The sequence below is a fragment of the Paenibacillus sp. FSL E2-0201 genome (assembly GCF_037963325.1).
Lineage (GTDB): Bacteria > Bacillota > Bacilli > Paenibacillales > Paenibacillaceae > Paenibacillus_AQ.
Window position 1 is genome coordinate 4,382,639 of the sequence record NZ_CP150154.1, and the last position, 57,671, is coordinate 4,440,309.

General features: G+C 44.3%; 46 protein-coding genes and 1 pseudogene (2 of these 47 running past the window's edge). 6 read left to right on the plus strand and 41 right to left on the minus strand.

Annotated features, from left to right (window positions below):
* Positions 1 to 423 carry the 5' end (the start) of an MFS transporter gene (locus NSU15_RS19970; protein WP_339287366.1) on the minus strand. Its footprint begins 1,038 nt before the window's first position, so 423 of the gene's 1,461 nt are visible here — the first part of the coding sequence; the start codon lies at positions 421 to 423; its stop codon lies off the left edge, out of view.
* Positions 424 to 584: 161 nt separating this feature from the next.
* On the opposite strand from NSU15_RS19970, the gene NSU15_RS19975 reads away from it, so the two are divergent.
* Together NSU15_RS19975 and NSU15_RS19980 are read left to right on the plus strand one after the other, a co-directional pair.
* A complete protein-coding gene (locus NSU15_RS19975) occupies positions 585 to 1,004 on the plus strand; it encodes a MarR family winged helix-turn-helix transcriptional regulator (RefSeq protein WP_042129398.1) in 420 nt (139 codons plus the stop codon).
* 117 nt (positions 1,005 to 1,121) lie between these two features.
* Positions 1,122 to 2,269 (plus strand): annotated as a pseudogene (locus NSU15_RS19980) (IS3 family transposase).
* Between the two features lie 79 nt (positions 2,270 to 2,348).
* Here NSU15_RS19980 and NSU15_RS19985 read toward each other — a convergent pair.
* The 18 genes from NSU15_RS19985 to NSU15_RS20070 form a co-directional block, all read right to left on the minus strand.
* Entirely contained in the window at positions 2,349 to 4,019 is a 1,671-nt protein-coding gene (locus NSU15_RS19985) for an extracellular solute-binding protein (protein WP_339287367.1), read from the minus strand.
* Positions 4,016 to 5,419 carry a response regulator gene (locus NSU15_RS19990; protein WP_339287368.1) on the minus strand — a complete coding sequence of 468 codons (1,404 nt, stop codon included), beginning with the start codon at positions 5,417 to 5,419 and terminating at the stop codon, positions 4,016 to 4,018. Before NSU15_RS19990 ends, NSU15_RS19985 begins: the two co-directional genes overlap by 4 nt.
* Positions 5,412 to 7,157, minus strand: coding sequence for a histidine kinase (locus NSU15_RS19995; RefSeq protein ID WP_339287369.1), 1,746 nt, complete (start codon positions 7,155 to 7,157; stop codon positions 5,412 to 5,414). The genes NSU15_RS19990 and NSU15_RS19995 overlap by 8 nt, the downstream gene beginning before the upstream one ends.
* Positions 7,158 to 7,286: 129 nt before the next feature.
* Positions 7,287 to 9,122: an ABC transporter substrate-binding protein gene (locus tag NSU15_RS20000; protein WP_042129403.1), complete on the minus strand. Its 1,836-nt coding sequence runs from the start codon at positions 9,120 to 9,122 to the stop codon at positions 7,287 to 7,289.
* A gap of 92 nt (positions 9,123 to 9,214) precedes the next feature.
* Entirely contained in the window at positions 9,215 to 10,111 is an 897-nt protein-coding gene (locus NSU15_RS20005) for a carbohydrate ABC transporter permease (RefSeq protein ID WP_042129404.1), read from the minus strand.
* Positions 10,112 to 10,128: 17 nt separating this feature from the next.
* On the minus strand, positions 10,129 to 11,088 hold the full coding sequence (locus NSU15_RS20010) for an ABC transporter permease subunit (RefSeq protein ID WP_076119731.1): 960 nt from the start codon (positions 11,086 to 11,088) through the stop codon (positions 10,129 to 10,131).
* A 387-nt stretch (positions 11,089 to 11,475) separates the two neighbouring features.
* The gene (locus NSU15_RS20015; RefSeq protein WP_339287370.1) at positions 11,476 to 13,014 is read right to left on the minus strand and encodes an MDR family MFS transporter; all 1,539 of its coding nucleotides are present in this window, start codon (positions 13,012 to 13,014) and stop codon (positions 11,476 to 11,478) included.
* A 45-nt stretch (positions 13,015 to 13,059) separates the two neighbouring features.
* On the minus strand, positions 13,060 to 13,716 hold the full coding sequence (locus tag NSU15_RS20020; protein WP_339287371.1) for a hypothetical protein: 657 nt from the start codon (positions 13,714 to 13,716) through the stop codon (positions 13,060 to 13,062).
* Positions 13,709 to 14,395: a hypothetical protein gene (locus tag NSU15_RS20025; RefSeq protein WP_339287372.1), complete on the minus strand. Its 687-nt coding sequence runs from the start codon at positions 14,393 to 14,395 to the stop codon at positions 13,709 to 13,711. The genes NSU15_RS20020 and NSU15_RS20025 overlap by 8 nt, the downstream gene beginning before the upstream one ends.
* 11 nt (positions 14,396 to 14,406) lie before the next feature.
* Positions 14,407 to 15,051: a YhbD family protein gene (locus NSU15_RS20030; protein ID WP_339287373.1), complete on the minus strand. Its 645-nt coding sequence runs from the start codon at positions 15,049 to 15,051 to the stop codon at positions 14,407 to 14,409.
* A 337-nt stretch (positions 15,052 to 15,388) separates the two neighbouring features.
* Positions 15,389 to 17,236: a fibronectin type III domain-containing protein gene (locus NSU15_RS20035; RefSeq protein WP_339287374.1), complete on the minus strand. Its 1,848-nt coding sequence runs from the start codon at positions 17,234 to 17,236 to the stop codon at positions 15,389 to 15,391.
* A gap of 323 nt (positions 17,237 to 17,559) precedes the next feature.
* Entirely contained in the window at positions 17,560 to 18,177 is a 618-nt protein-coding gene (locus tag NSU15_RS20040; RefSeq protein WP_339287375.1) for a 50S ribosomal protein L25, read from the minus strand.
* A gap of 210 nt (positions 18,178 to 18,387) precedes the next feature.
* Complete coding sequence (locus NSU15_RS20045; RefSeq protein WP_042190014.1) at positions 18,388 to 19,353, minus strand: ABC transporter ATP-binding protein; 966 nt, start codon at positions 19,351 to 19,353, stop codon at positions 18,388 to 18,390.
* Positions 19,346 to 20,329, minus strand: a complete 984-nt coding sequence (locus tag NSU15_RS20050; protein WP_339287376.1) for an ABC transporter ATP-binding protein — start codon at positions 20,327 to 20,329, stop codon at positions 19,346 to 19,348. Before NSU15_RS20050 ends, NSU15_RS20045 begins: the two co-directional genes overlap by 8 nt.
* A gap of 11 nt (positions 20,330 to 20,340) precedes the next feature.
* A complete protein-coding gene (gene opp4C, locus NSU15_RS20055) occupies positions 20,341 to 21,264 on the minus strand; it encodes an oligopeptide ABC transporter permease (protein ID WP_339287377.1) in 924 nt (307 codons plus the stop codon).
* A 16-nt stretch (positions 21,265 to 21,280) separates the two neighbouring features.
* A complete protein-coding gene (locus NSU15_RS20060) occupies positions 21,281 to 22,234 on the minus strand; it encodes an ABC transporter permease (RefSeq protein ID WP_339242616.1) in 954 nt (317 codons plus the stop codon).
* 55 nt (positions 22,235 to 22,289) lie between these two features.
* On the minus strand, positions 22,290 to 24,038 hold the full coding sequence (locus tag NSU15_RS20065; protein ID WP_339287378.1) for an ABC transporter substrate-binding protein: 1,749 nt from the start codon (positions 24,036 to 24,038) through the stop codon (positions 22,290 to 22,292).
* Between the two features lie 234 nt (positions 24,039 to 24,272).
* Positions 24,273 to 25,175, minus strand: coding sequence for a winged helix-turn-helix domain-containing protein (locus NSU15_RS20070; RefSeq protein ID WP_339287379.1), 903 nt, complete (start codon positions 25,173 to 25,175; stop codon positions 24,273 to 24,275).
* Positions 25,176 to 26,058: 883 nt separating this feature from the next.
* On the opposite strand from NSU15_RS20070, the gene NSU15_RS20075 reads away from it, so the two are divergent.
* Entirely contained in the window at positions 26,059 to 26,352 is a 294-nt protein-coding gene (locus NSU15_RS20075) for a GNAT family N-acetyltransferase (RefSeq protein ID WP_339287380.1), read from the plus strand.
* Positions 26,353 to 26,435: 83 nt separating this feature from the next.
* The gene (locus NSU15_RS20080) at positions 26,436 to 27,281 is read left to right on the plus strand and encodes a GNAT family N-acetyltransferase (RefSeq protein WP_042129416.1); all 846 of its coding nucleotides are present in this window, start codon (positions 26,436 to 26,438) and stop codon (positions 27,279 to 27,281) included.
* A gap of 65 nt (positions 27,282 to 27,346) precedes the next feature.
* On the opposite strand, the gene NSU15_RS20085 is transcribed toward NSU15_RS20080, so the two are convergent.
* The 4 genes from NSU15_RS20085 to NSU15_RS20100 all read right to left on the minus strand — a co-directional run bounded on the left by NSU15_RS20085 (position 27,347) and on the right by NSU15_RS20100 (position 30,109).
* Positions 27,347 to 28,102: a hypothetical protein gene (locus NSU15_RS20085; RefSeq protein WP_139328543.1), complete on the minus strand. Its 756-nt coding sequence runs from the start codon at positions 28,100 to 28,102 to the stop codon at positions 27,347 to 27,349.
* Positions 28,103 to 28,127: 25 nt separating this feature from the next.
* On the minus strand, positions 28,128 to 28,580 hold the full coding sequence (locus tag NSU15_RS20090) for a flavodoxin (RefSeq protein WP_042129418.1): 453 nt from the start codon (positions 28,578 to 28,580) through the stop codon (positions 28,128 to 28,130).
* Positions 28,581 to 28,749: 169 nt separating this feature from the next.
* Positions 28,750 to 29,115, minus strand: coding sequence for a VOC family protein (locus tag NSU15_RS20095; RefSeq protein WP_042129420.1), 366 nt, complete (start codon positions 29,113 to 29,115; stop codon positions 28,750 to 28,752).
* A gap of 97 nt (positions 29,116 to 29,212) precedes the next feature.
* Positions 29,213 to 30,109 (minus strand): helix-turn-helix domain-containing protein, encoded by an 897-nt coding sequence (locus tag NSU15_RS20100; RefSeq protein ID WP_156114834.1) that lies wholly within the window; start codon positions 30,107 to 30,109, stop codon positions 29,213 to 29,215.
* Positions 30,110 to 30,301: 192 nt separating this feature from the next.
* Here NSU15_RS20100 and NSU15_RS20105 point away from each other — a divergent pair, with 192 nt between their 5' ends.
* Both NSU15_RS20105 and NSU15_RS20110 read left to right on the plus strand, forming a co-directional pair.
* Positions 30,302 to 31,165 carry a class I SAM-dependent methyltransferase gene (locus NSU15_RS20105; RefSeq protein ID WP_042129425.1) on the plus strand — a complete coding sequence of 288 codons (864 nt, stop codon included), beginning with the start codon at positions 30,302 to 30,304 and terminating at the stop codon, positions 31,163 to 31,165.
* Positions 31,166 to 31,168: 3 nt separating this feature from the next.
* Positions 31,169 to 31,915, plus strand: a complete 747-nt coding sequence (locus NSU15_RS20110) for an RluA family pseudouridine synthase (protein WP_231573831.1) — start codon at positions 31,169 to 31,171, stop codon at positions 31,913 to 31,915.
* Between the two features lie 329 nt (positions 31,916 to 32,244).
* Here NSU15_RS20110 and NSU15_RS20115 read toward each other — a convergent pair whose 3' ends face one another.
* From NSU15_RS20115 to NSU15_RS20200, 18 genes are all read right to left on the minus strand, one after another.
* The gene (locus NSU15_RS20115) at positions 32,245 to 32,799 is read right to left on the minus strand and encodes a hypothetical protein (protein ID WP_339287381.1); all 555 of its coding nucleotides are present in this window, start codon (positions 32,797 to 32,799) and stop codon (positions 32,245 to 32,247) included.
* Positions 32,796 to 33,227 (minus strand): MarR family transcriptional regulator, encoded by a 432-nt coding sequence (locus tag NSU15_RS20120; protein WP_042129426.1) that lies wholly within the window; start codon positions 33,225 to 33,227, stop codon positions 32,796 to 32,798. Before NSU15_RS20120 ends, NSU15_RS20115 begins: the two co-directional genes overlap by 4 nt.
* 187 nt (positions 33,228 to 33,414) lie before the next feature.
* Positions 33,415 to 35,856, minus strand: coding sequence for a DNA gyrase subunit A (gene gyrA, locus NSU15_RS20125; RefSeq protein ID WP_076119739.1), 2,442 nt, complete (start codon positions 35,854 to 35,856; stop codon positions 33,415 to 33,417).
* 254 nt (positions 35,857 to 36,110) lie between these two features.
* Positions 36,111 to 38,093: a DNA topoisomerase IV subunit B gene (gene parE / locus NSU15_RS20130; RefSeq protein ID WP_042129430.1), complete on the minus strand. Its 1,983-nt coding sequence runs from the start codon at positions 38,091 to 38,093 to the stop codon at positions 36,111 to 36,113.
* 167 nt (positions 38,094 to 38,260) lie between these two features.
* On the minus strand, positions 38,261 to 39,250 hold the full coding sequence (locus NSU15_RS20135; RefSeq protein WP_042129431.1) for an ABC transporter permease: 990 nt from the start codon (positions 39,248 to 39,250) through the stop codon (positions 38,261 to 38,263).
* Positions 39,243 to 40,223, minus strand: coding sequence for an ABC transporter ATP-binding protein (locus NSU15_RS20140; RefSeq protein WP_076119741.1), 981 nt, complete (start codon positions 40,221 to 40,223; stop codon positions 39,243 to 39,245). Before NSU15_RS20140 ends, NSU15_RS20135 begins: the two co-directional genes overlap by 8 nt.
* Before the next feature lie 84 nt (positions 40,224 to 40,307).
* Positions 40,308 to 41,144, minus strand: a complete 837-nt coding sequence (locus NSU15_RS20145) for a GDSL-type esterase/lipase family protein (RefSeq protein ID WP_339287382.1) — start codon at positions 41,142 to 41,144, stop codon at positions 40,308 to 40,310.
* Between the two features lie 250 nt (positions 41,145 to 41,394).
* The gene (locus NSU15_RS20150) at positions 41,395 to 42,162 is read right to left on the minus strand and encodes a CAP domain-containing protein (RefSeq protein ID WP_339287383.1); all 768 of its coding nucleotides are present in this window, start codon (positions 42,160 to 42,162) and stop codon (positions 41,395 to 41,397) included.
* Between the two features lie 257 nt (positions 42,163 to 42,419).
* Positions 42,420 to 44,384 carry a WG repeat-containing protein gene (locus NSU15_RS20155; RefSeq protein ID WP_339287384.1) on the minus strand — a complete coding sequence of 655 codons (1,965 nt, stop codon included), beginning with the start codon at positions 44,382 to 44,384 and terminating at the stop codon, positions 42,420 to 42,422.
* Between the two features lie 370 nt (positions 44,385 to 44,754).
* Positions 44,755 to 45,762: a galactose/methyl galactoside ABC transporter permease MglC gene (gene mglC / locus NSU15_RS20160; protein ID WP_042129441.1), complete on the minus strand. Its 1,008-nt coding sequence runs from the start codon at positions 45,760 to 45,762 to the stop codon at positions 44,755 to 44,757.
* 93 nt (positions 45,763 to 45,855) lie between these two features.
* Positions 45,856 to 47,367 carry a sugar ABC transporter ATP-binding protein gene (locus NSU15_RS20165; RefSeq protein ID WP_042129442.1) on the minus strand — a complete coding sequence of 504 codons (1,512 nt, stop codon included), beginning with the start codon at positions 47,365 to 47,367 and terminating at the stop codon, positions 45,856 to 45,858.
* Between the two features lie 144 nt (positions 47,368 to 47,511).
* On the minus strand, positions 47,512 to 48,594 hold the full coding sequence (locus tag NSU15_RS20170) for a galactose ABC transporter substrate-binding protein (RefSeq protein ID WP_139328545.1): 1,083 nt from the start codon (positions 48,592 to 48,594) through the stop codon (positions 47,512 to 47,514).
* Between the two features lie 257 nt (positions 48,595 to 48,851).
* Positions 48,852 to 49,874 carry a substrate-binding domain-containing protein gene (locus tag NSU15_RS20175; protein ID WP_076119744.1) on the minus strand — a complete coding sequence of 341 codons (1,023 nt, stop codon included), beginning with the start codon at positions 49,872 to 49,874 and terminating at the stop codon, positions 48,852 to 48,854.
* A complete protein-coding gene (locus NSU15_RS20180; protein ID WP_042129447.1) occupies positions 49,871 to 51,700 on the minus strand; it encodes a sensor histidine kinase in 1,830 nt (609 codons plus the stop codon). Before NSU15_RS20180 ends, NSU15_RS20175 begins: the two co-directional genes overlap by 4 nt.
* 2 nt (positions 51,701 to 51,702) lie before the next feature.
* Complete coding sequence (locus NSU15_RS20185; protein ID WP_339287385.1) at positions 51,703 to 53,355, minus strand: response regulator; 1,653 nt, start codon at positions 53,353 to 53,355, stop codon at positions 51,703 to 51,705.
* 356 nt (positions 53,356 to 53,711) lie between these two features.
* Complete coding sequence (locus tag NSU15_RS20190; RefSeq protein ID WP_339287386.1) at positions 53,712 to 54,176, minus strand: GNAT family N-acetyltransferase; 465 nt, start codon at positions 54,174 to 54,176, stop codon at positions 53,712 to 53,714.
* Positions 54,166 to 55,356: a formate-dependent phosphoribosylglycinamide formyltransferase gene (purT, locus tag NSU15_RS20195; RefSeq protein ID WP_042129454.1), complete on the minus strand. Its 1,191-nt coding sequence runs from the start codon at positions 55,354 to 55,356 to the stop codon at positions 54,166 to 54,168. The genes NSU15_RS20190 and purT overlap by 11 nt, the downstream gene beginning before the upstream one ends.
* 149 nt (positions 55,357 to 55,505) lie before the next feature.
* Positions 55,506 to 57,671 carry the 3' portion of a dynamin family protein gene (locus NSU15_RS20200; RefSeq protein ID WP_339287387.1) on the minus strand. The gene runs 1,521 nt beyond the window's last position, so 2,166 of the gene's 3,687 nt are visible here — the last part of the coding sequence; its start codon lies beyond the right edge, outside the window; the stop codon is at positions 55,506 to 55,508.

Consider the following 57,671-nt stretch of genomic DNA (forward strand, 5'->3'; position numbering starts at 1 on the left):
CTCATTAGCAGGAAAAATATCCGTAACTATTCCTTGGCTGTTCGCCATTGTCATCGAAGCTCCGATAGCCTGAATAACGCGCGAAGCAAGCAAAGCAGGTAAACTTAAACTGAATCCACACAGCATAGAACCAATAACAAAAACAACCGTCCCAATCTTAAAGATTCGAATCTTCCCAACAATATCTCCAAGCTTCCCGAAGAAAAGAATCGCTGCACAGATCGCCATCAAATAACCTGTGGTTACCCATTCGATTTGTGCCATAGGCAGCTTCAATTGTTTCGATAATTCAGGTAAAGCGATGTTGACAATACTACCATCAAGCGTGGACATAAAGGTGAAAATATTCAGGACAATTAATATCATCCAGCGTTTCTTCTGAATTTCCTTGTCTTCCTGATAGGTTGCGCTAATAGAACTCATAACTAACACCTCATTGAATGTATAATCAACGTTTAGTTGCGTACGCAACAAAACTTGCATACCCAGTGTACATCAAATTAGTTGCGCACGCAACGACTTTATTGTACACTTTGTCTCAGAGTAGTAAATACGCGAACTAAACCCAAAGAGGTGTCTATATCTTGGAAAAAGAGCCTATAGGTAAATTAATTTCCTATTTTCATCGTCAAAATCAAAAGCAATTGGTAAAAAAATTCATGCCCTATGGAATAGGTAGCGGCGGGCAACACAGCTTTCTCAAATTGATTCTTGCCAAACCAGGGATTACACAAGATCAATTAACTTCTGAATTGAAATTCGATAAAGCAACCACCGCTCGTTCCGTAAAGCAATTAGAGAATTCGGGATACATTGAACGTAAACCAGATCCTAATGATCGACGCTCTCACCTATTATATCCAACTCCTAAGGCAATTAATTTCTCACCTATCCTTCAGTCTATTTTAGATGATTACAATAAAAGTCTCGTTGGCAAATTAACAAATGAGGAAGTAGAACAGCTTCGTTACTTACTTCAAAAGATCAGCACTGACGAAGAGTAGGAACAAAAAAAGCAGCTGTCACAAAAGTAGTGAATGGTATTATCCCCTCATGGTTGACAGTGAAAAAAGAGCACATGGTATCATGTGTTTAACACAGTCGACCGGAGGGGATTTTTCATGGCTAAAAAAGGGCAGACGTTTACGAAGTATTCAGAAGAATTGAAGAACGAGGCGGTTCGACTTCACTTAGAGGAGCATATGAGCTATTCACAGATTCTAGAAAAACTCAACATCAAGAGCGATGCTCAGTTGGTGAGGTGGATACGTAAATTTAAAAGTGGGGAGACCTTTGAGGACCGACGCGGAAAAGGTGGAAGGAAACATTTTGACAGTAAAGACGAAGAAATCGCGTATTTGAAGGCACAGGTCGAATACTTAAAAAAGCTCAATCCCAATCTACATGGGGAGGGAAGTTGGATACAAATACCCGGTGCCAATCCATTCAAGAAATGAGCGAGAGATACCCGATTGTTTGGCTGTGCAAACTGGCTGAATTGTCCCGGGCTGCATACTACAAATGGAAAAAGACCTCTGACCTGCGGGAAGAACGCCAAGAGAAGGATGCGAACCTTAAGGAACATATCTTAGCCATTCATCGGCTACGTCCTGCCTATGGCTATAAGCGAATGCGTACAGCGCTTCGCAAAGAGGGATTCCCCGTAAACCATAAGAAAGTTCGCAGGTTGATGAGAGAGCTAGGCATCCAATCGGTGATTCGCAAGAAACGCCCGTTTGCCGGACGTAAGCCTTCTGTCTTATTTCCAAACGTACTCAACCAGGAATTCACAGCCCACGCTCTTCAGCAAAAGCTAGTCACGGATATTACCTATATCCGTACAGGCCACGAATTTGTCTACTTATCTGTAGTGATGGATCTGTACAACAACGAGGTTGTGGCTTGGAGAATCTCTATCCGTAATGACTTGAAGCTAGTGGTAGATACTGTGAAATCTCTCCAAGACTCAAAGGCTCTCCTACACTCTGACCAGGGATTTCAGTACACTACTCGGACGTATGCCCAGGTTTTAGAGAACAAGGGTTTGGTCGGTAGCCACTCCCGGCGGGGGAATTGCTACGACAATGCTTGTATAGAGTCATTCTTCTCTCACCTAAAGACCGAAAAATTGTATTTGGAGAAACCCAAGAATCTTGAAGATGCTGAACATTTGGTTAAGGAGTACATCCTTTATTACAACAAGGAACGCTTCCAGAAAAAACTCGGCGACCTGTCTCCGGAAGAGTACCGGAACCAGATCGCCGCTTAAAAGGCTTCTTTTTTACTGTCTACTTGACGGGGCTATGACCAGAATGCTACTAATGGGATAGCTGCTTCTTTTTCCGTACTCACTTCACCTTTACAGTCTCAGCAACTTCTTTCGTAATCTCTTCCCCACCGAGGCTCTTCCATTTCTCTACAAAAACATCAAAGTCACTAAGGGGTGAATCGCCCACAATGATATTCAAAAATGTCTCACTTTCTAGATTTTGAAGTTCCGCCCATTTGCTTTTCATTAGTTGTGTGTTTCCATAAAAGACCCCTCGCACTCCCTCAATAGCAGTTGAGGTTAAGACGGCAACTCCGTATTTATACGCGTTCGCTGCTTTCCAGCCTTCTAGATCTTTTTTAGGTTGTTCAGTGTCCTCCACCCATTGATCATAGATGAGTCGGGTATCTGGATTTAATGTATCCGGGTCTATTTTTCCATGTAGCGCTTGCTGAATATCTGCATAATGTTTTTCTATCGCATCCGAATAATCAATTAGAAGGTCAAACGGATAATAAGCACGCAGCTGAATTCCTGTTTGTGCAGAGAAATCATCCAGCTTCTTAACTTCTTCTGTATTTGGGTCTTGCCTTCTCTCAAGTCTTGTAAACACATTCAACTGCTTCATAATGGCTTCTGGGTGTTCAAATCCTTTACGTACAACTAGATAACGATCCGTAACTGGAGCCAAGTGAGCAACAAACTTGCCGGAATCATCTAGTGGAGCTGCATACGCTCTCCATTCTGCCTTCGTGTCCAAAGCTACAGCCTCTGACAATGGATAATAAGGCATCCACCATGGGCCAAAAAACATGCCTGATTTCCCAGTGATTATAGGCTCCTGAGTTTCTTTATACAGAGCAAAATCCGGGTCTAGCAACCCACGTTTATACCAATCCGCCAGTTTAGCAAGTGCTTGTTTGGTCTCTGGTGTAATAGAGCCGTACACAATTTTACCGTTGCTATCCTTGATCCAATTCGTCGGGTAAGCATGAAATGCACTAAAAACAGCATCCAGACCATTAACTAATGGCTTAGTTCCATATACGATATTTTTGTAGCCGCTTAATCCTACAGTATCTCTTTTCCCGTTCCCGTCAGGATCTTTTTCAATAAAAGCCTGAGCAATTTTCTCGATGTCTTCAAAGGTCTGAGGGGGTTGCAGCTCCAGCTTCTCCAGCCAATCCTGACGTACCCAGAGCAGAACAGGAGAATCCGCATCAATCGCTACATTCGGTAATCCGTATAATTTACCATCACGTGAAGCATCTTCTAATGCTTCTCCCTTCGTAGAATTGTACATATCTTTAATTAACTCAGAGCCGTATACTTTGTAGGTCTCTGTAAGGTCCTCTATCATGTCATTATCAATGAGCTTCTTCAATTGATCTCGATCTACAACCATCGCATCTGGCAAATCATTGCTATCGATCGCAAGCTGTGCTTTTTGATTAAAAGCATCTTCACCCTTTGCCTCCCAAGAGTGAACTACCTTGATATTCGTAATACTCTCCAAATAACGGGTGATTGGATTGTTATCGTTGCTGTCACCTGTATTTAACCTGGAATCTGGAACCTTAAATCCTACCCGGATCACGATCGGATCTTCATATTTGCTATATGCGATAGAAGTATCTTCGACCTCTCCCTGAGGACTTCTGCCAGAATCCACTGGTATGCTCTGGTCACGGCAGGATGTCAGTCCGATGATCACTATAAGAAGGAGGATGGATCTCCAAAATTTCATCATTGGCCTTTCCCCTCCGCACGATATTCGCTCGGTAGTTTACCAATGCGTTCCCTGAACAGCCTACTGAAATAACGGTCATCCTCAAAGCCAGACCTTGAAGCAACCTCACAGACGGGTAGCGAGGTCTCCAGCAGCAATGATTTAGCCAACTCAAGCCGCATTCCCCGTAAACATTCACCAAATGTCTCTCCGGCAAAACGAGCGAAACATTGACTGAAATAACCACGACTCATATTAATTTCAGCCGCTACGTCGCTCTGATTGATTTTGTCACCTGCATGGCTCTGCATATAACGAACTGCGCGAATTAGGCAGGACATCACCTCTTTAGTCAATCCTAGCTCGAGCATTCTCCGTCCCACATGATCAGAGAATCTGCGCAGCCAGGTCTTCCAATGGCACCAGTTCAAGTTAAGTGAAATGTCCCGTTCCAATTGAACAGCATCTTCAGGCTTCAAGAGTAAAGCACTCCATCTTTGCAAAAGAGAATGTGCGAACGTTAGATATCTATCAGAACGGGGCTTCTGCAAGCGTATGTTCGATACAAAATGGTCCCATTCGTTTCCATCAATCGTCCACTTGAGATTTTGAGCTTGCTCGAATAGATCCGCTTCATCATGTATTAAATTGGTGCCCGATATTTCCTTCTTTAGTTCCTCATAATTCAGAGAGGTCAGTTCCTCAGCTCCAGAATGATAAAATAGCATATGCCGTAGCTTCGTTGTGAGTTGCTCCTCCAATTCCTGTAACGACTGATCTCTTATCCCACTGATAAGCGCGATCTGCCATCTCCCAGAAAGCTGGCTTTTAAGCTCCCGCTTACCTTCTTCTTCTGAGAAACGTTGAAGCAGAGGTGACATCCACATCTCATGAAAGGTGATCAACGGATTATTCTTCACAAAGGATAGGTGAAATAACTCTTCTTCATTACAGTGATTGTTTAATGGTAAATAGAGCAGCGCCTTGTCAGCGGCCATCCGTTTACCTTCACCATGAACCAAGGCATCCCGTGTGTTGTCCTCCCATTTGATCCGATCAACGAGCCGACGTATAGTCTCATCCGCATTTTCCATCTCTAACAGAGTTTTGACAATATAATCAACAGCTCCTAAACGCATGGCCTCCTGCACATAGTCAAACTCATGATGGCAAGTAAGCACAACACAGCGAATGCCTGCGAAACGCTGCCTCACTAGTTTAATTAGCTCGAATCCAGAAATTCCAGGCATAGTCAAATCTACAAATAGCAGATCCACATCCTGCTGTTGAAGTAGCTCCAGGGCAGATTTGCCATCTCCTGCCTCACCGACAATTACAACCCCTAAGGACGACCAATCGATTAGAGATATGAAGCCTTTCCGCACAAGTCTCTCGTCATCAACCACTACAGCCTTAATCATCGAAGTCCTCCTTACCTTTCCTCGGAATCACGATAGATACAACCGTACCTTCCCCTAGCTTGCTGTACATCTCTAGCTTCATCTGCTCTCCATAGTAGGTTCTAAGCATCCGGTTCACGTACGAGAATCCGATTCCGAGTCCCCGTTTCTTGGCTCCGTCCTCTGACAGCAGCTGGTCTAACGTATCCGCATCCATACCAGCCCCGTTGTCTCTTACACATAGCTTAACTTCTCCTTCGCCATGCTCTGTAATTAAGACATCTACCCTGCCATTATCGCTTAGTCCATGATAAATAGAGTTCTCTACGAGAGGTTGAAGTAAGAATCTGGGGACTGCTACAGACAATACATCCTCATCTGCCTCCACGTTAAATTCGAATTCATAGTCATAACGGATGCGCTGCAGCTCCATATAATTTCGGATCGCTTCAATTTCCTCTCCAAGGGTAACAATGATGCTTTGCTTGCCCAGATTATAATGCAGCACCTTTACAAGGAGAGTAACCAGCTTGTCGATCTCCTTTTGACCGTTGAGCCTTGCCATCCACTGCACCGTATTCAATGTGTTGTGCAAAAAGTGCGGATTGATCTGGCTGAGCAGCTTTTCAATCTCGAATTGGCTTTTCTGCTTCTCATTATGGGCTACCGCAACAATCAGCTCATTCACCTGTTTCTTCATCTGCTGGAAGTTACTAAGTACGAAATCAAACTCTTCCACGTTCGTGTAGGCAACTGGAGAGGTAACATTTTCTGCCATTCGATTAATTTCAAGGTTAACCTTGCGCAATGGGCCATAAATCTTTTTCCAAATCATCCAAGCCAGAACTCCGGCAAAGAGTAGCGTCGAGAACGCAAGCAGGATCATTTTATAGAACCAAGAATAAATTTCACTGTTGAATTCAGACTTTTTAACTACGGCAATAAGCTTCCAGCCCTGCGGACTAGCATATCGAAACAGATGATATCCGGTAAGCGTCTCATGTGAGAGATTGGAGCTGCTTCCTGCAGCTTTGATAATTCCTTGGGGCAATTTTCCGTCAATTTCATAGGTGTTAGTGCCCTGTTGATTCACAAGGATATGATTTACCTTCATCCCGTAAGATTCCTGATTAAATATTTTGCGAAGCAGACTGTAATTCGTCTCTAAATAAATATATAGCTTATGTTCACCTGGTACGCGTACAATGCGCTGCTCCGAGAATACGAGATTATCTCCGACGGCATACATCGTAGAATGCGGCCCATAGTAATCAGCCCCGTTATACCGCATAAAAGAAGGTAAAGTACTGCTATCGAAATTTCTGCGCGCACTCATATTGGTGAACAGAACCGGATCATCACTGCTAGGCATAATGTAAGCTGTAAGTCCAATATAGGGATTCGTAAAATTGACGAGGTTGATTTTCTGATTGATGGAGTTCATCATTTGCGATTTGCGATAAATTTGCTTTTCTTGAATAAAAGAGGACATTTCCTCCACAATCTGACCATCCAGCGCAAACTGTTTAGAAGCAAAATCCATATTGTCGATGGCATTCTCCAAACTTGAGGCTTCCTGTTTCAAGCTTGCACTTATACCATTGCCAATTTTCCCTGAAAGGATAGAGTAAATAGAGGTGTAGGTTACGAATCCTACTAAGAGAAGCGGAAGTAGCGTTCCGATAACTAGATAGATGAATAGAGTATTACGTAAGGATTTGACAGCTGGGGTATGATTACGCTGGAGTACTCTTACCATCCGAATGATCCTCTTCTTTCTTCCTGTAAGCGTTTTATATATTAATGTGAGAATACCACATTTATCCTTAATTGAATAGAATAGGGCAGAACAGCCTCCACGCCGCCCCGCCCTATTTATAATCGAACCTTATTTCACGCTTTTGCGAGCCTCAAATAGTTCCTCAGCTTTTTTAATAGAGAAATCCATCACCTCGGAATAGCCAAGACCATTCACCTTATCATGCATCTCTTTATTCAATTTGTCATATTCAGCTTGATCTTTAGCAAAAACCATTTTCCAAGAAATTTGTTGAATGACCGTACCGATTTGTTTGTTCTTTTGCTCCAGTGTTTTATCCATCATCAATGGCTCTTTGCCAGTGAAGCCTTGTGGAGCTACAGCCAGCAGATTATTTTTCTCAAAATACTCCTTAGGTGTCAGAACGCCCATCTTCGCTCTCCAATCACTATCAAGCTTAGACGGATTACGTTGCAGGGTTGTCGTCCATAGATTGTGATCATATGGCTCTTTGTTCTCTGGATTCACCATCGCTGGTACCACAAAAGAGAAGTTCATTTGATTGGAGCCGTAGTAGTAGTCACCGCCGCCATATTCTGCAGGCACTTGCGTATTCTGTTGATCCGCGTAAGCCTTCCAACCAAAATCAGTCACGACAGGTTTACCGCTTCCATCTATATCCCAAGTCAGCCCCTTAGGTCCGTTTGGTACCGCAGTCCCGCTTCCTGCAGAGATCATTGCACCTTCCGGGGTGTACATCCAGTTAATGAATTCCATAATTCTTGCTGGTTCCTTAGCTTTTGCGCCGATTGCTATAATACCGTTACCACCGTAAACATTGAAGCCTGTAGAGTACATCAGCTCATCCTTAAATGGAACTAATGCAAAACCTTTACCTTCAGCTGTTCTTTCCGGTGTATTGTAGTTAGCGGCTCCAAGCCATGGGAACCAGGAGAACAACAGACGGCCATCTTTGTATTTCGCTACAACATCGTCGAATTTTTGAGTCATAGAATCTGGATCCACCAGACCCATTTGGTTAGCTTCAAAATACAGCTTGAGCGATTTCATATACCAGCTATCTTCGGATAAGAAGTCATAATACTTTTCTTCATCTGCTTTAACATACACAGCAGTGTCAGGAATTTCATCATAGCCCATCATGTTTGCAAACTGTTTAGCCAGTGTCATTTTATAGTTGCCATCCCAGTCAGACCACATCGAGAAGGCATAGGTTTTCTTACCTTGCTCATTCTTTGGCTCAAGCTCTTGCATTTTTTTCAGGACTGGAAGATAATCTTCAATCTTTGAAATTTCAGGTGCTCCGATTTGTTGATAAAGATCCCAGCGTAGGTCTGGACCCCAAGTCATATCTTTTCCTTCAGAAGGTCCGGATGGGTTAGAAGCTACGTTGTTTCCCATGCCAAAGACTGATGATCCACCGCCAAAAGCTACCTTTGCTTTCTCAATAGCTTTTGGAAAAGTGCTAGAAATATCTTTTCCGTATTTGTCCAGAAGTCCGTCTTGTGTCCAGTCTAAGAGCAGCTTTCCTTTGATCGCATTTGGATAATGGTTCTTGTCATCACCGAAAATGATGATATCTCCAAGATCACCAGATGCCATCATTGCAGAAATTTTGGTATCTCCACCTGTTAGATTTGAAGCTACAATGTCCATCTCAATGTTGAACTTATCTTTGATGATTTTGGCGAACCATCCAGTTTGTGGCCCCGCATAGTTAGCCGTTGTAGAGAATACGGTCAGCTTCAGCGGCTTGGAATGATCAAGTGCTCCGTCATCTGGTGCTGCTGTTTCTTCCGCCGGCGCATTTGTGGCAGCGGACGTGGGCTTCTCTGTACTAGTGTTTTTGCCCGAGTTAGCCGTGTTATTCCCCCCGCCACATGCTGCCAGAACGAAGACCAGGATTACGGATAGCATGACAAGCGATGCTCTTCTTAGTCTCATTGCTTTATACCCTCCCTTTCGTATCTTCACTTATAGTTCAACTCTGCTTGTAGCAGAGGAAAACCCCATTTCATTAACGATCCGGTAACTCATTAGCCCTTAACCGCACCGATCATAATTCCTTTGACGAAAAAGCGTTGGAAGAACGGATACACGATTAAAATCGGCAATACGACGATCATGGTCACGGTCATCCGTACCGAGGTTGGAGTCTGCATATTCGCTACACCAGCGGCCATATCAGGTGAACTGCGGATTAGAGCAGCGAGCGAGCTGGACTCGTTCAAATAACGCCATAACAAGAACTGGAGCGTATAGTACTTCGTATCTGTCATCAAAAACGCCGTATCAATGAAGGAGTTCCACTGATTCACTGCGGAGAAAATCGTAATCGTAGCTAGAATTGGCGTCGTAAGCGGTACAATAATACTCCAGAACACTCGCATGTAACCCGCACCATCCATAGATGCCGACTCCTCAAGTGAAGGTGGAATGGCTTCAACGAAGGTTTTGACTAGAATAATATTGAATGGCGTAATAATCGTAGGCAAAATATAAGCCAGATAATTATTGGTCAGATGCAAATTATGCATTGTGATATACCAAGGAATTAGACCTGCGCTAAAATACATCGTAACTACAACACTGCGGTACCAAATACTCCGGCCCCACATTTCCTTTTTAGTGAACAAGTAACCTAAAAAAGCTGACGACCCTACAGTAAGTAGCGTCCCGACGACCGTTCTATATACAGAGACTGTTGCCGCATGTCCTAGACCGCTGATTTTTAGAACCTTGCTATAGTTATCGAAATGAATCTGTCTTGGATAAAATTTGATATACCCTGCTGCGCTAAGATCGTTCGAGCTGATCGTGTTGATAAACAAGTAGTAGAATGGATAGATGCATGACAGGGTGAACAATCCAAAGAGCGTATAGATAATTATCTGGAAGATAAGTTCTCCAGTTGTTAGTTTTTTCTTTCTCAAATGGGATCACCCCTGACTTAAATGATAGATTCGTCACGCACCATCTTAGATAATGTGTTGGCTGCGAACAGTAGAATTACACTGACAACCGATTTCAACATGCTGACGGCTGTGGCAAAAGGAAAGTTGTTAGCAAACGCGATATTGTATACATAAAGATCCAGCACCTCAATGGAATCTTTATTCATAGCATTTTGAAAGGCAAAATATTGCTCCATACCGTTATTGACTAGGTTACCTATGGATAACAGCAGCAGTACAAAAAAGGTTGGGATCAGACCTGGAATGGTAATATGCCAGATTTTGCGGAACCGACTTGCACCATCCACCTCAACAGCTTCATACAATTCCTGATCAATGCCAGCAATTGCAGCAAGATAAAGAATGGCTCCCCAGCCTAACGATTTCCACCAGTACCAAAGGATCATCGTGACCCAGATATTTGAGCTGGAAGCTAGTAAATTATAGCCTTCATCCACTATTCCAAGCTGCACCAGAATGTGAGTGATGACACCGTTATCTACTGAGAACAACGAGAATGCCAATGCATATACCAGAATCCAGCTGATAAAGTTCGGGATCGTGGTTAGCGTCTGCACCATCTTGCGATACCAGCCTGACTTAATCTCGGTCAACATAATGGCAAAGAACACTGGAAATATGGACGTAATTAATCCAAGTGAACTCATGGCAAGTGTGTTCTTCAGCACGCGTAGAACCTCTGCGGTTTGTGTCGGATTGGATACAATCGTCTTAAACCATTTCAGCCCGACATACGGCGTATCTGACAAAGGTATTCCGGGAATGAAATCATAAAAGGCATAAATCCATCCGCTGATCGGCAGATAATAGAAAATAAAGGTGACAACAAGAAATGGAAAAGCCATGAAGAACAATTTATGTTTGTTCTTCATCTTCCAGCGGGATCGATGAACCGGATCTACGCTGGGAAGCAGTTCGCCAGCAGGTACCCCCATATCGGAATCTCCTATATCCAGATTTTGATTACGCTTTCAGAATATCAGAACCTGAGCTTCTGGCGAGATAGAGCACAGAACGTCCTCTCTGGAGAACCGTCAGATGCTAGTGAACCAAATTCGCAGCACAATCGACCATTTTCTACCTGCCCTGTGGGACATAATACGAGCCAATTCATACCAATAAGAGCCATATCGTGATTTCATCAGCACCTTCCCTTGCCTCAGACTCCCGCTCATTCAGCATTTCCACCATGTTCGCTCTCCGTGTCAACAAAAAAAAGCAGCCCCCCGATAGGTTGCTGCTGCATTACTTTAAAAACCCTAGTTTGTTAACACCAAATACCCACTGTACGCATACTGAAGTCCGTACTGCATCACGATAGCCTAATGCCCAGACGCCCGGACATCCCCCTCCGCAGAGGCATCCATCTTCTGACGTCCCATATAAAACGAAGCCAATAATGCTAACGCTGCGGGAATCACCGCCCAAGCAAAAGTATTTACTATGGAAGACGATAACCCTGCAGTAATCTTACCCAGAATCTCAGGTGGAATTAGCGCCCTAGTCTCCGGTGAAAGCAAGGCATGCGGGTCTTTAAAATCCATAGCTCCCGCAGGAGCCGCTCCTCCTCCACTAGCCGAGAGTAGCTTGGTAAGACTGCCGGAGAAATAATGACTTTGAATGATTCCAAAGGTGGTAATGCCTATGGTCATACCCAATGAACGAATGAAATTCAGCGTTGCGCTGGCCGAACCACGTTGCTGTGCGGTTAATCCATGAATGGATGCCGTACTTAGCACTGAGAATGAAGCACCAATCCCTAGTCCAATTAAGATCATATACAATGTAACCAGCAATCGCGAAGCCTCCGGCGTAAGTGTCGCTACAAGACCAGTACCGATCACCAGAAGTGCGAATGTAGGAATGAGCAGGCTGCGGTAACTGGTTTTTGACATCAGAAATCCGCCAATCGTAGCTGTAACCACGGAGCCAACCATCATTGGCAGCAGCACCAGTCCCGAATTTGTAGCTGATCCACCTAATACCCCTTGAATAAAGATCGGAATATATACGGAAGCCACAATAAAAGCTGCACCGCTAAACAGAGCACAGATAATGCTCACTGCGTATAATCTTTTTTTGAACAAAGCAAAGGAAATGATCGGTTCTTTCGCTCTAGTCTCCACAAAAAGAAACAGCGCTGCAAGGATCACAAAGGCTGCAAATAAACCAAGAATCATGGACGAATTCCAAGCATACTCTTTCCCGCCTAGTTCCAGCGCAAACATTAAGCAAATAACTGAACCTAGCAGCGTACCTGCTCCCAACCAGTCAATAGGCTGTTTAGAATGCTCATGGGATTCTTTATAAAAGAATACAACCATCGCAAAAGCCAACAGGCCAAGGGGCAAGTTAATATAAAATACCCACTGCCAAGCAATATGATCGGTAATATATGCACCCAGCAATGGACCAAATATACTCGACAATCCAAATACTGCACCGAAGGCCCCGCCCAGCTTCCCCCGGGTCTCCAGAGGTACAGCATCAAACATGATTGCAAAGGCAATCGGCACCAGCGCGCCCCCGCCAATTCCCTGAATAGCCCGGTACGCAGCTAACTGAGTAATTGTATCAGCCGTTCCACAGAGAGCCGAACCTACCATAAATACGATAATTCCAAAAATAAAAAACTTCTTGCGTCCATACATATCAGAGAGCTTGCCGAAAATGGGCATACCCGCCATCTCGGCTACGAGATAGGCTGATGTGACCCAGACAAATTTGTCCATTCCGCCAAGCTCTCCAACAATATTCCCCATCGCTGTAGCAACAATAGTGCTGTCCATGGAAGCCATCAGAATTCCTAATAGGAGACCTGCGATAACAATGCCCAGATTGGGCGATTTGGCAGCACTCATATGTTCCACTCCTCTTTTTCTCAAAAAATAACTATAAATTTATCTTTAAATCTTCACTTGATGCTTCACTGTTGCGTGCTTATGAACTTCTAGTGTATCACGGAACTCCACCGTTTCTATTTCACAGTCCGGGCCAATGATTACACGTTCTCCCCTTACCATACTAGCCTTTGTATTGACCAGATCAATAGCATCGCCCTCGATTAGCCCTGCTTCAAACAGTATTTTCGAAGTTGGCTTCATCATATGAAGCAGTCTCCCAGTTTTACTCTTCTTAATGGTTAAGATACTGCCCCCAACCTCCTTCGCACTACTTGGACCAAACAATTTAATCTCCAAATGCTCAGCACTAAGTAATCCAGCTACGCTTAAGGCACCGGAAATTTGCAATTTTTCCCCTTCACAATCACCCTTCACATCCAGATTTCCGTAGAGATGAAGCTTATCGATTTTTACAGAGGCTGCTTTTATTTCCCCCTGTCCACGCAAGGAATCTCCTTCAAGACCACCCTCTAGCGCAATTTCACCAGTGATTTTCATTTGCTTCATATGCAGATTTCCAGCAATATTGGCATTTCCAGTCAGACTCATCTTCTCGCAATTCACATCTCCGGCGAATTTGCATTCTCCAGTGATCTTAACATCTTTGAAAGAACCCCCGGCTGAAGACGTCGTTCCAATTATTTTCAGATTATCATTCACCGACCTTCTCCACCTTTCCAACTTTCGCTTCAGGATGCACCGTAATTTGTTCGCGATACTCTACCCGTTCGAGTGTACAGCCTGGGCCAATAATGACAATATTCCCTCTGATGATATCCGCAGTTGTATATTCTATATCTATAAAATCTCCCTCGATCGTTCGAGCACATAGCTCCGGTCGAAGTTTAGGGATGATTCCACTGAACATCTTACTCCAAAACCCACTATTTACTTGCCGTATCACTAGGCTCTCCACACCAATTTCATTAGCCTTCGCCTGACTCTGCAGTTTGAAGTCCACTTGACCGGCACTGAGTAAACCACCAACATTAAAGCTTCCTTCACCTACGAAATCCTCAAGATCACAATCCCCCTTAATTGTCATCATTCCGTTAAGGGTGCAGCTTTCACCTCGAAAACTCTTACCTACCGTAAGAACCCCATCCACCTTTAGGGTACCAAATTGCAAATTGCCTATCACTTTAATGACCCCGTTGCACTCTGCTTCTGCTGCTGTGAGATCATCATTCAAATTCATATGCCCATTTCCTTTAAACATTCGTGCCACAATCGGCCCCACTACTTTACCTACACCATCCATGTTTACGTTGTTGTAAGTACCTCCGGCCCCACCACTAACCCCGTTTATTATCAAATCAGGCAGCTGATGTTTGTCCATTACTCTTCCTCCTATTCAACAAGCTTGTAGGCAAGCTTACCTTTCAATTGTTCGATCAAATCTGCATATGTCATTTTACTGACCAATCTAACCCCTTCATCAAACCATAACTCCGCAGGTGCTTGAGCGATTATGAAGGATGAAACCCCCATTTTACGGACAAAAAACAACTCCCAGCTTCCACTGTCGACCCTTGAAACTTTTTCCTCTAAAGTGCGAAACAGAAGCTCTGCCTCCTCCATACTCATCTCCCCAGCACTAAGCAGGCGGTCTACAGCGAATAAATGAACGAGTCCCTCAAAAGTATATTTGCTTTCATCGCCGAGATTGTCTCCAAATTTCCTCAGCGTCGTTGTCGAAACAATGTTACGTTCTACAATTTCCTTAGCAGTTATACTCACCTTTTCAAAGGATGCCTTATCCGATAGCTTATCAGCCATTTCATCCAAGGACAGCCCATCTTTCATATTCACAATGTTGTGAATCCGCGACAAGATCATCTCTTTAGGAAAAAAAGTCTCTTGCCCAGTGAAGGTAGATTTACGGATAAACCATTCCTCGGGAATTAACTGCTTCCTTTTCCAGCGGTACAATTGCCCATATGAAATACCGGTTAAATCCAGCAGTTGCTTCTTCGAAATCAAATCATCTTCCATATGCGATCACTCCTTGAAAGCATCGTAACATAACACTGTTACGTTGTAAACAAAACACTCCCCCTTAACTTCTCTACCGCAACAAATCATTGCATTAAAGTCCCTCCAAGATTTTACGACACAGGCAAAAAGTAAACCTCCGTCTAGAGAAGGATTTCCACTCTTTTACCCGCACTGTATTCTTTGATTTAAGCTAGGCTGTTGCTTCACTCTTCATTTAAAACAAAGAAAAGAAAAAGAAAGCCCTCCCTAGCCAATACTATGGCATCTTGGAAAGCCTTCTTTATTTTACTTGCTCTATCTACGAATTTTATTGTTCAAGTCTTTCATAATCTCACTACTGAACAAAAGTATAATGAGCTGAATCATATTGTGGCCCGGATTTCTCATAAGTGAACCAATACTCAATGCTGCTGCCAGCACTTAACCCACTCACCGTCTGTTTCCATGTACCTGAGCTATTGATCATCCGGTAATTAAGCTGTGGCCCCCCGTTAACCTTATAATGCACATCTACATAAAGAGCACTGGTTACAGGTGTAATATAAATGCTCGCTTCTGTTGAAGAAAGTCTCGTTACCCCTGCTGTAAAGTCAGCCGTCACATGATCACCGCCTCCGCTGCCTCCAGATGGATTAGTAGTATCCGTTGCGGCATTACTGGCGGATGATAGATTACCCGCTGCATCCGTAGCTTTTACTGTAAACGTATAGGCTGTGTTTGGAGTTAGTCCAGTAACAGTAGCCGTAGTATCTGCCACAGAGGCTACTTGCTGTGTTCCGCGATAAACGAGATATCCCGTAACACCAACATTATCAGTTGAAGCAGACCAGCTCAGGTTAACTGCTGTATCCGTCTTGCTGGTTACTGTCAGATTAGTGGGTGCAGTGGGTGCTGTTGTATCTCCAGTATTACCTCCACCCGTCAAGTATTGACCTGTGAATGGATTAAACCGGTGTAGTGATAGAATTAACCAACCCGTGCTGGACACGCAGTTTTGCTGTGCCATAACCCAATAGCTGTTGCTGGTCCCTTTCAGCGAGTAGGGGATTCCCCCAAGCGAAGCGCCGCTTGTGCCTTGCTTTTTAATAATTTCAGTGTTAATGGCATCTGCTTTGGATACATTGCCTTGCATAAAGTAGGCGAGCGACATAAATGCGCTTCCTTCAAACCATACATCAGCACCCGTATTACCGATTTGATTCCCGTTATCGTCATAAGCTGGCAAAACTTCGTCCGTCCAGTCAAAATCATAGCCGGTGAGTGTATTCCCAGCATCATTGTAAGTTAGCGTCTGCTTGTAACGCGGATTCGCAAGTGTACCTGGAGTGCCGGAAGCAATTTCCACATAAGTTAAACTTGCACCGTAGTTATGGGTGCCGGATACTCCTAAGGCCAGTACTCCCCATGGATTCACGTCTAAAGGAATTTTAGGATCAATTAGATTCGTATCGTTTTTCCAACCTCCCTTGAAGCGTTTGACACTGTCATCCCACACATAATTATCCAAGAAGGATTTAACTCCAGAAGCTGCACTATTATAAGTGGCTGCCTTGGAGGAATCCACCGAAGCATAATACTGCAGCACCCGGTAAATATCGATATTGTGCTCGGTAGAGCTCCATGGCTCATCGGAGTTACTCCAAGCACTCCAGCCTCCTGCGATACTGCCATTTGCTTTTTTATACTGCAAGCTCCAATCGAGCGCTTTGAGCGCCATTGGACGATACCGCGTGTCATTATATTCCTTCTCATAAGCCATAGCAGCCATTGCCATCCATACAACCGGCCCCACATGTTTACGAATTTCTTCTCCGTAGCCGTTGTTATACCAATAAGAATTCAGCCAGAAGCCTGAAGGATCTTGAATGTCCCGCATTTTGTTCAAGACCTGCTCTGCCCGCGTCCGTTCACCCTTTATAATAAAGGCGATAGCTGCAACCGCTTGATCATACGTGTATACAATCTGTTTGGGGTTGTTTGGTCCCCAGAAATCTTCAAAGCTATCTACCAATCCCTCAAAAGCATACCCCGCTGTTGCATCCTGCTGGACCTTCAACCAGATTAAAGCACGATTTGAAGCGTCACTTGCAGGATCTGCACTCACTTTTCCACCCATAGGTAGAGCTACTCCAATAACCAGCAGACTTGTCATTAAGATCGAAAACAGCTTCCTCATCTTCATAACTTTCCTCCTCATATTCATAATGAACTGGGCAATGAGAGTTCTTTGAAGCATAATACTAAAGCGTTTTCAAACAGCGACAACAGGAACTTTTGAAATCTTTACCATGGTAATTGTCCTCATTTTCAGCCTTTGGGGCCTATTCGTCAACGATTTTCTGTAAAATTTTAACTAAATGAGGCGAAACAACCATAAATCCCATTTAAGAAACTATACGAAAGACCGCACTTATTTTATTAATTCGTGTTCACGAAGACAAAACAAAAAGAGCAGACAGCTCCTTGGGTAGGATTCTATCTGCTCTTTATGATTTAATCACTATTCTATTCTGCTTTATCTTCATTAGAAGCTTCAGAAGCTTCGACTGCAGCTGGTTCAGCAGCATCTTCATCGGTTGGCTCTTGAGCTGCTGGAGGTGCGATCCGGACAATCAAAGTGTCCTCAGGTGTCAACACTTCCCAGCCTTCATGCTTAGGCAGATCAGATACCAGCAATTGGTCACCAATATCAAGTCCACTGATATCCACCTCAAAGGATGCCGTTAATTTATCTGGAAGTGTGCGAATATCCAGCTCATGCAATTCAATTTGCTGCACGCCGCCACTCTTCACACCTACTGGATCACCTGTAAAGTGGAATGCCACTTTTGTATCCAATTTAGCTTTCATATCAATTTGTTGAAAATCAATATGCAGCAGTTGTTTGGATACTGGCTGGCGCTGAATTTCTTGGATGACAACGTTCTTTTTACCCGAGTCTGGTAATTCCAAGGTTAATACTGCCCGAGGGTTATTAGCCAAAATCCCGGTAATTGTCTTAGCATCCGCTGTAAAGGACTGGCTATCTGAACCTGCACCGTACACGACTACCGGTACAAAGCCTTTTCTGCGCTGTGAAGAAGTCGAGCCGGATCTTTCTGTCAAACGTACTGTTGTATTCACGATGATTCCTCCTAAGTAGGGATTTTATACTAGACCGATTAGATATGTACGTCTAACCTAACCACTCTCTATTACCCCATTAACCTGGCTTCGAAACCCTTAATAAATTTTTGAGCACAGGCAAAAATAAGGTCAAATTGTATTATTATACAATTCAACTTTAATTATTCAAGACTTAGGAGCGAATCGTCATTATATCTTTGACAGCTATCAGACCAAATGACAAGCTACAAAGTGGTTATTGCCAGCATCCCGGAATTCCGGGATTTCAGATCTGCAAACCTCTTGAGCATAGGGACACCGGGTATGGAATTTACAGCCAGAAGGAGGGTTCACCGGACTTGGAATATCCCCCTTAAGGACAATTCTTTCCCTTTTCAGCTTGGGAATAGGTATTGGAACAGCTGATAGCAATGCCTTGGTATACGGGTGGAGCGGGTTCTTAAATAATTCATCTCTAGAAGCCGTCTCCATCATAGATCCCAGATACATAACACCGATTCTTGAACATAAATGCTCAACCACACTCAAATCATGGGAGATAAACAAATAGGTGAGCCCACGGCTCTGCTGCAGCTTACTGAATAAATTAATAATCTGTGCTTGGATGGACACATCCAAGGCCGAGACTGGCTCGTCTGCAATGATTAGCTCAGGATTCAGCACAAGCGCACGCGCGATTCCGATCCGTTGTCGCTGTCCTCCTGAGAATTCATGCGGAAAGCGATCAATATGATAAGAGGATAAACCACATGCCTCAAGCGCCTCAAGTACACGATCACGAACCTCTGATTTTGAGCATAAGCCATGATCCAGTAAAGCTTCTCCGATAGCATCCCCTATGCGGACCCGAGGGTTAAGTGAGCTATACGGGTCTTGAAAGATTAGCTGCATTTGGGGTCTGATATTTCGCAATTCAGCGGGAGACAAAGAATGAATGTCTATCCCTTTGAATTTGATCTCGCCTGCCGTTTTATCCGTTAGCCGTAATATCGTCCGTCCGACCGTACTCTTTCCGCTCCCGGATTCCCCTACAAGCCCAAACGTCTCCCCTGGCTGAAGCGTGATGCTAATATCATCAACAGCCTTTACATGCCCAACCGTTCGGTTAAGCAATCCCTTAGTGACAGGGAAGTATTTCTTCAGATGATTGACCTCAAGCAGTGCCTCAGGCATGAACAACCGCCTCCTCATACAACCAGCAAGCTACCTTTTGTCTGCTGGCCACTTCTTTAAGCAGGGGCTGCTGGCTGACACATATAGACATGCAATGCTCACAGCGGTCATGAAAATAACAAGAAGGTACCAGTTCAAGCGGATTTGGCACTTGGCCTGGTATGGAATACAGCTCATCCTGCCGCTGATTGATCACGGGCTTCGATTTCAGCAGCCCTTTTGTATACGGGTGTTTAGGATTGTTGAACAATTCAACAACCTCCCCCTCCTCCACAATTTTTCCGGAGTACATAACAATCACGTAATCGGCCATCTCTGCGACTACACCCAGATCATGGGTGATTAATAGAATAGACATACCGGAGTTGTCTTTAATTTCACGAAGCATATCCAGAATTTGTGCTTGAATCGTTACATCCAGCGCCGTTGTCGGTTCATCTGCAATCAATAATTTTGGACTGCAGGCGATAGCAATAGCGATCATAATCCGCTGCAGCATCCCTCCGCTTAATTCATGTGGATAACTATCAGCAATTTGCTCAGGTCGTGATATGCCTACCTGTTTTATTAGTTCAATCGCCCGGACACGCGCCTGCTTCTTATTCATCTTCAAATGCACAATCAACGGCTCCATAATTTGTTCACCGATCTTGATTACAGGATTAAGAGAGGACATAGGTTCCTGAAAAATCATCGCGATCTCATTGCCACGGATGGCTCGCAGTGTGTTTTTGTCCATTTGCAACAAATCTTCACCCTGAAAATCAATTTTGCCATGGGCAACCTTGCCCCCTGGTTCCTCGACAAGACCCATAATGGACATCGCAGTCACGCTTTTACCACAGCCCGACTCTCCGACGATACAGACCGTCTCTCCTTCACGGACACGGAAACTTACATCATCAACGGCTTTCACTTTTCCTTCTTCCGTGAAGAAGTATGTACTTAGACCGTCTATATTCATTAAATCACTCATGTGAGGGTCACCTACCTCTTCTGTTTAGGATCAAGTACGTCTCGGAGTCCGTCACCAAAAATATTGATCGCGATTACTGTCGCGAAGATGGATAGCCCAGGCGGAATCCACAGCCACGGCCGATCCTTGAAGTCGATCATATTATTCGCTGCATCAATCATATTGCCCCAGGTAGGCGTTGGCGGCATAACACCTAGCCCAAAAAAGCTAAGAACCGATTCACTCAGAATAGCGCCACCAATGTTGAGCGTTGCCATAACGATCAGCAGCGGGATAATATTCGGCAGCAAATGGTTAAATAATTTACGCCGATCCCGAAGGCCTAATACTACAGCTGCTTGCATAAACTCACGTTCTCGCAGACTAAGCATTTGCCCCCGTACCATACGCGCCATACCTGGCCAGCTCACAATGCTGAGCATAAGCATAACGATATACATCCGGTAGTCCGTTGGAATCTTCCACTCTGATAATAATGCTCCAAAAATAAAGAGCAGCGGCAAACTCGGAACCGTCAATAAAAGATCCGCAATCCGCATTATGATTTGATCGGCGATTCCGCGGTAATACCCAGCTATGGCTCCCAAAAGAGCCCCGATAAACACCGAAAGAACCATTGATGCCAGTCCTACTGTTAGTGAAATGCGTCCTGCCTGCATCACCCGGGTTAAAATATCTCTGCCCAGCGCGTCAGTGCCAAGCCAATGCTTCATATCAGGTGCCTTGTTCATCAATGCCATATTAATTTTGTTATCCGTATAGGGTGAGAACAGCGGGCCAATAAAACAAAGCGCAAACATAAAGATCACTACCACAAACCCGGATACCGCCAGCTTGTTCTTCAGCAACCTCCGAAGGGATTGCCGGAATAAAGAGGATTTTCCTTTGGTGGTCTGGGGTTTCGAGATACCCGCTAAATTACTTTGAACTGCCACGTCAGCTTCCTCCTCTCTATAGCCGAACTCTAGGATCGGCAATCCGGTACAAAACATCCGAAAGCAACGTTCCTATGACGGTAAGTATGGCAATAAACATCGTAAAGCCCATCAGCAAAGGATAATCCCTAAGTCCGAAGGACTGCATATACAGCTGGCCAATCCCAGGCCAATTGAATATTTTTTCAATAATAAGTGATCCGCCAAATAGTGCTGGAAGCTCGAAACCAACCAGTGTAATTGCGGGAAGCAAGGCATTACGTAAGGCGTGTGTAAATAGCACCTTGCGTTCTTTTAAGCCTTTGGCACGGGCGGTACGAATATAATCCTGCTTTAAGACATCGATCATATTGCTTCGAAAATAACGGGTAAGTGATCCTAATCCAAGGAGGGTCATAACAACAACCGGAAGGGTCATATGCGTTACAATCTCCTTAAAATACGCCAGACCCGTAGCATTACTGCCCGTAGTGATTATTCCACCCGGAGGCAGCCACTTCAGATCGACGGCCAGAATTTTGATCAGGAATAAGCCTATAAAAAATGACGGCAGTGACATTGCTGCGAATATAGCGATCATCACGAGAGTATCGAACCATGAATATTGCTTATAAGCTGAAATCACACCAATAATAACTGCAATCACCCACGTCAGAAACGTGGAAACGGCAGCCAGTAGAAAGGAATTCCAAATATAATCATTAAAAAGCTGCAGCACAGGCTTCTGTTGGGCTAAGGAATAACCGAAATCGCCATGCAGCGCATTCTTCATCCAGATTCCATACCGTTCAAGCATCGGCTTGTTCAAGCCGTAGATCTCACGCAGCTCAGCTTTACGTTCTGCAGTCAATTTGATATTTCCAGTTATGAAATCGCCGGGGGTTGATGCATACAGGCAGAAGATCAATAATGATGCCGCAAATAAGATAATGACCATGTACAACAGTCTTTTCGATAAATAAGCGCTCATGACAGACTCCTTATGATTTGTCCCCTGCTCATCAGAGCAGGGGACACTGTTTTATTTATTTCAGGCTCCAAGTTGGCAGACTGCCAGCAAGACCGATGAACGGGCTGACCGATAGATTCTCAATACGTCCGTTATAGGCGTATACAGTCTTTTTGTAACTTGTGAAAATAATAGGCAGTTCATCATTGAAGAGCTGATACAGCTCTTTGTATACCGCTTTGCGTGCTTCAATATCAGTAGTAGCTAAGGCTTTATTGTATAGCTCCAGGAATTTCGGATTGTCATAATCCGTGATTTCTCCATCGAAGAATTGCATGAACCCGTCAGCCGGATCAGTCAACATACTAGTGGAGAAGGATACGAGATCGTAGTCCCCGCCTTCTACCTTAGATACCAAAGAATTAAAGTCTGCAAAAACCTCAGGCTGGAAATCGATACCCAGTGCTTCAAAATTCTCTTTAGCTACAGCAATGAAAATATCTGTATTTTTGCTCTTAGAGCCGAGGTAGTGAATGGTAAGCGGTTTGCCATCTTTTTCACGGATACCACCCGCGCCTACTGTCCAGCCTGCTTCATCCAGCAATTGTTTTGCTTTTTCCGGATCATATTTGTAAGGATTAATGCCTTCCTCCGTGTAAGACCAAGAGATAGGGGATGCCGGGATGTTGGCAATTGAGCCTGCACCTTGCGCTGCATCTACATAAATACTCTGACGATCCAGACCGTACACAATGGCTTGACGTACAAGCTTATCCTTGAGCTGTTCATGCTTCAGATTGACTTGCAAATAACCATAGGTACTTGGAGTGTAAGGAATAATATTCACAAAACCGAGCGCTTTCAGCTTCTCGATATTCTCGTCTGTCGCACTAAAAGAAGCGTAGTCTACCTCACCTGTTTCTACGAACTGCCATACATCGCCTTCCGTAGTTTTATAAATGAAATGTTCGGTTTTGGGTTTACCTTTGAAATAATTCTCATTCGCCACAAAACGTACTTCTTGCCCCGGAATAAATTTCTCCAGCTTGTAAGGTCCATCTCCAAGTGGCTTCTCATGCAGCTTCTTGATGTATTCGAGATCTCCAAATTTATAGTCCTTGCCATAGTAAGCTTTCGACAGAACATTCGAGCCGAGCTGTACCAGCGCTGTTGCGTTTGGTTGCTCAAGCGTCACTGAGATCGTCTGTGGATCAATCACTTTAATCCCTTCTATTGCTGTAGAAGAACCATCTTTATAGGCTTTGCCGCCTTCAACATTTAGTGATGGGAGCTGTGAGCTACCGTCATAAGATTTGTCGTATTGTATCGTCCAAGTAAACGCTACGTCATCCGCTGTCAATGGTGAACCGTCGCTGAATTTCAGATCTTTTCTCAAGTGGAACGTGTATGTAAGCTGATCATCCGAAACATCCCAGCTCTCTGCAAGCTCCGGTGTTGGAACGCCTTTATCGTCTACAGTTACGAGAGAAGCGTATAGCAGTGAAGATACATTGCCATCATAACCACTTTGCTGAAAATACGGAGTAAAAGCTCCGCTTGGGTCCGTTAACCCTACGATAATGGTGTCTGTACGTTTCTGTGCAACTGCTGGAAGTTTGGACAAATCGGTTGCGGTAAAAGGCTCGCTTAGCGCACCCGCAGGAACAGTCTCTGCCGGAGTTGTTGCTTCCACATTGGTTGAATTGGACCCTGCAGCCGCGTTGTTACCAGACGAGGATTCGTTATTACTGTTGTTAACGCAAGCAGAAAGTAACAGTGAACCCGTAAGCAGTAATGAAGTGATTACAATCGCATTTTTTCTCATGTACCTATCTCCCTTTTCTCTCTAATAGAATAATAACTATAATTCCTACCTGTTAAGTATGAATAACTTCTGATGTTCATTATAGAAAGGTTTTCGAGTTCTGTAAAGAGAGAACTTTAAAAAAATTCTCTATAAACAGAATCAAATGAAAATTAAGACAACTAAAAAAAGCCAAAACCCTCTCTGCATAAGAGAATTCTGACTTTTAGATCGTTATATTTTTTTGTGAAATGATTATTTTAAATAATCAAATAGCTGCTCATTCATCCGATGAATGCCTTCCAGACGCAGACTGTACCCGGTGACATTCTCCCCTTCAATATAGGCATGAAGCAAACCTGCACAACGAAGATTAAAAATATGATCATGCACAATCCCCTTCGAGATTCCCGCATGCTTAACAATTTCGGTGAATGTTTTGCGACCACCGCTAAGAGCATGGAGAATTTTCAGGCGGCTTTTTTCACCCAGACTACGAATGGCTCTATACATAAAAGGTGAAATTTCCTCGTTCTCCATCGAAATCCAGGCCGCATAATGACAGATTGTTAATTCACCGTAGCAATAGATGATATTAGCAGGCTGAAAATGATACTGTGGAATTAATACAAGCTTCTTAAGCCCATCAGTAGGCATGAAATAGAATCCGTTGGTCGTTTTGTTCACAAAATCAGCAGTATCCAGTTCATTAAGCTCCTTGTTCTTCAAATCCGTATGCTGCTGTAATTTGCTTAGAATCGCAGAATTGCATTGACTAAAGTACTGGCGGTTCCATTCGGAGAGTAAAAATACTACGCGATTACGGTAATCCTCCATATGGCTTGGAAATACCTTTACATATTTTGATAAGGTCTCATATAACTCGCCAACTGTTAACCCTTCAATCCAGTTCAGCACACTGTCTACATCATCCTTGAATGGACAACAGTAAATGAGCAGATTCAACATTTTCCATTCATTGTTTAGTTCAGTTTCCTTCAGACGGGATAATAGTTCCTCACTTAAGGTGCTTTCAATTTCAGTAACCCACGCTACCCCTAGGTCAATCTTCTTATAGGATTTTTTGCAGAGATAAGTATGTAAGCTATTCAATAACTCGTAAATCGATCCAAATTCAACCTCAACTTTGTATTCCACAATGATTCCTCCTGCTAGCGGTTCTTTTCAGTAGTGAGATATTCTCTTAATCTTATTGTATTATCCTGAGAATACGCAAGCTACTTTATAAACGGGAGTGTATAAAAATTCATTGACTGCTGCTTGACTACTGTTTGAATGAAGAATTTATTTGCATCTCACTTTGATTTTGAGATTGCGAGAGTCTAAAAGGGAATTGCTACTAATATGCAGCAGGACATTACAGTTCGGCTCCATCGGTGAACACATACCCTCACGAAGTTGCTATCGGGCACAGTGGACCTTATAAGCAGTATTCCCCCCAATTTGGGGTTCTATCGGACTCCATAGGCGCTATTGGCATAGAAATCGCCTAATTTGTGCTTTTTCCTAAGGAATAGCTGAAATGGAGTCTGAAACTTTACTCAAACGGCTAAAAATTTGCAAATAACGTCATCTAAGTCCGAAAGCTCCAGTGGATGATTATGATAACAGGAATTTTGGGCACGCTGAGGTCTCAAGGATTCCCATGAGTCCGGCTGTCCTGGATATTCCTACCTCAGAGTGCTGGGAATGTCTGGGCCGGCTTGCGTATCCAGCACACTAGGTTGTCCAGAAATTCAACCCCTTCCGCCTTCTCGGCTCGCCAAAAGTCACTCGATCACGTCTGCCTCCTATCCCCATACCGCAAAGCCAGACTACTTGCAGAACAAACATTACAAAGCAACTGCCTTTAGTAACATGAGCGCATCATTCACACCAATAATCCTAACTTCCTCGATAAATCCATCTATGGAACGCCATCAAACGTCCAGGGTGAGCAATCAATCTGCTTAGTGCCTCGCTTTTTGCAAATCGCAGTAGTAAAATATAGGAAATAACATTTTAGGAGTGAAGCCATAAGATGCAAATTCAAAATGGGACAGATCGTTTTTTTGTTGCGAATGACGGTAAGGACCTTGCCGAGATCACATACAGTTTGGATAAAGAGGCTGGGGAATTGGTCATTGACCACACCCGTGTCTCTGAAGAACTGCGCGGGCAAGGTACCGGTGAAGAACTTGTACGGGCTGTTGTAGATAAAGCCCGAAATGAAAATTTAAAAATTGTTCCTGTGTGCTCCTATGCAGCTCATCAATTCGAGAAGCATCCGGAGTATAAGGACGTGCTGAGCGGGAACACAGGCGGACGAGACTGATCTCTCTTCCCGTTTCCGTAAAGCTTTATCAACCTATTCGAACTTATTCACTTAGTTCAAATACACTTTAGGAGGAAACGGGTTTGACTACTACTGATACTTTGAGAAATATAGAGGAGTTACAAGAACGCTGTGAGCAATATGACGGAATTTCACTAAAGTTGAATTGGGATATGCTTCGCGGCCCATCAAATGTTGGTGATACAGAATGGCTTGTGACCTATGATGATGAACTACTGGTCGGATTCCTAGGTTTGTATGGATTCGGAAGTGAAATGGAAGTTTGCGGTATGGTTCGACCAGGTTACCGTCGACGTGGAATCTTCACCTCCCTGTGGAACCGGGCACAGACGATTATCAAACGAGGCAATGTTGATAGCCTGCTTCTAAATGCTCCCGCCTCCTCAGCTTCCGGAGCTGCGTTCCTGCAAACACTACCTCTTCAGTTCAACCACGCGGAATATCAAATGAAATGGAGCGGAGATTCGGTTGCTTCTTCTGAAGCAAGCTCAGCGACAGGAACTGTGATCTTACGACCTGCTCGTGCAGACGAAGCACCTATCCTCGTAGAGCTGGATTGTGGAGGCTTTGACATGAAGACAGCAGATGCTGCCGAACTTTATGACCTGCAGAAGCAAGAAGATCTGCAAGAGCATATTATGATCGAAATGGACGGACAACCTGTTGGTAAAATGCGACTGTGGACCGAAGATAATGAAACTTGGATTTATGGGTTTACCGTCAACAAGAAGCTACGAGGACTTGGTATTGGTCGAAGCGCACTTCTTCAAACGATCGAACGAGAACGTAAAAACTATAATGGCATTAATCTGGAGGTCGCTCTAGATAATCCTAATGCGCTTAAGCTATATGAAAGCTGTGGCTTTGTCATTCAGAATAAACAGGATTATTACCGCTATATCGGCTAATCCATAGAATTAAAGCCTCCTGTCTAATGGCGTTCTCGCCTGTAGAGCAGGAGGCTTTCTTATTATCACATGAGTCCAAAGCCTCCAACATTAGCTTCGCCTCTATCACTTCTACGGTTACTGCAGCTTAACGAGCCGTCAGCGAGCACTTCCTGCTCCAGAAATACAGATAACAATCGCACGTAATCCAAAGACTCCTTATACGGGACTGCATTTCCCTTGTAAGTGTATTTACGCCCCTCTAGTAAAGAGTAAATTTCCACGGTCTCTGCAGGCTCTCCGTAGGCCGCATAACAAAAGACATTAGTCATATGCAAAAAGCCCGCAACGGTATCCTCATTGCCATTCACCATAAATTTCTGAATGTTCAGACTTCGACCATGCTGAGAAGAATTCCAAGCCAATTGAGTAATCATAGATAGCTCCAGATTCAACTCCGGCACGGGCACATACCACTGCTCGTATAGCATTACCGGAATTTCCTCTAGATGATTGGTCGAAACGATACGCATAAGTTCATCAGCTATACTCGTCTTGATATCCCAATATTGAAGTAATGAAGGAAATGCGTCCCCTCTAGGAGGCCATCGACGCTCTAACAGAAATTGTATCGGTGTTTCCCTTCGAACTTCAGGCAACAAACTGTAGAAGTCGTTAAGTGTATGCCCTACAGCATATTGAACCTGCTGGCGCCAGCGTGGGAGCCCGGTCGCTGGAGCACCGCTTGATAAATTCTCGGCTCCACCAAGCATAATGTGCTCCACTCGATAATCATGCAACCGTTTATACGATGGCGTATGTAAACTCACTGATTTCTTCATCCAACTTCCCGCTGGCCCGCCCATCCTATGAAACCACCGTACAAGCTTCGATAAATTGACGACCGAATTGGCGGCAAGCTTCTTTTTCAGCAGCGTTCGGTCCATATTCAATCTTTAGGCTATCCTGTAATATAAAAGCCCCGCGTTCCTTTAACTTCTCCACAAATAAGTCCACCGCTCCACAATAAATGGCGTAACCTGTATCTCCACTACCGAAAACTGCTGATTTCATAGCGGTCAAATCAAGCTCATCCATCTCCTCATAGAAATCAAGAGCTTCATCCGGCAGCTCTCCATCTCCCCAAGTGTATGCTCCTAACAGAACGCCTTCATATGAATTTATCTCAATCGCATTACATTCAGTGACCGATTTCAAAACGGCTTCACCGCCTGCTTGGCGTATTCCCTCTACAATCAATTCAGCCATTTCCTCAGTGTTCCCAGTTAAACTGGCATACGCCACTAGCACTTTAGTCATCTATCTGTTCCTCCCATTACTAAACATAAAATTTAAATGATGTGTGCTTCCCCCTCATTCTATTTGATAATGATTATCATTGTCAAATGATAAAAATAAAAAAACGCAAACTCCCGGTTATTCACACGGTTAAGCTTGCGTTCGATCCTTATTTTTGCTCAATACTGAATTAGTATGCTCCTTCGAGTAAGGTAATGTGGTTCCCCTCAGGATCGCGGAAGTTCATTTCCTTCCCGCCATACTCCATCGTAACCGGCGGCTGACAATCCAGTCCCTTAGCTTTTAATTGCTCATACGTCTCATCGAGATTATCGCAGCCGAACACTAAATTAACAAAGCCTGTCGTGAGCTTGTCCCATTTTGTCGCATCCCAAATGATAATTCCAGGCTGCTTCTTGTCAAAGCCAATCTTTGCGCCATCAAAATTGCCATAACCTTCGAACGGGATAGGAATACCCAGCACCTCCGAGTAAAATGCAGCCAGCGCTGCTGTGTCCTTGGTGTAAATGTTAGTACCTTCAAAAGACGAAATCATAATTTGTCCCCTTTCATTCTCAGCATCATAGTGTCAATTTTAACTTGAATTTAGTTTAACAAGGCTAACAGCCTTTGTATTGCAAAATTGCGACATTTTATCTGCCAGCATAGACTAAAGCTTCAAGTGGTGTTCTTCCTGCATATTTCTTGAAACTATTTATGAAATGCGGCTGATGGCTGAATCCATACGAAAAAATAAGATCCTGCATATTCTTCGTCTGCACAGGCTGATGATACATTTCCCGCCATACATTCTGAAATCGCACAAGATCAGCTGTTTTTTTAGGTGATACACCTATGTATTCTTGAAACAGTCTTTCGAGTTGACGTCTGCTTAGATTAGAGCTGGCTTCCAAATCCTCAGCGGTTACGACACCCTTTTGTTTAATTAGGGTATAAACGGCATTCATCATCCGATCGTTAGTCCGGCCTCCACGGTCAAGACGCTGAAACAGATAAGCCTCAGCTACCGCTATTCTTTCATCCATAGAGTTTGCTTGTTCCAGCAATAGTCCAAGCTCACTTTTAAACGTACTAAAGTAATGGTCTACATCCACAAATGCATTCAAGACATCCCGCAGATGGTCATCCGCAAAAAAATGAACAGCCCAGAAATGAAATCGGATACCGAATCGTGAAATCAACCCTTCCCCCCTGTCTGAAGGCACCTCAAATGGAGCATCATTGATGCCAGAAAAAACGGATGTTGTTATCCCTGTTGATTCATCTAAATCCCAAATAATGTCCATGCATGTATCCGGAATAATCGTTTCATTTCGAGGTTCATAACAAGATATCTTGTCCATTAAGGGAACTGATACATCCGTACGAATACGTGGTGCAACAGAGCCCCAGAAACAGCGAATATACGGCTGCAAAGCTTGGTTGGGTAGATATTCACTGGTTTGGGCTGGATTTGCAGTTATCGGGAAATATAGAGGTGCGAGATTGAACATAAGCTGCTGTTCTCCGATCGGTAAAATTGTAAGCACTCTGGATTCTGATCATACACAATCGCTGCTTGATCTGCCAGAATAACAGCAGTCAGCATGGAAATATTATACACATTATCTTCATTCAATAAAATAAACAGTGCATTAGACCTGTGCGTATTTTGTTTGTAGCTATATGGTGAAATGATGTACAATAAAGGCTAAATGAATTTTTGAAGGATGGATTAAAAAATGTATATAGCTAGCGACTGGAAAGACTATGAAGTAATTGACACTGGCGGTGGAGAGAAGCTTGAACGTTGGGGTGACATTATCCTGCGCCGTCCTGATCCGCAAATTATTTGGCCACTCTCCAATGAGACCGCGAAATGGCGTGATGTACATGGTCATTATCACCGTTCCTCGGCTGGTGGTGGACAATGGGAAATGAAAAAAACGATTCCGGACGATTGGAAGATTAGTTACGGAAAATTAAAATTCCACCTCCGTCCTACGAATTTCAAGCATACAGGGCTATTCCCTGAACAAGCGGCCAACTGGAGCTGGATGATGGACAAGATTGCGGCTGCTAACCGTCCGATCTCAGTACTGAATCTATTTGCTTACACTGGTGGAGCTACTGTAGCCGCAGCAAGTGCCGGCGCTTCTGTTGTTCACGTGGATGCAGCTAAAGGAATGGTGCAATGGGCCAAAGAAAATGTCCAGCTGTCCGGCCTGGGTGATCGTCCAGTTCGCTACATCACGGATGACGTATTCAAATTCGTACAACGTGAACAACGTCGTGGTAGTAAGTATGATGCGATTATAATGGACCCTCCTTCGTATGGAAGAGGACCTGGCGGAGAAATGTGGAAGCTGGAATCCAGCTTATATCCTTTCCTTGAGAGCTGTATGCAAATTATGAGCGACAAACCTTTGTTTATGCTAATCAATTCATACACCACAGGGATTTCTCCAACTGTCCTACGTAATATGTTGTCGATGACCATGGGTAAACGTTATGGTGGGAAGCTCACCTCCGGCGAAATCGGTCTTCCGATCACTTCCTCCGGCATGAACCTGCCATGCGGTATTCTGGGACGCTGGGAGGCGTAAGCCATGACACAGCATTTATCTGGCAGCAATGAGCCGTTGGACGGAATGTCGAAGCGCTTTGAAGTGTTATACGAAGATAATCATCTTCTAGGCATTGTGAAGCCCGTGAATATTCCTGTTCAGGAGGATGCTACTGGAGATCCTGATCTGCTCAACCTGCTCAAAGAAGATGTGAAGGAACGCTTTAACAAACCTGGCAATGTCTATATGGGGCTAGTCCACCGCCTGGATCGTCCGGTTGGAGGTGCAATGATCTTTGCCAAGACATCAAAAGCAGCATCAAGACTATCCGAGTGTGTCAGAACTCACAGCTTTCATAAGGTGTACTTAACGGTCGTGCACGGTAAACCACCAGCATCTCATGGCCGTCTTACCGATACGCTGCTTAAAGACGCCAAGAGCAATACCGTCACCGTAGTCCGGAAAGGAACACCCGGCGGTAAGGAAGCCATTCTGGATTACACGGTACTTGGCAGCGCTGAGGGTTACAGTCTGCTCAAGATCGATTTACTTACCGGTCGTTCACATCAAATTCGAGTGCAGCTTAGCTCCATCGGCTGCCCCTTATACGGTGATCAGAAGTATGGGGCTTCGGTGAACAGACCTGGACAGCAAATTGCACTGTGGTCTGCACTTGTAGGCTTTCCCCACCCTGTTACTAAAGAAGAAGTAGAACTCATTTCTCTTCCGCCACAAACCTATCCTTGGGATCTGTGGTCGCGGGAAATACTAAAAAAAGAGCTTTCATAAAACAGCCCTTTCTTGCAATTTAAAACAGGCAGTGATTGTCCATTAACCGGAGAATCGCTGCCTGTTTTTTTAGATCTACGGTGGGTTGATTGAACCCAGTAGCTGCATTCTGTACACTTATTCACAATAAAAAAGCAGTCAATCGGATTTCAAGTGCATTCTCTACAATTAAAAACTGGCTAAACCTCTCAAAAGTAAAGATAACCCTGCGTTTAGGTGTATAAAATACAGTTATATCTATTTGGCAGAGTGAATAGCAACTTGTAGCTGTACGAAATACAACTAAGTATTTCTAAATGCCTACTTCGTGCCTCTAAACACTACTTCCTTCATTTCTCTAAATACTCTAATAAGATATTTATAGGTTTGTCATCCCATATCTGGGCCTCAATATATCGTTCAGGTCCCTTGTCACCGCTGGTATTCCATTCCTGCGGCATACCAAATTGTTCTATTACACGGACGATCTCGTCCTTGGTATACACTTGATTGCGATAAGGTTTACCATCTTTATATCTCATTGTAGGAAATAAATCCCCGTAGGTGAAGCTGATACCCTCAGCATTAAATTGATCAACGGAAAGCTGCAGGCTTTTAGCTTCTGGATACCAGTCTAATAACCACGGACACTCTCCTAGTGTCATATAATGTGGGTAAGCTCGCGATGGCTTTCCACCTTTTTGAATAAATAATTCTCTGGCTTTTGCTTCAAGGCTCCGTCGAATTTCAAGATAATCTTGCGAACGTTTACTTGCAAAGCTTCTATTCTGGTGTCGTAGATCATTCAGAATTTGTTCTGCTTCTTGTGGTGGTAAATCAGATAAATTCTGAAATGGACCCGTAGCTTTATCGTAATAATGATACAACAAAGCTAGCTTATTCACGGCGTAGAACCTTCCGGCGTAGCTGTAACTACCATTTTGCCCATTAAATAAAGTAGTAACTGTTGGTTATGAGAGGAAATCGGATCAAGCGCTTCTGCAAAAAAATCACTGCGGATCTTCAAACCACGTACAGTCTCTTGCGTTCCAATCTCGGTTATACTCACCCATACAATACGGCGGTCCGCAGCATCTCTCTCCCGAATGATAAGCCCATTTTTCTCCATCCGATCAAGTAACATAGTAACCGCTGCAGGACTGGTCGCCAGATGTGGAGCCAGATCAGAAGGCTTCATGGCATCACGTTCCTGAAGCAGTTCAAGTACTGTGAGCTGGGCATCCGTTAGCGATGGGGCAAGATTACTGTCCATATGTAGTTTGTAATCTTTCAAAATTTTATGCCATATTTTACTGAATTCAGAAGCGTGCACACTTATTCCTTCCTTTCCTCGCGGTTCTATCCGGTATAACTACATTTTCGCGAAACAAATTCCATTTCCTGCAAGTGAAGAAAAATAAATCTTCTGCACGGTTGAGCAAGAACATTAAAAAAAGGCGTTTAGTCAGTTCTCAAAAAGAATTGACTAAACACCTTAATCTGTTAATTACTGATTAGTTTTACTTAACTGCCGGAAAAAGATTAACAATCTCATCTTTTTTCTCTACAGGGACAATCTGTTTACCCGTAGAACGACGCTCTCCAAGTGGTGCAGATTCAGAAGAGAATGTGTGATGTGCATTCTCCTTTGTAATAGCATTCAGTTCCAGCGGTTCTCTGCAATAGAAAGCCCCTGCCAATCTACTGCCATTTGGTCGTACTCGTTTGCCTTCCTTAAATTCAAAGGTTGGCATCCCTTTTCCACCACGGCTTTGAGATGGATAATCTACTAGTAATGAACGTTTTGCATATCCAATATCAGAGATGGAGAGAATCTCACCTTCATCTTCGCTGACCCAGAAGCAAGAAATCACCTCATCGCCCTCACGAAGCTGAATCCCTCTTACACCGGATGCAACACGGCCCATAGGATTAACTTCATTCTCATGGAATCTAATACTCATTCCTTCACGAGTCACGAGTACAATATCCTTGTCATTCGTACTAGTAGCCACTGTAATGATCTCATCACCGTCTGCTACCTTACAGGCTGCTACAGCTCCGGAACGGCTTGTAGAGTATTCCTTGAGCTCTGTACGCTTAACCTGACCTCTACGGGTGATAAACACAAGACTTTGCTGCGGATCATCAAGATTATTGACCGGAATCACACTTATGATTCCATCCCCTTTAGACAATCCGATAACGTTAACGATCGCTGTGCCAGGTTCTTTCCATTTAAACTCCGGTATCTGGTGAACTGGAAGCAAGAAGTATTGTCCTTTTCGCGTAAATACCAGCAAACTGTCACGGGTATTCACATCGAGCAGCTTGACGATATGATCGCCTTCTTTAACACCCGATGTATGGCGTTCACCACCAGAACGGGTAAAGGAAAGCATACTTGTACGCTTAATATAACCGTCTGCGGAAAGTGCTACTAACACATCCTCTGCGTTGACCAACGCTTCAAGGCTAACCTTAATCTCCTCAACCTCGCCTTGGATCAGAGAACGGCGATCGATCCCGTACTTGTCGCGGATCTCCAGTAATTCCTTACGGATTACAGCTACGAGCTTCTTGTCACTTTCCAATATGCCGCGCAGATGTGTAATCTTTGCCATCATTTCGTCCAATTCTTTTTGGAGTGAAGTAATCTCCAGATTAGTCAGACGATACAATTGCAAGGTAAGAATGGAGTCCGCTTGACGTTCACTGAACCCGAACATCCACACGAGATTGTTCTGAGCATCCTGTCGGTTCTTCGATGCCTTGATGGCAGCGATAACCTCATCTAGAATATTCAGTGCTTTAACCAAGCCCTCTAAGACATGAGCACGGTCTTCTGCGCGTTCCAGATCAAACTGGGTGCGATGAGTCACAACTTCACGCTGATGAGCAATATAAGCCTCCAGGATGGCTTTAAGACCAAGCTGTTGCGGAGCTTTGTTAACTATAGCTACCATATTGAAGTTATAAGTGATTTGAAGATCGGTTTTTTTGAGCAGATACGCCAAAACGCTTTGGGCATCAGCCTCTTTTTTGAGTTCAACTACAATCCGAAGACCTTCTCGTCCACTCTCATCACGAACCTCGGCAATGCCATCGATCTTCTTCTCTAACCGAATGTTCTCCATGGAGGTAACTAGTCGTGATTTTACAATCTGGAAGGGAACTTCAGTAATCACGATTTGTTGCCTACCGCCACGCATATTCTCAATCTCAGTCTTGGAGCGCAAGTAAATACGACCTTTACCTGTGCGGTATGCATCCATGATGCCATCGCCACCCATGATAGTGCCGCCAGTAGGAAAATCCGGACCTTTCATGAAGGTCATGATATCTTCAAGTTCAATATCCGGCTTTTGCATCACTGCGATGCAAGCATCAATAACCTCACGCAGATTATGCGGCGGAATTTCAGTGGCAAAACCTGCGGAAATCCCACTCGTACCATTCACGAGTAAGTTCGGATACCGAGAGGGAACAACAACAGGCTCTTTAGCTGTATTGTCAAAGTTATCCTTAAACAATACTGTCCGCTTCTCGATATCACGCATCATCTCCATTGCAATCGGAGATAACCGTGCTTCCGTATAACGCATCGCTGCAGCTGGGTCATCATCCATCGAGCCCCAGTTGCCGTGACCATCAACAAGTACATGCCCCATCTTCCATGGCTGTGCCATACGAACCATACCATCATAAATCGAGGAGTCACCGTGTGGATGGTAATTACCCATTACATCCCCGACGGTTTTGGCGGACTTGCGATACGGCTTGTCAGGCGTATTGCCAGAATCGTACATCGCATAAAGAATCCGACGCTGTACAGGCTTAAGTCCATCGCGGACATCGGGAATAGCCCGGTCCTGAATAATGTATTTGGAATACCGACCAAAGCGGTCACCGACGACCTCTTCCAGAAAAGCCGGCAAAAATTGTTCTGATAAACTACTCACTTTGCTCACCTTCTGTTCCTCAATCTGTCCACTTTCTTAAAGATTGGTGATATTCTTTAACTTCGCTTTGCGGATCATTCTTCCGGTCGCTGTTGTTTCCAGATTTTTCGATTATACCGCTATTAGCGGATAAAATCCGGAAACAAAGGCGAACGCTAACGCTCCTCCAGAACGATTCCGCCACTCCGTTTGCCTATCACCAAAAAATTAAAAACAGTGGAAGTATTCGTCACTTGCAGCAATACTAGCTGCAACTACTCTACAATTTCAGTGAAATCGACATTTTCAACAATCCAGCGTTTACGAGGATCGACTTTATCACCCATTAGTGTAGAAACGCGGCGCTCCGCTTTAGCAGCATCCTCAATCTGCACCTGAAGCAGTGTACGCGACTCTGGATTCATCGTCGTTTCCCACAACTGATCCGGGTTCATCTCACCCAATCCTTTATAACGCTGAAGCTCGAAGTTTTTGCCGAATTCCTTTAAGTAATTTTGCAGTTCTTCATCACTCCAAGCATATCTTACGGTCTCCAGCTTGCCCGTTTTACGGGTCAGCTTATATAGCGGAGGCTGAGCGATAAAGACCTTTCCAGCATCTAGTAACGGCTTCATATAACGATAGAAAAATGTCAGCAGCAGCACCTGAATATGCGCTCCATCTGTATCCGCATCGGTCATAATAATAATTTTGGAATAATTGCTGTCTTCGACGGTAAAGTCTGGACCAATTCCTGCACCAATCGTGGAAATGATCGCTTTATATTCATCGTTCTTCAGGATATCCAACAGCTTGGCTTTTTCCGGATTCATCGGTTTTCCTTTTAGCGGCAGGATCGCCTGAATCTTAGAATCACGCCCTTGCTTCGCCGAGCCTCCGGCCGAATCACCTTCTACGATGAACAGCTCGGTTCGTGTAACGTCCTTAGACTGCGCAGGTGATAATTTACCGCCAAGATTCGAGCTCTCGCTGCGTTTCTTACCTGTACGAATCTCATCACGGGCTTTGCGAGCCGCTTCCCGAGCCTTCGAAGCTTGAATCGACTTTTTCAGAAGACTTTGTGCAACCTGTGGGTTTTCTTCCAGGAAACGAGCCATATTCTCAGATACGATATAGTCTACTGCACTACGGGCAGAAGCACTACCGAGCTGATCCTTCGTCTGTCCAACAAATTCAACCTCGGACATTTTGACACTAATGACAGCCATCATACCTTCGCGCAAGTCATTTCCTTCTAAATTCTTATCCTTTTCCTTAAGCAACTGTGTACGCCGGGCATAGTCATTTAGCACACGAGTATACGCAGTCTTAAAGCCAGTCTCATGAGTACCCCCGCTACGAGTAGGAATGGAGTTAACGAAGGAAGCCAAGGTTTCTGTATAGCCTCCATTGTACTGAAGGGCTACTTCCACTTCGATATCATCTTTTTCTGCGCTGAAGTGAATGACATCATGCAGAACATCCTTACCCTCGTTCAGGAATTGAACAAATTGGCTTGCTCCACCCTCGTAAAAGAACTCGTCCTGACGATTACTGCGCTCATCATGCAGCGTAATACGCAGACCGGAATTTAGAAAGGCAATCTCCTGCACCCGCTCTGCCAGTGTGTCATAATTCAGGGCTATTCCATTTGGAAAGACGCGAATGTCCGGTTTAAAAGTGATCTTCGAACCGGTTTTGTTGGTGTTGCCCAGAATTTCAAGGCCTGTTACAGGTTCGCCAACATGCTCTTTCCCCTTCTTGTCCACCCAATATTCAAAACGTTGACGATGGATTTTGCCTTCACGATAGATCTCTACTTCAAGCCATTCAGACAATGCATTCGTCACTGAGGCTCCGACGCCATGCAAACCGCCTGATTTCTTGTAACCAGATCCACCGAATTTACCGCCTGCATGCAAAATTGTAAATACAACCTGCGGCGTTGGCACTCCTGTCTTATGCATTCCAGTAGGAATTCCACGACCGTTGTCAGTTACTGTTACAGAGCCATCTTTGCGAAGTAGTAAATCAATCTTCGTACAATACTTGGCTAAATGCTCATCCACAGCGTTATCTACAATTTCCCATACTAGATGATGTAGTCCCGAAGAACTTGTACTGCCGATATACATGCCAGGTCGTTTGCGAACTGCAACTAGACCTTCGAGCACTTGAATGTCGTCAGCATCGTATCCAGTACGGCCATTCTCGCCGTTATTAGAAACTTCAGCAAACATATCGATCTGTTCGAGCATTCATGCTCCTCCTTCTTTTCTCTATACTCAAGCATTAGCGCCTTCGGCGTCCTTTTAAAGACGGTAAGCCTTTAAGCGAGAAATATAAGATATTAAATATAGATACAAATCTTATACTTCTTATATTTCAAGAAATGCAAACAAACGTTTTGGTCACTTTGTACATTCTAATTCAAAATATCCCTTTTCGTAAAGACGGCGAATGAAATGATCACCGAAGCGGCCCCCCATACAGCCAGTACAGCCATGGAAAATGACAAGGACATCCCCTCTATGGGTGCAGGCGTACCTGACAAATAACCGGTCAGTCCAAGATTTACCATAAATAAATATTTCGCTGTTGTCCACGCTGAAGCCATATTGGTCAAAATATTCCCGGCGATCAGCGCTGCCATCATGACCACTATACTAGCAGCAGTGCTCCTTACAAGTACAGAAATCATAAAAGCAAGCAAGGCAACTACGACGCTAACGAACCAGACCAATCCACCTTGCATAAGCATATACTTCCACTGTGGCACTGCATGTACGGTAGACATATCCACCGAGTCCCCACTGATCTTAAAGCCTGTAAATACAGGGATATTAAAACCCTTGTATCCAAAAGCCAGACCGGAGATTAGGTAGCTGATCACAAATGTGGAGAGTACGATAAGCGAGACAAACATAAGCAGCGCCGCCATTTTACTAAATAAGACTTTCCAGCGCTTAACTGGCCTTGTCAGCAGCATTTTGATCGTTCCTGTGGTTCGCTCCGCAGAGACTAAATCCGATGCTACCGCCATTATGAGCAGTGGAATAAATAAAGTAACCGAATTATCCAAAAACTCTCGGGTAAACGTAACGCCACTTGGCTCGTTCGGATTCACATCATGATGTAGGTAATATTGAAGCTGCTGTACAAATATTCGCCGATAAGTCTTCCATTCCTCTGGAATTCGATCACTGCCCAAAGAATTTTGATTATCAATGATCTGCTGCTGGATCTCCAGACGCCAATCGGAATTGAATTTATCTCGGCTACGCTCCGCTGATCGCATCTGAGCGTAGGTAAACATAGGCACCAATACAATCAGAATCAGCAGTATAACATAAAACCGTTTCTTTTTAATGATTTTTAAACACTCATTACGGATTAACGGAAGCATATTATTCAACGTTCTCACCCTCCGTTAGTTTCAAGAATAGCTGTTCCAGTGTCGGATTGATTTTATGCACAGCCCTAACTTCGATTTCAGAAGTCACCATTACGGCCACAATCTCGGGGATTAAATCCTGCTCCATAATAGTGATTAAAGAATTCGGACCCATCCCTGCAATAATAGAATCATCCAAGGTAACGTCTTCCAGCTTCTGAATCTGAATGTCCGGGCGATCAGCCAGCAGTGCCCGAGCTTCAGCAAAAGGCTCCAGCTCCCAAAGAACGTAAGGCGAATTTCGAGCGATCAGCTCATCTACCGCACCTACCGCCAGCACACGTCCTTTGCTAATAATCGCAACACGGTCACAAAGAAGCTGAATTTCGCTGAGTAAATGACTCGATACAAATACCGCTAGGCCCTCATCAGCCAGCTTGCGTATAAATTCTCGTAACTCCTTAATTCCCTTTGGATCTAAGCCATTTGTAGGCTCGTCCAGAATAAGCAGACGCGGACGTCCCAGCAGCGCTTGCGCTATACCTAAACGCTGTCTCATCCCAAGTGAATATGTACTTACCTTATCATGGATTCGTTGATCCAGCCGAACGATATCTACGACTTCGCTAATACGAGCATTATCAATACCAGGCTGCATGCGGGCAAAATGCTGTAAATTCTCCCATCCGGTCAAATAGGTATATACCTCAGGGTTCTCAACGATAGAGCCAACAAATTGCAACGCTTTTTCCGGATTTCGATTCACATTGTAACCACATACCGTAATCTTGCCCTCGCTAGGACGAATCAAATCGACAAGCATTCGAATTGTAGTCGTCTTCCCAGCACCATTGGGTCCTAGGAAGCCAAATATTTCTCCTTCTCTCACATCAAACGTAACATCATCAATAATCCACTTTCGTCCTATTTTTTTCCGTACCCCGTCCACAGACAAGACGACCGGGCTGGATTCTCCACTGTTCGCTTTTGTCATATTCTGCTTATCTCCTTGTTACTGTCATTTCCTCGACTAGTACTTGTTCAAAGGATATGTTATCTAACACAGCCATCTTATGATTTAGTGTATAGCCTGAATGAATCGCTCTCCGATTCGCTGATATCCATCCCCATTCGGATGAAAATGATCCGTTGATAAATATTTGTCCAAGTGCTTGTTAAACAAATCAAAGGTAGGAACCAAGGTCATATTGCTGTGCTTGTTAATAATTTCCATAGCTGCATTATTCCACTTCGTAACCGCCTGATTACCTGGTACAAGTAGATCTGGGATATCTCCAAAGGGGTTATATAACCCCATATAATAAATTTGAGCGTTCGGATTGATCTCCATGATCTTCTCAAGAACCTTACCCAATCTGGCTGCTGCTTCGGGAAGAGCTGCGAGCAATGACTCTGGCGTTAGCTCTTGATCCGTTGTGGATTCACTCTGAAGCGCGCCGCTATTCTGCAAAATGTTCGAGTCCTTGAATAAATCATTCCCTCCGATCGAGAGCAGAATGACATTTGCCATGTGCAGTGCGTAATCCACTCCATCTTCTTCCAGCTTGCTTTGCAGTCCTGCAGTAGTCAAACCATTGATCCCCATGTTCCCTAAAAAATCAACTTCGATACCTTTAGCGGATAAACCACTAACCGTGCGCTTAACAAATCCTTCTCCGGTGTTATCACCAGTTCCCTTGGCTAGCGAATCACCGAGAGCAACAACTTTTAGCTTCTTAGTCGTCTCCGTCACTGGAGCGGCTGTTTGCTGTGGCAAGTTTGTCTCTGACGCTTCTCCAACCGGATAAATGATGTCTTTGACCGCATAAACTAAACCTACAATTAGAATTATTGTTGTTATTATGGAAATCAGGCTGATTGTGCGCCATGTCCACTTTGAATCATTCAAAGCCATCCCTCCGTGTGCCGTTCTATTATGTATTGTTCCACATTTTACAAAGATCTTAACTATGTACATAAACATAAATCTTCCATACCGCTTTTGCAAATGTCTAAAATAGAAATTAATCCTGCTGCTCTGCATTTTTAATCCAAATAAAGACATGAAAATCCTCAAAAAAAATTTGGTGATTAGAGCTCCGACACAAAAAAACGTTCCCCGATTTTCTTCGGAGAACGTTTGATTACAGTAATGGTTAATTTACTTATTTACCGATAAATTCTTGAACCCAGTAGTTATTGTCATAACCTACACCGATATAATTGAAGTTAGCATTCAAAATATTAGCGCGGTGACCCGGACTATTCATCCATGCTTTCATTACTTCTTCTGGTGTTTTTTGACCCATAGCGATGTTCTCGCCTGCAGCGTTATAAGTGATCCCAAAGGATTTCATCATGTCAAAAGGTGAACCATACGTAGGTGAAGTGTGTGAGAAATAGTTGTTCGTGCGCATATCCGTAGCTTTTGTAGCAGCTACTTTATGAAGGCTGTCCAATCCAGAAACGGGCTTCAGACCAGCTGCCGCACGTTCTTTATTTACCAACGTTACGATCTGCTGAACATAAGTTTCTTTATTGCTCACAGAACCGGTACTTGGTGTAGTCTCTGTGGGTTTAGTCACAGGTTTAGTTACAGTAGTTGTATCCGAAGGCTTAGTTACAGGCTTAGTCACAGGCTTAGTCACAGTAGTTGTATCCGAAGGCTTAGTAACCGGAGTTCCGGTGGATGTATCTTTATTTGGAACCGTTCCAGTTTGAGGCTTGGACACCACGATTGTGCTATTAAAAATAGGAAGTCCCTGTAGGTTAGCTTGTTTTAAATATTGTAAAACTTGCTCATAGCTAGTTCCTGATTTAATGACTGTTACTTCAGTTGAGGCTGCATTCGCTTCGAGTGGAAGAGAAATACTAAGTGCCATAACAGCTGCTACACTACCACCAATAATTGCTCTTAATCTCTTATTCTTCATTCTGCCATCTCCTCTTTCTTGTGTGTAATATATGTTCCTGCTTAGAGTGACCAGCTACAAATGTTACAAAGTTGTAATTTGTTCCTCAGTCATTGTAGCATAAATCTATCAGCTGAGCTCTTCTAATTTTTAACATTTAATAGTCTTGTTTGTAAGTTTTCCGAGACTGAATTCATTCGATATTGGCGTTAAAAAGCAAAAAAAGTCGCCATTCTCGAGAGAATAGCGACTTCTGTATGCTTAAGTGTATCAAGTAACTAGTGAAACGATTGCCAAAATTCTCCCTCCGTAGAGATAAGTCCCATAATTTCTGCATATGGAATTCGGAAAGTAGGAAAACCTGCAGAATAAGGAGCAATCTCATATGGTGCGAAGTAAAGATACAACGCCTCATTATCTACAAAGAAAGGCTGATCTGAGGTAATTCCTTTATACGTATCCGGAAAAACATAAGAGTACTGAGGATCGTTTTCAATCTGCTTCCCTACGATTTTACTTAGCTTCTCCACGTATCTACTTCCTGGCTTGAACAGATCACCCAGCTTATAGAACCTTCCGTTACGTAGATTAGTATGTGTATAGATTTTGGTAGGCATGCCATGGGCTGCTCCAAAAGGATAACGGTAACCCGTTAACTCCAGCACTAGTAGGTTTTTGCGGAAAAAGGATACTGAAAAATCACCATTATAACTGAAATCCTGTGCTGCTCCACCATTACCAGCATCTTCAGCAAGTGACAGCTTGCGCAGCTTATCATTTACCTCTCTTGAAACTTCCGCACTGGCAATTCCCTCAACAACCGGATAGTAGACCAGATAATCTCTGTTCGGTTTGTATTTCTTCTCCACAACGGAATAAGGAGGTCTCAGTGGAATGACGCCATTTTGCCTCCAAATTTGCTTGCCTTGACGGTCATAATAAGCTGTACGTTGATCTATATCTGCTCTAATTAAGCGGCCGCTAAGGGTAAGCGTTCCGGTTCCTTGGATGACTGGAGGCTGAGCTGCTCTTTTTCCGGTTCGATCTATAAAAAAAGTCTCCTTAGCATCATACACAGACGCCAATCCGTCCTGATAATTATTCACCCCAAGCAGGGTATGATTGCTCAGAATCGCTCCTGTCTCTGCATCGGCGATAATGTAACGTGAGCCTCGATAAGGTTGACTAGGGAATATTGGTGTTCCAATGGCTGCTCTGCCTTCACCAAGCTGCAGGACTTCATAATATTTCGCGGGGATGATCATTCTTCCTTGTTTATCAATCAACCCGTAGGCGTTACCATAATTCTCAGCGGTATTCACCACTGCACGCCCCTCCGAGAAAGGTAAAGCGGAAGTGAATTGCGGCTGAATTGCTACCGTACCATCCGTGTTCAAATATCCGTACTTACCGTTCACAGTTGCTTGATAAGCGAGTAGCCCCTCACCAGGACTCCCTACGAAAGGATGATTGTACGTATGCAAAATATTGCCTTCAGGGTCGATAAGTGCATACTCCACCTCTTTTATCTTAACCAAGGCCATACCATTCATAAAATCATTGGCGTCCACATAAATGGCAGGCAATACCTCTTTGCCTTGCGCATCTACGTACCCATATAGCGATTGACCGCCGGTTGTATTTTGTTTTGAAAATAATGCCAATCCCTCATGCAATGAGTTCAGATAATCATAACGTGCTGAAGTCACTTCTTTACCTTTTTCATCGATAAATGTGTACCCTTTCGCATCAGACACCACTGCGCGTCCTTCCGAAAAAGGGGCTATAAACGAGTAAATGGGTTTTACCCGCTCCCGTCCAGAGCTATCAATTAGTCCGCTACTGTTTTTTCGCTGCACAATTGCTAACCCATTCTTCTGAAACTCCTCAGCATATTCGTATCTAGGTTCAATCTGGGCGCGACCTTCGTCATTAATATATCCCCAGAGCGTACCCTCTTTAAGATTAAAAGGCGCCGGATGTAGCCCAGTATTCCTTAAATCGTCGTCAACCCACTCTGGTAATACGTAAGGCGTCTCATATGGCTTATTGGAGTAGTCAACACGATATAATCCCGCCTCTGCTGGGATTGTGACGAATAGCTCCTCTTCCGTGCGTATGAAATCTTCATCTTGCTGTGTAATATATTCGTTCCAGCCAATACCGTCCCATCTCCATACATCCGCCTGTAACGGTCCATTTTCATTCCCTTTCCCCAGCTCATTCAACCTTATTCTTAACATCCAGTCGCTCCCCTTTAACAAAGGCATTTGCCTATAGAATATGGGAGAATGTTGGTTTATGTGCTTTTGATATTGGTGATATGGGGTGAGTGTGCGAGACTGGTTCGCCGAGGTGGGGTGATGCGGGGTACCGGATGATCAAGTTGCGAGACTAGTATGGGGCGGGCTTTGTAGTAATGTAAGAGACATTAGGTTAGTATAGAAGCGCGATTGAGGTTCTGAGTCATGGAGAATACTAGCACTAGTTAGCAACGAAATAGACATGCCAAAAAGCATTTGCCTATTACTAGCAAACGCTTCTTCAGCCCTTTATAAGAGTAATGAAATGATCGATTTAGTTCACAGACTTCTACACGATCATCAAACCAAGCTACTTCTTCGAAGAGTACTTCCGCATATCAAATGCGACCGCGGCTATGATGATCAAACCTTTGATAATCAATTGATAGTACGGGCTAATACCGATAAAGGTCAGACCGTAGTTAATGAGAGTAAAGATGATAACCCCCACTAGAACACCCGGTACAGTACCGATACCCCCGGTTGTAGATACACCCCCCACTACGCAAGCTGCAATGGCATCAAGCTCATACATGTTACCGTAGTTATTTGTTGCTCCACCTGTTCTAGCAGCTTCCAGAACACCTGCCAGACCATAAAGGGCACCAGCAATTGCATAGATATAAATCAGATTCTTGGAAACATCGATACCGGATACTTTAGCTGCCTGCATGTTTCCGCCAATCGCATACATGTTCTTACCCAGCTTGGTTTTATTGAATACCACCCACACAATGGCGGCGACACCCAAGGCTATCAGCACGATATACGGAATTGAGTATTGGCCGCTTCCTATAAAGCCAGAACCAATTTTGGTGAAATCAGGACGCAGACCGCCAATCGGCTGAGATTGGTTAGGATCCATATCGAAGTACAGTGAGTTTAAACCATAAACAATAACCATCGTGCCCAGTGTTGCTATAAACGGCGGAACATGCAGTTTGGAAACGACAATACCGTTTATGAGTCCGCAGAGAAGACCAGCTATAATAGCTATAAGGATTGGAAGCCATACTTGAACCTGCGGCAGATCAGGGAAAAAGCGCCGGGAATAGTCCGGAATTTGCAGCATGGAGGCAGAGATAACTGCCGTGAAACCAACCACACGCCCAGCGGACAAGTCAGTACCTGCCGTAATAAGGATAAAGGCAACACCAAGCGCGATAATAATTCGCGTGGACGATTGGATTAATATGTCTCGTAAAGTATTTACAGAGATAAAGGCCGGTTCGTATAAAGCAATACCCATAATCAGAAGTACCAATACAATATAAATGGCATTTTGCGTAATAAAGGTTTGAGTTCTTTTAACGTTCATTAGTAGTGTTCCTCCTTAAAGTTACGCGAAGAGTAGTTCTCTTCGTAAACCAAATCTAGTTTCGCCTAGCAAAACTATCAGTACATTCCTATCCTAATGCTGTGCAGCGAGACGCATAACTTCGGTTTCCGTAGCTTGCTCGCCTTCTAGTATACCGGTGAGTCTACCTTCCGACATGACCATTACGCGGTCAGACATTCCGAGCAGCTCCGGCATTTCAGAGGAGATCATAATGATGCTCTTCCCTTGCTGGGCCAGGTCGGTAATAATGGAGTAAATCTCGAATTTAGCCCCTACGTCGATACCACGAGTCGGCTCGTCCAGAAGCAGGATTTCGGGCTCAGTCAGCAGCCATCTGGCAAGTAACACCTTTTGCTGATTCCCACCGGAAAGATTCATGATTAGCGTTTTGGTTGTTGGTGTTTTAGTACGTAATTTTTCAATCATTTTATCGACTTCCACTTTCTTCTTTTTTCCATCTAGTAAAAGAAGAAGCTTCTGGTAACGATGTAGATTAGCGATGGCACCATTCTCATGAACAGACAAAACTGGAAATATGCCTGTTACACGACGCTCTTCGGTAAGCAGAGCCATTCCGTGTTTCTTCGCATCCTTCGGAGAATTGATATTAACCTTCTTGCCTTTAATAGAGATCGTTCCGGATTTCAAGGCTCGCAGACCGAACAATGCCTCAATAACCTCGGTTCTCTGGGCACCTACTAGACCACCAATCCCTAGGACCTCACCTCGTCTTAATTCAAAAGATACATCTTTAAAGGATCTTTCCTCCGGAGAGGTTAACCCTTCCACCTTCATGTATACTTCGCCAGGTACGTTAGAACGTTCTGGGAATCGATTCGTTAAATCGCGACCCACCATTTTGGAAATGATTAAATCTGTAGTTAATTCCTCCGCTGGCCAGGTACCAATTTTTTTACCGTCACGCATAATAGTAACTTCGTCAGAGATTGCAAGAATCTCTTCCATTTTGTGAGATATATAGATAATAGCTACGCCTCTACTTCTGAGGTCCCGTATGATCCGGAATAAATGCTCCACCTCCACACTGGTTAAGGAAGAAGTGGGTTCATCCATTACAATAACTCGGGAGTGAAAAGAGACAGCCTTCGCAATTTCAATGGATTGGATTTTGGATACAGACAGCTTACCCACTAAAGTCTCAGGATTCAGATCGATATCCAGATCTTTAAACAAATTTTCCGTGTCAGTGTACATTTTCTTATGGTCGATAAACTGAATCGGTCCGATTCCCTTCGTAGGAAAACGTCCTAGCCAGATATTCTCCATAACACTTCGGAACGGCACGGGGTGCAGCTCCTGGTGAATCATTGAAATACCGCTTTTTAACGCATCATTGGAACTGCTGATGGAAGCCTTCTCACCATCCAAAAAAATCTCACCGGCATCCGGTGAATAAATACCAAAAAGGCATTTCATGAGTGTGGACTTACCTGCACCGTTCTCGCCCATAAGTGCATGAACCGAACCCGGTCTGACCTTTAAACTAACATCATCCAGCGCTTTGACGCCGGGGAATTCTTTAGTAATGTTGTTCATTTCCAGCAAAAACTCAGCTTTTTCCATGTTGTTACGCCCCCTACGCTTTTTTTCTTTTTTATGAGAGGCACAGCGGTTCCATCCTGTTCCCTGCCTAAAAGAAATACCGAGGAGCGGTTAGCCGCTCCCCGTGCTGTCATATAATCATGAATAACGCTGTAGCCGAGGTAATTACTTAGCGTCAGCTATGTTGTCTTTCGTAATCTTTTTGTAGGAAATCCATACGTATTGGTTGTCAGTGATATCAAAACCTACATTGTCTTTCGTAGGTGTTTCACCTTTAGCAAGCAAAGCAGCAACTGTGATAGCAGCTTTACCTTGGTTATTCGCATCGTTCAGCACCGTACCGAGCATTGTTCCATCTTCCAGCGCTTGAATTGCAGGAGCAGTTGCGTCTACACCTACTACCGGCATAAATTTGTCACCCGTGAAGTAGCCTGAAGCTTTTAGAGCTTCGATTGCACCGAGGGCCATATCGTCGTTATTAGCAAGAACTGCTTCGATTTTATCGCCGTGGGAGCCAAGGAATGCAGCCATTTTTTCTTGTCCTTTTACGCGATCCCACATTGCTGTATCTTCAGCCAGTTTCTCCACCTTGATTCCTGCATCTTCGATAGCTTGGATAGAGTAAGTAGTACGAAGCTCAGCATCTTGGTGTCCTGGTTCACCTTTTAGCATTACATATTGGAGAACACCGTCGCCGTTCTTATCAGCTTCAGGATGTGCTTTCCAGTAGTCAACAATCAGTTGGCCGGACATTGTGCCGGATTCTTCTGCTTTAGCACCTACATAATAAACTTTATCCCATTTCTTCATATCTTCAGGAAGCGGTTCACGGTTCAGGAATACTACCGGAATGTTAGCTGTTTTAGCTTTTTCGATAATGACGCCAGCAGCTGTACGGTCAACTGGGTTAATCAGCATCCCGTTATATTTTTTAGTGATGAATAAGTCAACCTTGTCATTTTGTGTTGGCTGTGAATTTTGGCTATCTACGATATCTACTGTAGCAATGCCTTTAGCAGCACTATCGATGGCGTTACGAACACCTGTCATAAAGGTATCGTCAAATTTGTAAATGGCGACCCCAACTTTAGGAGTTTCTGTTGTAGTACCTGAGTTCTCAGTCTTTGGAGCATTAGTAGCCTTATCATTGCCTGCAGCACTATTAGTAGTATTGTTGTTGCCACCACAGCCTGTCAGAGCAGCACCCAGTAAAGCACTAGCTAATAGCACGGAAGTGATTTTTTTCATTATTCATTGACCTCCTATTTATACTTCTTTTTTGTTTGCCCCTGATCGTCTCGGGTACATCCATATTATGCCTCACCTGAAAACGCTTGCGAATATAAAATCCTACTCATTAATATAAAAATTCTAATGAACCCGTAAAGAAATATTAGGATGATTTTCATTAAAAATTTATACTTTCTTATATTCTAAAAAAAACGAATACCGCCCCATTCAAGGATGGTATCCGTTTCACGAATCGTATACGCTCAAAATAGCTCCTATCTAACGAACGGAAATAACAGCTTTTGATTCTCAGGCCACAACATATTGTCCAAATCAATTAGTTTTGTTCCTGTATCTACACGTTCTGGCACATCGATTCCTTCGATCACTTCAACGGCATGTTTTACAGCTAAATACCCGTTACTAAAAGGGTTTTGGATGACAGTTGCTTGAACTGTACCATCCTGCAGCAATTCCATCATGGAGGGGGAGCTATCAAAGGCAACCATTTTAATATTTTGCAGCCCCCGGCTTTGGATCGCCATTGCCGCACCCTGTGAAGCAGTTTCATTCAGACTCGCAATTCCCCGCAAATTCGGGTGCTTCAGCAGCATTAGCTGCGTAAGTTCTTCTGCATCCTTAATGCTGGAGGTCGTGTATGAAATCTCAACCACCTGTATGTTTGGATAACGGGCCGTATAATTTAAGAATCCCTTCTCCCGTTCCTCTGCGTCTCTAGCACCATATTCAATTCCGCTGGAAGAATCCTGTTTCTCACGCTGAGTTGAATTGGTGAAATTAATAATGCCCACCTCGCCGTATCCTTTCAACAGCTTGATCAATCTTTCTGCAGATTTTTGACCCGCTTCATAGCCGTTCGAGCCAATATATGTCCTTACTCTTGCTGAACCTACTTCCGCATCTACGGATATGACAGGGATTTTGGAATAAGCCGCCTGATCTACAACCTGTGCAAGCCCCATATAACTACTTGCAGCTAAAATAATCACATCTGCTTTTTCATTAATAGAATCCTGCACCATTTTCACCTGTTCTGTGATATCACTCTCAGATTCCGGAGCTTTGAAGGTTAATTTCACGTTAAATTCCTGCGCTGCAGCTTCTGCCCCCAATTTAACCGTATTCCAGTAGTCACCCCTGTTCATTTTCACAATGAGATGAATATTACGGGTCTTATTTGTATTGATGTAATTGGGCGCTGAATTAAAACAAGAAGAAACCGTAGTCCATAACACCACACACATTAACAAGGTTAGCCAAAAACGAAAGGTTTTCATGACGATGTCTCATCCTCCTTAAGCCCTTCATTGCCTTCGCCTTTTGCGAGTGCCGGAAAGATAAGGGTAACCGTAGTGCCTTCTTCAATTTCACTTTCAAAAGAAAGACCATATTCTCGGCCATAGTACAGCTCAATCCGCTCGTTCACATTTCTTACGCCTACCCCGGAACCGCTCATACTTTTACTGCCACCTGTCAAAATAACCTTCATAGTCTCCTTGGACATTCCTAGTCCATTATCACTAATCCGTATGATGACAAGATTGTCCTTCAGTTCCGCTTGGATAGAGATAAAACCTTCATCAGGCATCATTTCAATTCCGTGATACAAGGCATTCTCTACAATCGGCTGCAAAATCAGCTTAATCGTCTGACACTGCAGCACTTCATCCTGCGCGATGATCTCATAGCGGAACTTATTTTTGAAACGGAAGCTTTGTATGACGAGATAATGACGAATATGATCCAGCTCTTCCTGCACGGTAATCATATTATTGCCTTTGCTTAGGCTTATACGGAAAAACTTCGATAAGGACTGAATCATTGTGACGACCTCCTCCGTCTTACCACGCTCAGCAAGCCGGATCACAGAGTTCAAGGTATTGTACAAGAAGTGTGGATTAATCTGGGATTGCAGGACTTCAAGCTCACCCTTGCGTTTCGTTTCTTGTTCATAAATAATTTGATCCATCAATTGACGGATTCGCTGCAGCATGAGGTTAAACCGTTTGGACAACTGCTCTACCTCATACGCACCGCTCACATCGATTCGAGTATTAAGATCCCCTTCGCCTACCTGCTGAAGTGTCCGTTCCAGCTTACGGATCGGGCGGGCAATTCGTGCAGATAAAAAGACAGATACGATAATTACACATAAAATAACAACCGCTAGGAACCAGGATAAAAAGGTGTTCAGATCTCGCTTGGTGGTTACTATCTCGTCATAATAAGCAACTCCGACTATTTTCCATCCGGTCTGTTCCAGCGTACGCACTGTGATAAAACGTTTTTCACCGGTAGACTCATCCAAATAGCTACGGTAAGCATATTCCAGTACCGGCTCCACATTCTCATACTTTAAGCCAGCATAAATAAGCTGCTGCTGCGGATGATACACAATGTTGCCTAATTGATCGAGGATGTAAGCGTATCCTCTTTTACCAAGCTTAACCTGCTTGCTCAGCTCATCTATGGTGCGAAAGTTAAAATCCATCAGGAGGATACCCGTTTTTAATACTCCCTTTTCCTGATATTGAATGAGTTTACTGATCGACACGACCCATATGTATTGACCTTTAAACAAGTTCTGAATATGGGGCGCTGAATAAGAGATCTCAGACGTTCTTTTGGCCGTAGTAAACCAACTCTGGGTTTCTAACTGTGTGTTGCTGCGCAACTTCTGTCCTGCTGTGCCCACAACGTATTTCCCCTGTGGTGTAAAAACTGCTGCAGAAACAAGATCCTCTCTACTTCCCATTAACATAGCCATTCTTTCCATCAGTAAAGCGGAGTCCACGGAGGGACTATTCGTTATTTGATCTTCTGCGGTTTCAAAAATATTCCGCATCCCTTTAACATAAAGCTCCAGATTGTAGTTCACTTGCTCAATAATCTGCTGCATATTCATATTGGCATTCTCTTCTGCTGTCTTCGCAAACTTGTTATACAGCATAAGGCTAACAACGACCGCTACAAGTACAGCGACAGATGTAAAAGTGAGCGTAATCGTCACTTGAATGCTCCGCAGCTTGGAGGACAACCGGCGTTTCCCCCCTTTTGGATGCTGCGGCCGCAGTCGAAAAGAATAGGACTTTTCTTGCCGCATGGCTACCCTCCTCTGGAGCTGTTTTTATACTCTTTGGGAGACTGGCCATATTTTTTACGGAAGCAAAAACTGAAATAGTTAGGATCAGCAAAGCCAATTTTCTCGGCGATTTCAAAAGCCTTCAGTTCCGTGGAGCGTAAAAGTTCCTTTGCTGCCTCTAATCGGATTTGCAAGAGATAACTAACGAAAGTCATCTTCATTTCCTTCTTAAAAATACTGCTAAAATAACCCGTACTGATATGTAAATGCTGACAAACCTTTCCGATAGAAATATCCGATTCCTCATAATGGCTACGGATGTATTCTTTAGCTTCATCAATGAGCAGCTTATAGCTAGATTGGCGTTCTAAGGCAATGGAGTCCATTAGCCGGCTGCAGATCGTAATAATCCATTGTTTGGCTTCACTCATACTATTAAATTTATTCATCTCAGTTAATGAGGAGATGCCAGATCCAACGAACTTAGCAGCATCACTACCGGACTCTTTGGCTACACGCAGGATAGATGTAATAATCTCCAGCAAAAAAATCTGATAATCCTGAGTAGATACCTGCTCAGCATTCAATCCGCCAAATAACTCCTCCACGACCTCTTTAAGCTCCTGTACGGTTCCCATCTTAATCGTTCGGATTAAGGACTGCTGGGTCAATTCATCATAGGCCAAGAGTGTATTCGAACGTGATTCCACATCCTCGATCCAAATGACTCTGTTATTGCCAAGAATGAGACGATAATCTAACGCTTGCATGGCATCTCCAAAGGAATTAAATAGCATAGCAGGCGAATGACAAACCGTTCCAGAACCAGCGGTTACCGTTAGCTTAAGAAACCGCTGCACATTGTGGCGGATTTCTTCTAGAATTTCAAAAGTTTTCCCCGTAATTTCAGTTTCTTCTTCTGCATCACAAATGGAAAGAAGCACTACCTCATCACGATGGATAAACACCCTGCCAAAATTATGCTTATTACATAATTCTTCTGCAATATTGAGCACAGCGAAGAGCTGTAAATTTCTCTCTCCCGTATCTCGCAAAGAAATTAGCTTACCTGCGGTAAGGCTAACCGTTTCTCGCTCTGGACGGATATAATCCACACTAATTACTGAGGCTTGGAACCATTTCCCATGTAGATCTATTCCGTATTCCGAACTTTTTTCGTCTATTTCAATCATTCGTAACTTGCGTGAAACTAGTGAAGATAAAAACTGCTCACGCAGCACAGGCAGACTTTTTCGATAATGCTCACTGAGTACAAAAACATTCTCCTTCTCTGCAATTTCAGCCTCTATATTGGCTCTGACCTTTAGCAGAACATCAATCAACTCCTGTGAAGAAAACGGTTTCAAAATATACTCGTCGATTTGCAGTTTAATCGCCTTCTGCGCATATTCAAATTCATCATACCCTGTCAAAATAATGATCTTGGTATTGGGATGCCGTTCGCGAATCCATTCCGCCAGCTGCAGCCCGTTCATAAAAGGCATTTGAATATCCGTCACAACCACATCCGGGAGCAAACGATCAATCGCATCCGCTGCCTCCCGTCCATTCTCCGCCTGTTCTACAATTTCGAAACCGTAGTGCTCCCAATCAATCTGCCCGATGACCCCTTCTCTAACATCTTCTTCATCCTCAGCAAGAATTAACTTGTACATTTCTCATCCCTCTTTGGAAACGATTTATTTAACTGTCATAAAATTCATTCTATATGATTCAAACTATTCCATCTATGGTTAGTTATTTAAATCGATTTACTAAAAACTAAAAGAGTCTGTCGAATGACTACAATGTGCTAGTCGGAGAGATATGAAAGATATGAGGGGATGAAGTGACTTGAAAGCTACTTCATAGCAAGAACTACTTCAGATTCTCAGAAATTACTGCTTTAGCGATCTCCGTATTATAAAAAAGTGTTCTTTTTACAGGTTTATATCCTTGATCGATCCTTATATTTACGTAAAAAAAACCATCCCGCCGTAGCTGGGATGGGGATGATCGGAACCTATAAGTATTATAGCAACGCTTTGTTAAAGCGATAACCTGCTGTCTTTTCGAAACCTAAATGACGATAAAAAGCATGTGCCGGTGCGCGCTCTACGCGGTTACCACTTCTCAAGAAGAGCTGACAGCAACCTTGCTCACGTGCCCATTCTTCTGCTGCGGCCACAAGTCTTTTACCGAGTCCGTTTCCTCTGAGTTCTTCTGATACGATAAGTGCAGTAATCTCAGTGATACAATCTGTTTGTTTGTAATACGAGATTACCTGTCTAAGACCGACCATTCCCACAACTTCATTGTTTAGTTCTGCAACAAGCGTGCACTCAAGATGGTTATTCTCCATGCTTTCGAGTCTCTCTTTCATCACGCTAAGCGTTGTTGGATAGCCGAATTCCCGCAGAAGCGCTGTAACTCTCTCCAGATCATTCAAGCCGCATTTGCGAATTTCCAGTACAGGTGCCATGGTACTACTGTTCATCCTCATTTACCTCCACTTTTAGCATAGACGCTGCCTGCTTGGCTACCGTCCGCGCGATTTCCACATCTTCCGCCGCACTTAACGCCACTGCCATCCGCCGCCCAGGACGGACTTCTGGTTTACCAAATACCCGAACCTGAGTCCTAGGTAACTCCAAAGCTTCACCAATTCCAGTCACAACAAAAGCTCGTCCTTCTCCTTCAGCCTTCAGCGTTGCTGAGGCACCTGGTGTCAGTAATTGAACTGATTGGACTGGAAATCCAAGAATAGCTCTGACATGCACTGCAAATTGAGATAAATCCTGCGTCGCCATCGTCACCATCCCTGTATCATGAGGTCTGGGTGACACTTCACTAAACAATACGCCTTGATCCGTCAAGAAAAGCTCCACTCCAAAAATACCGAATCCTCCGAGCTGATCCGTAACTGCTTTGGCAATAGACTGAGCTTCATCTAGTAGTTCCGGCTTCATAAAGTGAGGCTGCCATGATTCGACATAATCTCCATCCTTCTGAATATGCCCAATAGGCGGACAAAATATCGTGCCAGACACGGACCTTACCGTCAAGAGTGTAATCTCGCTCTCAAAGGTAACAAAGGCTTCCACGATCACACGTGTTCCTTTGGCTCTAGCTCCATCCAAAGCAGTGTTCCAGCACTCTTCCGCATCCTCTGGTCTTTTACAAACACTTTGCCCTTTGCCAGAAGAACTCATAATTGGCTTGATGACACAAGGAGTGCCTAGTTCTGCAACGGCTTGATGCAGCTCTTCCAGACTATCTGCAAAACGATAATCCGCTGTTGGCAATCCAAGTTCTTCAGCAGCAAGTCGGCGAATGCCTTCTCTGTCCATGGTCAGACGAGCCGCTCGTGCGGTCGGAACAACGAAGAAACCTTCCTCTTCAAGCTCTTGAAGAGCATGAGTGGCAATTGCTTCAATTTCCGGAACAATAACATCTGGTTTTTCTGAGCGAATAAGCGTTTTAAGCGCCTCTGCATCCAGCATATCAATAACATGTGAACGATGAGCTACACCCATCGCTGGTGCATCGCTATAACGGTCTACAGCTACGGTCTCTACGCCAAGACGTTGAGCTTCGATTATGACTTCCTTACCCAGTTCCCCGCTGCCCAGCAGCAGCAGCTTGCGGCTTTGAGCTGAAAAAGGAGCTCCCCACATTGTCGATTTCAACCTCTTTCGGCAAATTGACTATCACGTTTCCATAAATTTCTGAAAACGGAACAGTTTCTTTGTATATTTTCAGGCTTCTTTATTTTCATCCATCATACGCCAGATTGCAAGTGTTCTTCGACAATTTCCTACAAATTTCAAAGATTTTTGTCCAATCTATCAACAAAAGATTGTTCCAAGAGAGATAATTGGTGACCTAACTGGCCCCAATGATCTGCGGACTCACCTCCTTTAAGGAGATCCAGCATCGCTTTCTCTTGCTCCGCCATCCCTTCTTGAAGATGTTCTGAAGCGGCCTTTAATTCATTGGCAATGCATTCGACATAATGTGCAAGTAATTTTTTCTTCTGCTCTGCCGCCGCAACATTAACAGCTTCTTTCACAAGAGGCTCAGCCGCACCTTTGACTTGCTCCCGGCCAGCGCCTTCAAAGAAGTAGCGGGGAGATTTAAAATGTCCCCATAAGGTTGACCATTCCACGGACTGAAGCTGACATTCCAGCTCACTAGGAGATGGCCATGCCGTTTCTTCATTCTCCATCAGCTGAAACTCCTGCGTAGAGAAGCGCAGCTCAGCAGCAGCCGCTTCGGCAGCTTCATGAACAAGTCTGCGCCCAGTATTCTCCAGTCGCAGCGTTGTCGCCCATAGCTCTTGCTCCAATTCACGCTGAGTGGTACGCATCAGCTCTGCACCACATGCAGCGAAGATAGCTTTTAAATTTCCTGCATCCTCACGCAGCAAGGAGGGGTGGAAAGACTCCTGAAAATTTCTAGTGAAGGAGAAGCTAATCCGCTGACACACATGATAGATCAGCTCCTCTCCTTCATGTACTAGATCTCTACCAGGACGTTCTTCTGTCTCCAATAGGGATAGCCGTTTCAATGCTAATTGACGACGTTCTTGCATTTCTTTTAATCCTGCTTCGCGCTCGTTTGCCGCCATGGAAGCGAGATTCTGCCACTCTTCCGCCCTGCGGCGAACAGATGCAATACTCTCTGCAGCTGCATTAAGTGAAAGCTGAGGAAGTTCATCTCCCGCAAAGCTGGATAAGGCTTGCTCGAAATGATGGAAACGGGAAGCCTCATAGCGTTCATAATTATGCTGAGTTTTACCTTCCAGAGCCAGCAAGCTAGAGAGCGCGTAAATTCTCGGTGAACGTAAGCCACCTGCACGTAAATTTTGAGCGACATGCTCTCGTACCTCTTCCAATTCATCTTCACTAGAAGCAAGATCGGAAGCATTGATAATAAAGAACATTTTATCAAGTGCAAAGCTATCTTTAATACGGCCCAGCTGTGCTAGCAAACCTCGATCTGCTTTTGAAAAGGCGTGGTTGTAGTAGGTAACAAAACATATTGCGTCCGCATTTTTCATGTAATTAAAGGTTACGCCGGTATGACGGGCATGCAACGAATCGGCTCCTGGTGTATCCACGAGTACAATCCCGCTTTCGGTCAAGGGGCAGGCATAATACAAATCAATCCCCTGTACAAAGCAGGCCCGAGTCTCCTCGGCTACAAGGCTTCGGTATTCTTCCAGATCCACAGTTCGAACTGTTCCAAGCAAAGGCTCGGCTTCTGCCCAGCCAGCCGCTGCTGCCCGTAGAAATCCAGCATGGGGCAATGCAGACGGATGAATTCCTCTTGCAGGCAAGCTTGCAAGAACTGTTGTCCATGAGTTCTGCTGTGGTTCACCCAGCTGCAGCACACTGAACGAATGGCAGATGTCATCCCAGAAATCTGCCATGGTCTTCATCGTTACAACCGCGCTGGCATGACGGAAGTCTCCTTCCGGCGCCAATATGCGGTTGACCGCAGCCGTGGCGGGATGTGGAGACACGGGCAGCACTTCTTCGCCGAGCAAAGCGTTGGCGAAGGAGGACTTACCCGCGCTGAACGCACCGAACAGCGCGAGGGTAAAGCGGCCGCCGGCGAGATCCTCCGCCCGTGCGGCCAGACTCCGCGCCGCTGATGCCATCGCAGGCTCGCGGCGCAGCAGCTCTGCCGCAGCCGCCAGCGCGTCAGCGGCTGCCGATAGCCGGCGGCGTCCGCCCGCCGGCGAAGCCGTTCCCGCCGCCCAGCTTGCGGCGGCGGCACTTCCAGCCGCTACGCTTTGCGGCGGCTGGACCTCCCGCGGTGCGGCGCTTTGCGCGGCCGCACGCGGGGTGACCCTCACCTCCGGCAGGATGCCGGGGGTGAGGGGCCGGCGCGGCGGCAGCAGCGCCGCGAGCTCGTGCGCGCGGGCGTCAGCCGCGCGGTCCAGGGCGGCTAGCGCGGCTACGGCGCGCGACTGCCGTGCAAGAGC

Coding starts and splice junctions, on each gene's coding strand:
- NSU15_RS20110 (WP_231573831.1), top strand. CDS start 31,169: ATGACACAGCATTTATCTGGCAGCAATGAGCCGTTGGACGGAATGTCG.
- NSU15_RS20090 (WP_042129418.1), bottom strand. CDS start 28,580: ATGACTAAAGTGCTAGTGGCGTATGCCAGTTTAACTGGGAACACTGAG.
- NSU15_RS20025 (WP_339287372.1), bottom strand. CDS start 14,395: ATGGACAAACATCAGCTGCCTGATTTGATAATAAACGGGGTTAGTGGT.
- NSU15_RS20000 (WP_042129403.1), bottom strand. CDS start 9,122: ATGAGACTAAGAAGAGCATCGCTTGTCATGCTATCCGTAATCCTGGTC.
- NSU15_RS20180 (WP_042129447.1), bottom strand. CDS start 51,700: ATGCGGCAAGAAAAGTCCTATTCTTTTCGACTGCGGCCGCAGCATCCA.
- NSU15_RS20030 (WP_339287373.1), bottom strand. CDS start 15,051: ATGGAAGATGATTTGATTTCGAAGAAGCAACTGCTGGATTTAACCGGT.
- NSU15_RS20095 (WP_042129420.1), bottom strand. CDS start 29,115: ATGATTTCGTCTTTTGAAGGTACTAACATTTACACCAAGGACACAGCA.
- NSU15_RS20060 (WP_339242616.1), bottom strand. CDS start 22,234: ATGAGCGCTTATTTATCGAAAAGACTGTTGTACATGGTCATTATCTTA.
- NSU15_RS20175 (WP_076119744.1), bottom strand. CDS start 49,874: ATGAAAACCTTTCGTTTTTGGCTAACCTTGTTAATGTGTGTGGTGTTA.
- NSU15_RS20150 (WP_339287383.1), bottom strand. CDS start 42,162: ATGAAGAATAAGAGATTAAGAGCAATTATTGGTGGTAGTGTAGCAGCT.
- NSU15_RS20165 (WP_042129442.1), bottom strand. CDS start 47,367: ATGGAAAAAGCTGAGTTTTTGCTGGAAATGAACAACATTACTAAAGAA.
- mglC (WP_042129441.1), bottom strand. CDS start 45,762: ATGAACGTTAAAAGAACTCAAACCTTTATTACGCAAAATGCCATTTAT.
- NSU15_RS20050 (WP_339287376.1), bottom strand. CDS start 20,329: ATGAGTGATTTAATGAATATAGACGGTCTAAGTACATACTTCTTCACG.
- NSU15_RS20145 (WP_339287382.1), bottom strand. CDS start 41,144: ATGGCTTTGAATGATTCAAAGTGGACATGGCGCACAATCAGCCTGATT.
- NSU15_RS20045 (WP_042190014.1), bottom strand. CDS start 19,353: ATGCCTGAGGCACTGCTTGAGGTCAATCATCTGAAGAAATACTTCCCT.
- NSU15_RS20185 (WP_339287385.1), bottom strand. CDS start 53,355: ATGTACAAGTTAATTCTTGCTGAGGATGAAGAAGATGTTAGAGAAGGG.
- purT (WP_042129454.1), bottom strand. CDS start 55,356: ATGTGGGGAGCTCCTTTTTCAGCTCAAAGCCGCAAGCTGCTGCTGCTG.
- NSU15_RS20075 (WP_339287380.1), top strand. CDS start 26,059: ATGCAAATTCAAAATGGGACAGATCGTTTTTTTGTTGCGAATGACGGT.
- NSU15_RS19985 (WP_339287367.1), bottom strand. CDS start 4,019: ATGATGAAATTTTGGAGATCCATCCTCCTTCTTATAGTGATCATCGGA.
- NSU15_RS20105 (WP_042129425.1), top strand. CDS start 30,302: ATGTATATAGCTAGCGACTGGAAAGACTATGAAGTAATTGACACTGGC.
- NSU15_RS20190 (WP_339287386.1), bottom strand. CDS start 54,176: ATGAACAGTAGTACCATGGCACCTGTACTGGAAATTCGCAAATGCGGC.
- NSU15_RS20065 (WP_339287378.1), bottom strand. CDS start 24,038: ATGAGAAAAAATGCGATTGTAATCACTTCATTACTGCTTACGGGTTCA.
- NSU15_RS20015 (WP_339287370.1), bottom strand. CDS start 13,014: ATGAGTGCTGCCAAATCGCCCAATCTGGGCATTGTTATCGCAGGTCTC.
- NSU15_RS20140 (WP_076119741.1), bottom strand. CDS start 40,223: ATGACAAAAGCGAACAGTGGAGAATCCAGCCCGGTCGTCTTGTCTGTG.
- NSU15_RS20170 (WP_139328545.1), bottom strand. CDS start 48,594: ATGAAAAAAATCACTTCCGTGCTATTAGCTAGTGCTTTACTGGGTGCT.
- NSU15_RS20155 (WP_339287384.1), bottom strand. CDS start 44,384: ATGTTAAGAATAAGGTTGAATGAGCTGGGGAAAGGGAATGAAAATGGA.
- NSU15_RS20035 (WP_339287374.1), bottom strand. CDS start 17,236: ATGAAGATGAGGAAGCTGTTTTCGATCTTAATGACAAGTCTGCTGGTT.
- NSU15_RS19990 (WP_339287368.1), bottom strand. CDS start 5,419: ATGATTAAGGCTGTAGTGGTTGATGACGAGAGACTTGTGCGGAAAGGC.
- NSU15_RS20010 (WP_076119731.1), bottom strand. CDS start 11,088: ATGGGGGTACCTGCTGGCGAACTGCTTCCCAGCGTAGATCCGGTTCAT.
- NSU15_RS20085 (WP_139328543.1), bottom strand. CDS start 28,102: ATGAAGAAATCAGTGAGTTTACATACGCCATCGTATAAACGGTTGCAT.
- NSU15_RS19995 (WP_339287369.1), bottom strand. CDS start 7,157: ATGGTAAGAGTACTCCAGCGTAATCATACCCCAGCTGTCAAATCCTTA.
- parE (WP_042129430.1), bottom strand. CDS start 38,093: ATGCTCGAACAGATCGATATGTTTGCTGAAGTTTCTAATAACGGCGAG.